Annotated in this window: 52 protein-coding genes and 1 pseudogene (1 of these 53 running past the window's edge); 30 read left to right on the top strand and 23 right to left on the bottom strand. The window is 71.1% G+C overall.

Annotation, left to right across the window (positions count from 1 at the left end; genetic code table 11):
- Window positions 1-1456, bottom strand: partial view of a choline dehydrogenase gene (betA, locus tag P3G67_RS14925; RefSeq protein ID WP_276093924.1) — the 5' portion only. It extends 221 nt beyond the left edge of the window; only the first 1456 of its 1677 coding nucleotides appear in the window; its start codon is at window positions 1454-1456; its stop codon lies beyond the left edge, outside the window.
- Window positions 1457-1600: 144 nt separating this feature from the next.
- Here betA and P3G67_RS14920 point away from each other — a divergent pair, with 144 nt between their 5' ends.
- Window positions 1601-2392: an IclR family transcriptional regulator gene (locus P3G67_RS14920; protein WP_391858261.1), complete on the top strand. Its 792-nt coding sequence runs from the start codon at window positions 1601-1603 to the stop codon at window positions 2390-2392.
- Here P3G67_RS14920 and P3G67_RS14915 read toward each other — a convergent pair.
- Complete coding sequence (locus tag P3G67_RS14915; RefSeq protein ID WP_276093923.1) at window positions 2364-3524, bottom strand: aromatic ring-hydroxylating oxygenase subunit alpha; 1161 nt, start codon at window positions 3522-3524, stop codon at window positions 2364-2366. The two genes, P3G67_RS14920 and P3G67_RS14915, sit on opposite strands and share 29 nt — an antisense overlap.
- Before the next feature lie 135 nt (window positions 3525-3659).
- Window positions 3660-4019, bottom strand: coding sequence for a bifunctional 3-phenylpropionate/cinnamic acid dioxygenase ferredoxin subunit (locus P3G67_RS14910; protein ID WP_276093922.1), 360 nt, complete (start codon window positions 4017-4019; stop codon window positions 3660-3662).
- Between the two features lie 255 nt (window positions 4020-4274).
- Between P3G67_RS14910 and P3G67_RS14905 the strand changes: the two genes are divergently transcribed.
- From P3G67_RS14905 to P3G67_RS14885, 5 genes and pseudogenes are all read left to right on the top strand, one after another.
- A complete protein-coding gene (locus tag P3G67_RS14905; protein WP_276093921.1) occupies window positions 4275-5825 on the top strand; it encodes an APC family permease in 1551 nt (516 codons plus the stop codon).
- Between the two features lie 190 nt (window positions 5826-6015).
- Window positions 6016-6137: pseudogene (locus P3G67_RS14900) on the top strand (ABC transporter ATP-binding protein); the annotation flags it as partial.
- A gap of 99 nt (window positions 6138-6236) precedes the next feature.
- The gene (locus P3G67_RS14895; RefSeq protein WP_276094107.1) at window positions 6237-6794 is read left to right on the top strand and encodes a toxin; all 558 of its coding nucleotides are present in this window, start codon (window positions 6237-6239) and stop codon (window positions 6792-6794) included.
- Between the two features lie 16 nt (window positions 6795-6810).
- A complete protein-coding gene (locus P3G67_RS14890; protein WP_276093920.1) occupies window positions 6811-8037 on the top strand; it encodes an MAB_1171c family putative transporter in 1227 nt (408 codons plus the stop codon).
- Window positions 8034-9029 carry an aldo/keto reductase gene (locus tag P3G67_RS14885; protein WP_276093919.1) on the top strand — a complete coding sequence of 332 codons (996 nt, stop codon included), beginning with the start codon at window positions 8034-8036 and terminating at the stop codon, window positions 9027-9029. The genes P3G67_RS14890 and P3G67_RS14885 overlap by 4 nt, the downstream gene beginning before the upstream one ends.
- Before the next feature lie 14 nt (window positions 9030-9043).
- On the opposite strand, the gene P3G67_RS14880 is transcribed toward P3G67_RS14885, so the two are convergent.
- Entirely contained in the window at window positions 9044-9490 is a 447-nt protein-coding gene (locus tag P3G67_RS14880; RefSeq protein WP_269857482.1) for a helix-turn-helix domain-containing protein, read from the bottom strand.
- Window positions 9491-9942: 452 nt separating this feature from the next.
- On the opposite strand from P3G67_RS14880, the gene P3G67_RS14875 reads away from it, so the two are divergent.
- Window positions 9943-11322, top strand: a complete 1380-nt coding sequence (locus P3G67_RS14875; RefSeq protein ID WP_276093918.1) for a hypothetical protein — start codon at window positions 9943-9945, stop codon at window positions 11320-11322.
- A gap of 49 nt (window positions 11323-11371) precedes the next feature.
- On the opposite strand, the gene P3G67_RS14870 is transcribed toward P3G67_RS14875, so the two are convergent.
- The 10 genes from P3G67_RS14870 to P3G67_RS14825 all read right to left on the bottom strand — a co-directional run bounded on the left by P3G67_RS14870 (window position 11372) and on the right by P3G67_RS14825 (window position 21124).
- Window positions 11372-11875 carry a flavin reductase family protein gene (locus P3G67_RS14870; RefSeq protein ID WP_276093917.1) on the bottom strand — a complete coding sequence of 168 codons (504 nt, stop codon included), beginning with the start codon at window positions 11873-11875 and terminating at the stop codon, window positions 11372-11374.
- 16 nt (window positions 11876-11891) lie between these two features.
- Window positions 11892-13556 carry a (2,3-dihydroxybenzoyl)adenylate synthase gene (locus P3G67_RS14865; RefSeq protein WP_276093916.1) on the bottom strand — a complete coding sequence of 555 codons (1665 nt, stop codon included), beginning with the start codon at window positions 13554-13556 and terminating at the stop codon, window positions 11892-11894.
- Between the two features lie 62 nt (window positions 13557-13618).
- Window positions 13619-13894: an acyl carrier protein gene (locus tag P3G67_RS14860; protein ID WP_276093915.1), complete on the bottom strand. Its 276-nt coding sequence runs from the start codon at window positions 13892-13894 to the stop codon at window positions 13619-13621.
- Between the two features lie 24 nt (window positions 13895-13918).
- Window positions 13919-14971: a beta-ketoacyl synthase N-terminal-like domain-containing protein gene (locus P3G67_RS14855; protein WP_269857487.1), complete on the bottom strand. Its 1053-nt coding sequence runs from the start codon at window positions 14969-14971 to the stop codon at window positions 13919-13921.
- Entirely contained in the window at window positions 14968-16101 is a 1134-nt protein-coding gene (locus P3G67_RS14850; RefSeq protein WP_276093914.1) for a beta-ketoacyl-[acyl-carrier-protein] synthase family protein, read from the bottom strand. Before P3G67_RS14850 ends, P3G67_RS14855 begins: the two co-directional genes overlap by 4 nt.
- 12 nt (window positions 16102-16113) lie before the next feature.
- Window positions 16114-17256, bottom strand: coding sequence for an N-methyl-L-tryptophan oxidase (gene solA / locus P3G67_RS14845; RefSeq protein ID WP_276093913.1), 1143 nt, complete (start codon window positions 17254-17256; stop codon window positions 16114-16116).
- On the bottom strand, window positions 17249-18319 hold the full coding sequence (locus tag P3G67_RS14840) for an LLM class flavin-dependent oxidoreductase (RefSeq protein WP_276093912.1): 1071 nt from the start codon (window positions 18317-18319) through the stop codon (window positions 17249-17251). The genes solA and P3G67_RS14840 overlap by 8 nt, the downstream gene beginning before the upstream one ends.
- Before the next feature lie 52 nt (window positions 18320-18371).
- The gene (locus P3G67_RS14835; RefSeq protein WP_276093911.1) at window positions 18372-18578 is read right to left on the bottom strand and encodes a tautomerase family protein; all 207 of its coding nucleotides are present in this window, start codon (window positions 18576-18578) and stop codon (window positions 18372-18374) included.
- 187 nt (window positions 18579-18765) lie between these two features.
- Entirely contained in the window at window positions 18766-20010 is a 1245-nt protein-coding gene (locus P3G67_RS14830) for a DegT/DnrJ/EryC1/StrS family aminotransferase (RefSeq protein WP_276093910.1), read from the bottom strand.
- Window positions 20011-20218: 208 nt separating this feature from the next.
- Complete coding sequence (locus tag P3G67_RS14825; RefSeq protein ID WP_276093909.1) at window positions 20219-21124, bottom strand: LysR family transcriptional regulator; 906 nt, start codon at window positions 21122-21124, stop codon at window positions 20219-20221.
- A gap of 142 nt (window positions 21125-21266) precedes the next feature.
- Between P3G67_RS14825 and P3G67_RS14820 the strand changes: the two genes are divergently transcribed.
- Complete coding sequence (locus P3G67_RS14820) at window positions 21267-22646, top strand: MFS transporter (protein WP_276093908.1); 1380 nt, start codon at window positions 21267-21269, stop codon at window positions 22644-22646.
- Window positions 22647-23139: 493 nt separating this feature from the next.
- Here the strand turns inward: P3G67_RS14820 and P3G67_RS14815 are convergent, their stop codons facing one another.
- A complete protein-coding gene (locus tag P3G67_RS14815; protein ID WP_276094097.1) occupies window positions 23140-23460 on the bottom strand; it encodes a hypothetical protein in 321 nt (106 codons plus the stop codon).
- A gap of 254 nt (window positions 23461-23714) precedes the next feature.
- Between P3G67_RS14815 and panD the strand changes: the two genes are divergently transcribed.
- Window positions 23715-24134 (top strand): aspartate 1-decarboxylase, encoded by a 420-nt coding sequence (gene panD / locus P3G67_RS14810; protein ID WP_276093907.1) that lies wholly within the window; start codon window positions 23715-23717, stop codon window positions 24132-24134.
- A gap of 97 nt (window positions 24135-24231) precedes the next feature.
- Here the strand turns inward: panD and grpE are convergent, their stop codons facing one another.
- The 6 genes from grpE to P3G67_RS14780 form a co-directional block, all read right to left on the bottom strand.
- On the bottom strand, window positions 24232-24801 hold the full coding sequence (grpE, locus tag P3G67_RS14805) for a nucleotide exchange factor GrpE (RefSeq protein ID WP_276093906.1): 570 nt from the start codon (window positions 24799-24801) through the stop codon (window positions 24232-24234).
- Complete coding sequence (gene dnaK, locus P3G67_RS14800) at window positions 24798-26672, bottom strand: molecular chaperone DnaK (RefSeq protein WP_276093905.1); 1875 nt, start codon at window positions 26670-26672, stop codon at window positions 24798-24800. The genes grpE and dnaK overlap by 4 nt, the downstream gene beginning before the upstream one ends.
- 115 nt (window positions 26673-26787) lie before the next feature.
- Window positions 26788-27951 (bottom strand): sensor histidine kinase, encoded by a 1164-nt coding sequence (locus P3G67_RS14795; protein ID WP_276093904.1) that lies wholly within the window; start codon window positions 27949-27951, stop codon window positions 26788-26790.
- Window positions 27948-28622 (bottom strand): response regulator, encoded by a 675-nt coding sequence (locus P3G67_RS14790; protein ID WP_276093903.1) that lies wholly within the window; start codon window positions 28620-28622, stop codon window positions 27948-27950. Before P3G67_RS14790 ends, P3G67_RS14795 begins: the two co-directional genes overlap by 4 nt.
- A 406-nt stretch (window positions 28623-29028) precedes the next feature.
- Window positions 29029-30261, bottom strand: coding sequence for a glycoside hydrolase family 27 protein (locus P3G67_RS14785; protein WP_276093902.1), 1233 nt, complete (start codon window positions 30259-30261; stop codon window positions 29029-29031).
- Between the two features lie 98 nt (window positions 30262-30359).
- Complete coding sequence (locus P3G67_RS14780; protein ID WP_276093901.1) at window positions 30360-31820, bottom strand: sugar porter family MFS transporter; 1461 nt, start codon at window positions 31818-31820, stop codon at window positions 30360-30362.
- A gap of 204 nt (window positions 31821-32024) precedes the next feature.
- Here P3G67_RS14780 and P3G67_RS14775 point away from each other — a divergent pair, with 204 nt between their 5' ends.
- The 4 genes from P3G67_RS14775 (at window position 32025) to P3G67_RS14760 (ending at window position 35669) form a co-directional block, all read left to right on the top strand.
- Entirely contained in the window at window positions 32025-32930 is a 906-nt protein-coding gene (locus tag P3G67_RS14775) for an SIS domain-containing protein (protein WP_276093900.1), read from the top strand.
- A gap of 39 nt (window positions 32931-32969) precedes the next feature.
- Window positions 32970-33827: a class II fructose-bisphosphate aldolase gene (locus P3G67_RS14770; protein WP_269859313.1), complete on the top strand. Its 858-nt coding sequence runs from the start codon at window positions 32970-32972 to the stop codon at window positions 33825-33827.
- A gap of 123 nt (window positions 33828-33950) precedes the next feature.
- Window positions 33951-34745 carry a DeoR/GlpR family DNA-binding transcription regulator gene (locus P3G67_RS14765; RefSeq protein WP_276093899.1) on the top strand — a complete coding sequence of 265 codons (795 nt, stop codon included), beginning with the start codon at window positions 33951-33953 and terminating at the stop codon, window positions 34743-34745.
- An 81-nt stretch (window positions 34746-34826) separates the two neighbouring features.
- Window positions 34827-35669 (top strand): SAM-dependent methyltransferase, encoded by an 843-nt coding sequence (locus tag P3G67_RS14760; protein WP_276093898.1) that lies wholly within the window; start codon window positions 34827-34829, stop codon window positions 35667-35669.
- A gap of 4 nt (window positions 35670-35673) precedes the next feature.
- Here the strand turns inward: P3G67_RS14760 and P3G67_RS14755 are convergent, their stop codons facing one another.
- Window positions 35674-36195: an ATP-binding protein gene (locus P3G67_RS14755; protein ID WP_269859316.1), complete on the bottom strand. Its 522-nt coding sequence runs from the start codon at window positions 36193-36195 to the stop codon at window positions 35674-35676.
- A gap of 225 nt (window positions 36196-36420) precedes the next feature.
- On the opposite strand from P3G67_RS14755, the gene P3G67_RS14750 reads away from it, so the two are divergent.
- The 15 genes from P3G67_RS14750 to P3G67_RS14680 all read left to right on the top strand — a co-directional run bounded on the left by P3G67_RS14750 (window position 36421) and on the right by P3G67_RS14680 (window position 52874).
- A complete protein-coding gene (locus P3G67_RS14750) occupies window positions 36421-36657 on the top strand; it encodes a DUF397 domain-containing protein (RefSeq protein WP_269859317.1) in 237 nt (78 codons plus the stop codon).
- A 111-nt stretch (window positions 36658-36768) separates the two neighbouring features.
- Window positions 36769-37680 carry a helix-turn-helix domain-containing protein gene (locus P3G67_RS14745; protein ID WP_276093897.1) on the top strand — a complete coding sequence of 304 codons (912 nt, stop codon included), beginning with the start codon at window positions 36769-36771 and terminating at the stop codon, window positions 37678-37680.
- A 247-nt stretch (window positions 37681-37927) separates the two neighbouring features.
- Entirely contained in the window at window positions 37928-39784 is a 1857-nt protein-coding gene (locus tag P3G67_RS14740; protein ID WP_276093896.1) for a WD40 repeat domain-containing protein, read from the top strand.
- Complete coding sequence (locus tag P3G67_RS14735) at window positions 39781-40440, top strand: GTP cyclohydrolase II (RefSeq protein ID WP_276093895.1); 660 nt, start codon at window positions 39781-39783, stop codon at window positions 40438-40440. Before P3G67_RS14740 ends, P3G67_RS14735 begins: the two co-directional genes overlap by 4 nt.
- A gap of 221 nt (window positions 40441-40661) precedes the next feature.
- Window positions 40662-41615, top strand: coding sequence for a formylglycine-generating enzyme family protein (locus P3G67_RS14730; RefSeq protein ID WP_276093894.1), 954 nt, complete (start codon window positions 40662-40664; stop codon window positions 41613-41615).
- Complete coding sequence (locus tag P3G67_RS14725; RefSeq protein WP_276093893.1) at window positions 41612-42664, top strand: PLP-dependent lyase/thiolase; 1053 nt, start codon at window positions 41612-41614, stop codon at window positions 42662-42664. Before P3G67_RS14730 ends, P3G67_RS14725 begins: the two co-directional genes overlap by 4 nt.
- Complete coding sequence (locus P3G67_RS14720; protein WP_276093892.1) at window positions 42648-43295, top strand: class I SAM-dependent methyltransferase; 648 nt, start codon at window positions 42648-42650, stop codon at window positions 43293-43295. Before P3G67_RS14725 ends, P3G67_RS14720 begins: the two co-directional genes overlap by 17 nt.
- 2 nt (window positions 43296-43297) lie before the next feature.
- A complete protein-coding gene (locus tag P3G67_RS14715; protein WP_276093891.1) occupies window positions 43298-46582 on the top strand; it encodes an ATP-grasp domain-containing protein in 3285 nt (1094 codons plus the stop codon).
- A 28-nt stretch (window positions 46583-46610) separates the two neighbouring features.
- Window positions 46611-47540: an isopenicillin N synthase family dioxygenase gene (locus tag P3G67_RS14710; RefSeq protein WP_276093890.1), complete on the top strand. Its 930-nt coding sequence runs from the start codon at window positions 46611-46613 to the stop codon at window positions 47538-47540.
- A 2-nt stretch (window positions 47541-47542) separates the two neighbouring features.
- The gene (locus P3G67_RS14705; protein WP_276093889.1) at window positions 47543-48838 is read left to right on the top strand and encodes an ATP-grasp domain-containing protein; all 1296 of its coding nucleotides are present in this window, start codon (window positions 47543-47545) and stop codon (window positions 48836-48838) included.
- The gene (locus tag P3G67_RS14700; protein WP_276093888.1) at window positions 48835-49422 is read left to right on the top strand and encodes a serine O-acetyltransferase; all 588 of its coding nucleotides are present in this window, start codon (window positions 48835-48837) and stop codon (window positions 49420-49422) included. The genes P3G67_RS14705 and P3G67_RS14700 overlap by 4 nt, the downstream gene beginning before the upstream one ends.
- Window positions 49419-50645: an MFS transporter gene (locus P3G67_RS14695; RefSeq protein WP_276093887.1), complete on the top strand. Its 1227-nt coding sequence runs from the start codon at window positions 49419-49421 to the stop codon at window positions 50643-50645. Before P3G67_RS14700 ends, P3G67_RS14695 begins: the two co-directional genes overlap by 4 nt.
- Before the next feature lie 63 nt (window positions 50646-50708).
- The gene (locus P3G67_RS14690) at window positions 50709-51119 is read left to right on the top strand and encodes a VOC family protein (RefSeq protein ID WP_269859329.1); all 411 of its coding nucleotides are present in this window, start codon (window positions 50709-50711) and stop codon (window positions 51117-51119) included.
- A gap of 21 nt (window positions 51120-51140) precedes the next feature.
- Window positions 51141-51974 carry a flavin reductase family protein gene (locus P3G67_RS14685; protein WP_276093886.1) on the top strand — a complete coding sequence of 278 codons (834 nt, stop codon included), beginning with the start codon at window positions 51141-51143 and terminating at the stop codon, window positions 51972-51974.
- Window positions 51975-52004: 30 nt separating this feature from the next.
- Window positions 52005-52874: an arylamine N-acetyltransferase family protein gene (locus tag P3G67_RS14680; RefSeq protein WP_276093885.1), complete on the top strand. Its 870-nt coding sequence runs from the start codon at window positions 52005-52007 to the stop codon at window positions 52872-52874.
- A gap of 13 nt (window positions 52875-52887) precedes the next feature.
- Here the strand turns inward: P3G67_RS14680 and P3G67_RS14675 are convergent, their stop codons facing one another.
- Complete coding sequence (locus P3G67_RS14675; protein ID WP_276093884.1) at window positions 52888-54153, bottom strand: LmeA family phospholipid-binding protein; 1266 nt, start codon at window positions 54151-54153, stop codon at window positions 52888-52890.
- Window positions 54154-54485: 332 nt separating this feature from the next.
- On the opposite strand from P3G67_RS14675, the gene P3G67_RS14670 reads away from it, so the two are divergent.
- Together P3G67_RS14670 and P3G67_RS14665 are read left to right on the top strand one after the other, a co-directional pair.
- The gene (locus tag P3G67_RS14670) at window positions 54486-55439 is read left to right on the top strand and encodes a hypothetical protein (RefSeq protein ID WP_269859333.1); all 954 of its coding nucleotides are present in this window, start codon (window positions 54486-54488) and stop codon (window positions 55437-55439) included.
- A 37-nt stretch (window positions 55440-55476) separates the two neighbouring features.
- Window positions 55477-56997, top strand: a complete 1521-nt coding sequence (locus tag P3G67_RS14665; RefSeq protein WP_276093883.1) for an APC family permease — start codon at window positions 55477-55479, stop codon at window positions 56995-56997.
- Window positions 56998-57134: the final 137 nt, after the last annotated feature.

The following is a 57134-nucleotide window of genomic DNA, read 5'->3' as shown; positions in this document are numbered from 1 at the left end:
TGGTGTCGGTGCCCATCTTGCAGGTGCATGACGGATGCAACGCGGTCTCGCCCTCCCGGCGCACCCAGTCCAGGATCTCCTCGTCGGTGCGGACACCGGGTCCCGGCGCGATCTCTCCGCCGTCGTAGGGGGCGAGGGCGGGTTGGCCGAGGATGCCGCGGGCGGTGCGGACCGCCTCGACCCACTCCCGGCGGTCCTGGTCGGTGGACAGGTAGTTGAAGCGCAGGGCGGGCTTGGACCGCGGGTCGCGGCTGCGGATCTTCACCGAGCCCCGGGCGTCGGAGTACATCGGCCCGATGTGCACCTGGTAGCCGTGGCCGCCCACGGGCGCCGAGCCGTCGTAGCGCACCGCGACGGGCAGGAAGTGGAACATCAGGTTCGGGTAGGCCACGTCCTCGTTGCTCCGGGCGAAGCCACCGGCCTCGAAGTGGTTGGTGGCGCCCGGACCACCGCGCGACAGCAGCCACCGCAGGCCGACCCACGGCCGGTGCCGCCACTTCAGATACGGCTGTACCGACACCGGCCGCCTGCAGGCGTGCTGCACATAGACCTCCAGATGGTCCTGGAGGTTCTCGCCCACCCCGGGTACGTCCTGTACGACGGGTACGCCCAGGGCGCGCAGCTCGTCCGCGTTGCCGACACCGGAAAGCTGTAGCAGCTGGGGCGAGTTGACGGCGCCGCCGCACAGGATCACCTCGCCTGCCCGAACCCGCCGTGTGGCGCCGCGGCCGTGCCCGTACTCCACGCCGACGGCGCGCCTTCCGTGGAACAGCACCCGGGTCACCATGGTCCGGGTGCGCACCGTCAGGTTGCGCCTGCCCATCGCCGGACGCAGATAGGCGCCGGCCGCGGACAGCCGCCGCCCGCGGTGGATCGTGCGGTCGAACGCGGCGAAGCCCTCCTGCCGGTAGCCGTTGACGTCGTCGGTGAGTGGGAACCCCGCCTGCTGCGCGGCCTGCAGAAAGGCGCCGAACAGCGGGTTGGACGCGGGGCCGCGCTCCAGCACCAGCGGTCCCGACCGGCCGCGCAGGGGGTCGTCGGCCGCCGCGGCCAGGCAGTTCTCCATCCGCTTGAAGTACGGCAGGCAGTGCGCGTAGTCCCAGCTCTCCATGCCGGGATCAGCGGCCCAGCGCTCGTAGTCCAGGGGGTTGCCGCGCTGGAAGATCATCCCGTTGATGCTGCTGGATCCGCCGAGCACCTTGCCCCGGGCGTGGTAGATGCGGCGACCGCCCATGTGCGGCTCCGGCTCCGACTCGTACATCCAGTCGTAGAAGCGGTTGCCGATGGGATAGGTGAGGGCCGCGGGCATGTGGATGAACACGTCCCACGGATAGTCGGAGCGACCGGCCTCCAGCACCAGCACTCGGTTGCCCGGGTCCGCGGAGAGCCGGTTGGCCAGCGCGCTACCGGCCGAACCGCCGCCGACGATGACGAAGTCGTAGCTGGGGAGAGCCATGGCTGCCTCGTCTCCTTCGAACCGTCTCCTGAGAGCGATCGATTGGCGGGCATGCTAGTACGGGTATCGCGATGCGCACCAGGTTGCGTTCAGCGCAACCTGGTGGGCAAGGGTCTTGTTGTCGAGGGCACTTATAGTTTCGCCATGAGCAACCTCAGTGGAGCCGCGGAGCCCTCGTCCGCCGGTGGTGTGCAGTCCGTCGACCGTGCCGTCAGCGTCCTGGAGATCCTCGCCGAGCGCGGCGAGGCGGGGGTCAGCGAAGTGGCGGCGGAGCTCGACGTGCACAAGTCCACCGCGTTCCGGCTGCTCGGCGCGCTGGAGGCGCGTGGTCTGGTGGAGCAGGCGGGGGAGCGCGGCAAGTACCGGCTCGGTTTCGGGATCGTACGGCTCGCCGGTGCCGTGACCGACCGCATCGACATCACCCAGCAGAGCCGCCCGGTCTGTGAGCGGCTGGCCGGGGAACTGGGCGAGACCGTCAACATCGCGGTGCTGGAGGAGACTTACGCGATCAACCTCTACCAGGTGCGCGGCCCCGGCGCGGTCGCAGCGCACAACTGGGTCGGCCAGCTCACCCCGTTGCACGCCACGTCCAGCGGCAAGGTACTGCTCGCCCAGCTCACCGCCAAGCGCCGTGCCGAACTGCTGGCCGCGGCGGGCCTGAAGAAGCTGACGTCCCACACCATCACGTCCAAGGCGCGGCTGGAGAAGAACCTCGCCGAGGTCCGTGAGCGCGGATACGCCACCACACACGAGGAGTTCGAGATCGGGCTGAACGCCATGGCCGCCCCGATCCACGCCCGGGGCGGCGAGGTCGTGGCGGCCGTGAGCGCGTCCGGTCCCGGTTACCGGTTCACCGACGAGCGGATGAGGGAGCTCGCCCCGCTGCTGGTCAAGGGTGCCGAGGAGATCAGCCACCGCCTGGGGTACCTGGGCTGACACCGCGGCTAGCGGGTGCCAAGCGGTCCAGTACGAAGGCGTGGAACGCGCCGATGTGGTGCTCGCTGGGCACCAGCACCCCGCCGTTCGCGTACAGCCGGGAGGACATCCCCGGCTGGCAGCGCTCACAGGCCGCGAAGTCCTGCCGGTTGACCCGGTCGAACAGCTCCACCGAGCGGCTCAGGTCGGTGCCCGCGGCGACGACCTCCGGCAGGTAGAGCCAGTCGCACTCCACCAGGGTGCGGTCGGGGGCGAGCGGATACATCCGGTGCCAGATCACGTGGTCGGGAACCAGGTTGACGAACACCTGCGGCTTGATGGTGATCGCGAAGTACCGGCGGTCCTGCTCCGCCGTGACCGTGGGGATGCGGGCCACCCCCTCGGAGCCGTCCACGGTGAACCCCTTGATGTCCGCCCCGAACTCGGCGCCGTGGCCCACGAAGTACTGGGCGGCGTAGCCCTCGGCGAACTCCGGTAGCACCTCGGTGAGTTCCGGATGGATCGTGGCGCAGTGGTAGCACTCCATGAAGTTCTCCACGATCAGCTTCCAGTTCGCCCGCACGTCGTAGCTGATCCGGCGGCCCACCGCCAGTTCCGCCACCCCGTACGGTTCGACGGCCCCGGCATCGCCGAGCCGGGCGACCACCTCGCCGATCACCTGCTCTTCGAACGACGGCGGCTCCCGCGCCAGACAGACCCAGACATAGCCCAGCCACTCCCGCACCGCCACGCCGGCCAGGCCGTACGTGGTGCGGTCGACGTCCGGCATGCGCGTCAGGTTGGGCGCCGCGAGCAACGTGCCGTCCAGGCCGTACGTCCACGCGTGGTACGGGCACCGGAAGGCCCGCCTGACCTCGCCGGACTCCTCGGCGCACAGCCGCGCGCCGCGGTGCCTGCACACGTTGAGGAAGGCACGCACCACGTCGTCGTGGCCACGGACCAGCAGCACGCTCTCCCGCCCCACGGTGACCGTGCGGTACGCGCCCGGGCCGTCGAGGTCGGAGCGGCGGACGGCGCAGAACCACATCGACTCGAAGATCAGCCGCTGCTCGGCGGCGAAGATCTCCTGCCCGGTGTAGTGCTCACCGGGCAGGGTCGGAATCAGGCTTTCCGGCAAGCTGTTCGCTGTCACGTCCTTGCCTCCGGCGTGGTTTCCCTGTGGGCTGGGGTCGATTGGGCGCACCGCCGGGGATTCGCCACCGTGGTTGCTCGCCGTCGCGGCGGAACCTCGTTCGGGGCTAGCCCCCGAACTCCCGGTCGCGGGGCCCTACTCGGACGCTTTGACGGGGTACGCCACCGCGCCACGCGGCAGCGGCGGCGTGTCGCACAGCAGCACGTACACCATGCCGTGCTCCACCAGCACCTGGTGGGTGCGCACCGGAAGCCGGGCCGGTAGCCCGTCGGCGAGGCCGGTGCGCAGGTCGAACTTCGAGGCGTGCAGCGGGCATTCGACCGCGCACCCCTCCAGCCAGCCGTCGGAGAGCGCGGCGTCCTGGTGGGTGCAGGTGTCGTCGATGGCGAACAGCTCGCCATCGTCGGTGTGGAAGACCGCGACGGGAGGGACCGTTTCGAGCCGGAAGGCCTCGCCCCGCGGAAGGTCCACGAGGCGGCACACGGGAATCATCATGACACCTCGGTGCGTATAGTGAAACGAATTGCGGGACCCGCAACGCCCAGCAGTTTGGGGGCGGCTCGGAACCAGTGTCAAGGCAACGACGGGGCGCCCGCGAGAGGCAGTTCAAGCCGGGCCCTTCGTTGCGGATCATGGCGCACGTCTCGTCTCACGCAACCTGTGTCGTGCGTCTCAACGGGTTTGCCGGTCGGTAGCTGGGTACCAGCCAGGAAATTACGGGCCGCCCCGACCGCCGTCCTGGAGTGTCATATGCCTGATTCCGGACAAATTAGACAAACCGCTGCGACCGTCACCGCTCCCCCCGCGCCGCCGGGAGATGACACCGGCGACCTCGCGCGCTTCGGGTACCGCCAGGAACTGGAGCGCTCGCTGGGATCCTTCTCCAGCTTCGCCGCGGGCTTCAGCTACATCTCCATCATGACCGGTGTCTTCCAGCTGTTCGGCTTCGGATTCGCCTCCGGCGGGCCCGCGTTCATCTGGAGCTGGCCGCTGGTCTTCATCGGCCAGGGCGCGGTGGCGCTGTGCTTCGCCGAGGTGGCGGGGCAGTTCCCGCTGGCGGGCGGTGTCTACCAGTGGTCCAAGCAGGTCGCGCGACCCGCCACCGCCTGGATGTCCGGCTGGATCATGACCATCGGTGCCGTGGTCACCGCGGCCGCCGTGGCCGTGGCGTACCAGGTGATCCTGCCGCAGGTCTCGCTCGCCTTCCAGATCGTCGGCGGGGCCGCCGACGCCGGGCAGACCGCCACCCCCGAAGGCGCCAAGAACGCCATCCTGCTCGCCCTCGGCCTGGTGGTCTTCACCACCGTCGTCAACATCGTCGGGGTGCGGCTGATGGCGAAGATCAACAACCTTGGTGTGGCGGTGGAGTTGGTCGGCGTCACCCTGCTGATCGTCATGCTGGCGGTGCACATCAGGCGTGGTCCGCAGGTCATCACCCACACCCAGGGCACCGGCACCGGGCAGTCCCTGGGGTACTTCGGCGCCTTCCTTGTCGCCTCGATCATGAGCGCCTACGTCTTCTACGGCTTCGACACCGCGGGCTCGCTCGCCGAGGAGACCAGGGAGCCGCGACGCCACGCGCCGCGCGCCATCCTGCGCGCGCTCACCGCAGCCTTCCTCGCGGGCGGCCTGCTGATGCTGGTCGGGATGATGGCGGTCGGCGACATCAACGCCAAGGAGCTGGGCACCCTCGGCATGCCGTACCTGATCAAGTCCACCCTCGGTACCGGACTCGGCAATGTCTTCCTGGTCTGCTCCGCCATCGCCATCACCGTGTGCTGCCTGGCCGTGCAGACCGCGGCGATCCGCCTGCTGTTCGCCATGGCGCGGGACGGGCGGCTGCCGTTCGGCGCCGCGATCGCGAAGGTCTCGCCGCGCTCGAAGACGCCGATCGTGCCGGCGGTGCTCACCGGTGTGCTGACCATCGCGCTGCTGCTGGTCAACATCGGCAACCAGCGGGCCTTCTACATCCTCACGTCGGTCGCCATCATCCTGTTCTACATCCCCTATCTGATGGTCACCGGCCCGATGCTGCTGCGCCGGGTGCGCGGCCAGTGGCCGCGCCCGGACCACGGCCCGTACTTCAACCTGGGCCGCTGGGGCACCCCGGTGAACGCCTTCGCGGTGCTGTACGGGGCGGCCATGACCGTCAACCTCGCATGGCCCCGGGCGGCCGTCTACGGCCATGACCACTGGTACTTCCAGTGGGGTGCCGTCGTGTTCACCGCAGTCATCGTGGCGGTCGGCGCGGGCCTGTACCTGGTCCGCCGCGGACAGCGCAGCGCTCCGATCAGCGACTGACTCCCCGGTTCATGGCCAGCCCTTTGCGTGCTGTTTGATCTCGGTTGACGCGCAACAGCACGTGATCTTCAGCCGAGGGTGGGAACGCGTGACGGCCCGGTCGGCAGGGGGATGGCCGCGCATCGGCCATGGCGGGCGTACTGGCGGCGGGCGCGGCGGCACGCCATGCGCCCGCCGGCGGCTCGGCCGGTCCTCCACGACCGCGGCGCTGGTCGCGGTGGTCGAGGCGTACCGGCGGGAAAGCGGCTCCGGACTGCTCGCGGTGGGCCATGACCGCCACTGGAGCGCTGGCGCGACCGCCCCGTGCACTGGGCAGTTGGCCGGATCACGTCGTTCGACCGTGGCCGCCGCCGCACGGCGCGGATAAGCTTTCGGACCGACGGCCCCGTCGCGGCAAGGAGAACGGAACCGGTGAACCACTCCTCGCACACCGGGTCGAAGCCCAGCAAAGGAGACATCAGGCGACTGCGTCGGCTGTCCGAATCGCTGCTGAACCGGCTCAACCTGCCGGACAAGTGTGATATCCCCACGCTCTGCGAACTGCTCAGCCAAGAGCGCGGCCGTCCCCTGCACCTCGTGCCGTTGGCCATGGGCGCGGCCCACCCGTGCGGCATGTGGCTCGCATTGGACGTGGCCGACCTCGTGGTGTTCGAGGCCGACACCAGCCGACTGCACCGGGACCACATCATCGCCCACGAACTGGCCCACATGATCTGCGGCCACCGCGATGTGAACCAGCCCGAGAAGGCCGGGCTCGAACAGCTCTTCCCCGACCTGGACCCGCGCCGGGTGCACGAGATGCTGGGCCGCACCAGTTACTCCTCCCAGGAGGAGCAGGAGGCGGAGATCCTCGCGTCACTGATCCTGGAGCGCGTCACCCGGCCGCCGAAGGAACCGGTGTGGAAGGTTCCGCCCGCCGAGGCGCAGACCGTGGCCCGTATCGACCGTACGCTGCAACACCCGGAGTGAACCCGCTGGAGGGTACGTGGGAGATCTGAAGGGTGTTGTCTTCCCGCCGTGCGCGGCGCTGTGCGCCCTGGCGTTCCTGTACAAGCTTCGCGACCTGCGGCAGCACCGGCGGGACCCCGCGCTGCTCGCGCTGATCACCGCCTTCCTGCTCAAGGGCGTCTCCTTCGCGCTGTCCGTTCCCGCGGTCTCCGCCAGCGTGGACGCGCGCTCCGGAGTGCCGAACCTGGGGGCGCTGGGCATCCATCTGCTGGGTGGAGTGTCGTCCAGTGCCGCGTTGCTGGTGGCCATCACGTACTGGGTGCACCCGGCCCAGCAGGCCCGGCCGAGGGCACGGGCCTGGCTGACCGCCTTCGGCGCCTGCGCGGTGGCGATGTTCGCGCTGTGGCTGGCCGCGGAGCCGCACGGGCACGTCAGGTCGGCCGACTACATCCTGCAGAACGTGAGGAACCCGGTGGTCGCCGGATACACCCTGCTGTACGCCACCGCGTTCGGCGCCGGAATGATCCAGATCGCCCTGCTGTGCCGACGCTACGCCAAGGCCGCCGGCCGGCAGTGGCTGCGGTGGGGAATGGCCACCACCCAACTCGGCGCGCTGTGCTGCATCGTCTACTGCGCCAACCGGGCCTGGGCGGTGATCGCGATCCGGTTCGGGCTCAACCCCCTGCAGTGGGAGGCGTTGACACCGGTCGCCAACGGCATCGGCATCCTCTGCCTGGCGAGCGGGCTCACCATGCCGTCCTGGGGGCCGCAGCTGTCCGAACTACGGCGCAGGACCGGCAACTTCGTGGCCTACCAGCGGCTCCACCCGCTGTGGCGCGACCTGTACGCCGCGATCCCGGACATCGCGCTCAGCCCACCGGCGTCCGCGCGGTTGGACCGGTTCACCCCGCGGGACATCAACTACCGCCTGTACCGGCTGGTCATCGAGATCCAGGACGGCCTGCTCGTACTGCGCCCCTACATGGATCCCGAGGCCGCCGAGGCCGCCGCCCGGTCCGCCAGGAGTGCCGGTCTGGCCGGTGGGCGGCTGGACGCGGCGGTGCGCGCCGCCCAGGTGCGGGCGGCACTACGCGCCAGACGGAACAACCTGCCGACCACCGGCGGCGCCGTCTCCCCAGCCCCCGCCGCGGAACCCGGGACGGTCTCGGAAGAGGATGGGGACTACCTGGGCGAGGTCTCCCGACTGGTCGGTGTCGCCCAGGCCTACGCGGCCCTGGGACGGACGAAGAGGAGTACCACATGAAGCAGCGCAGGCTGGGCAACAGCGGGTTGGCGGTCTCCGCGCTCGGGCTCGGATGCATGGGCATGTCGATCGCGTACGGCCCCGCCGACGAGACCGAGGCCAGACGGGTCCTCGACCGCGCCGGTGAACTGGGCATCACCCTGCTGGACACCGCGGACGCCTACGGGCGCGGCGCCAACGAGGAGTTGCTGGCGGGCTGGCTGCGCGGGCGGGACCGGGACCGCGTGGTGCTGGCCACCAAGTTCGGGCTGCGGCACGACGCGGCGAGCGGCCGGGTCGGCGACGTCGACACCTCCGCGGAGTACGTGCCGGTGGCCTGCGACGCCTCACTGCGCCGGTTGGGCGTCGAGCACATCGACCTGTACTACGCGCACCGCCGGGATCCGCAGGTGCCGGTGGAGGAGACCGTCGGGGCCATGGCCGCGCTGGTCGAGGCGGGCAAGGTGCGGTACCTCGGACTGTCCGAGGTGAGCGCCGAGACCCTGCGCAGGGCGCACGCCGTACACCCCATCGCCGCCGTGCAGTTGGAGTACTCGCTGTTCACCCGGGACGTGGTGGAGGGCGAGATGCTGGCCACCTGCCGCGAACTGGACATCGCCGTGGTCGCCTACTCGCCGCTCGGCCGCGGCATGCTCACCGGCGCCGTCTCCTCGCGCGAGGATCTGACACGGGACGACAACCGGCTGCGCTGGCCGCGCTTCTCCGCCGAGAACATCGGACCCAACCTGGAACTCGTCCACGCGGTGGGTGAGTTGGCGGCCGAGATCGGCTGCACTGCCGGGCAGGCGGCGCTCGCCTGGCTGCTCGCCCAGGGCGACGACATCATCCCCATCCCCGGCACCAAGCGCCTGCGCTACCTGGAGGAGAACGTCGCGGCGGCCGAACTGCGGCTCACCCCCGAGCAGATCGACCGGCTGGGCAAGGCGGTGCCGTCCACCGCGGTCGCGGGCGAACGCTACCCGGAACAGGCGCTGCGCCGCGTCGGCCACTGAGCGCCGCCGGGACCCTACGGCCGCTCGGCCGTGGGGTCCCGTGGCAGTCCCTCCAACTCGCGCACCCGCTCGATGACCTCGGCGATCGAGCTGAGGCTCTGCGCGGACAGGCCCGCGCTGCGCAGCGCGACCCGCTGGACCTGGGAGTCCCGTAGCGCCACGAGCAGGCGGAGTTCCGCGTTCACCTCGTCCGCCACCCGGTCGTCGAAGAAGTAGGCGGGCGGTACGCCGAAGAACCTCGCCAGACCCTCGACATGGCGCAGGGTCGGGTTGTCCCGCTGTCCCCTGCGCAGCAGCCATATGTAGCTTCCGGAGATGGGCACGCCGCCCTCGGTGATGGCGCGCGCCACCTCCTCGCTGCTGTACGGACCGCGACCTGCCGGAATCACGGTCTCGAACAGGTGGTTCAACTTCTCGGCCAGTGTACGAACCGGCGTACTGCTGGAGTTGGTCAAGGTCACACCTCATTCCTCCCCGGGAATGTATCGCTGACTCCTGTGAGTGGCGATGGGCGTGTGCCCAAACATGAGTTGACACTACTGGGTTGGCTGCTTAGGTTCTTGATCGTAATGGCCTTCGACTCATGTTGGATGCCAAGCGAAGCTGGATGCTCGCCAGTTGATGGGGGATCCGGACTGGCACCACGTGTTACGGGGGCACGAGCCACTACCGGCCGACGGGGGAAACCAGCCATGACAGATGTGTTGACCAGACACGTCCCGCGACGTGGAGCCATGCAGACCCGCCCGATGTCAGGTCCCGCCGGGACCTGACGCCGCGACCGCGGCCGCCTCGGCCCCACCGGCCAGCGGCAGCGCCGCCGACCGTCTGACTCACCCGACCGCCGAGCACGGTGGCCGGGTGGTCCGGTCGGCCCTCATGTGTACCCACGCCAGCAAGCTCCACCGAGGTCATGGACTCTTACGCGAAGAACGACACATCCGTGCTCACCACGTGCCTGGCCCGTCTGGGCTGGTCACCAGAGCGCCTGGCCCGCGAGATCAACAGGGTGTGCGGACCGGGCACCATCAGCGTCAAGGCGCCCTACAACTGGTTGAAGGGCGCACGCCCCCGTGGACAACTGCCCGACGTCGTGGCCAGGATCCTGTCCAAGGAGTTAGGCGAGCCGCTCACCGCCGAGGCGATCTGGGCGGCCAGGCCCGCGTCGCACCAGCCCACCGGCACCGAGCCGGGCGGCCAGGCAGCGCAGAGACCCGAGCCAAGCCCCCTCGCCGAGCGGGAAGTCATCACCGCGACCGTCGACTGGCTGGTCGGCACCGACCCCAGGCCGGTCACCGAGGAACCGGCCGAGGAACTCCACCCGGCCGTGCTCGGCGTCCTCACCGCCCGCATCGCCCATCTGCGGCAGCTGGACGACTCCCACGGCGGCGAACTGGTCCTGGACTGGGCGCTGCACGAACTGCGCTGGGCCGAATCGCTGTTGGTCCAGCTCTCCTCCGGCCGGCCGATCGACCCCCGGCTGCACCGGGCCATCGCCGAACTGCGCCAGCTGGTCGGCTGGGTAGCCGCCGACCTCGGCCGGGAACGGCTGGGCCAGAGCTATCTGCTGAGCGCCCTGGACGCCGCCCGCACCGCGGGGGACCGGGGTCTGGCCGCGCACATCATCTCCTGCATGAGCGACCAGGCCAGATGGCAGGGGCGCGGTGAGGAGGCGTTACGGCTGGCCCGGATCGCCAGAAAGGGATCGGTGGGCGAGCCCATCGGCATCGCCCATGCGCTGCTCGCCACCCGCCAGGCGCTGGCGCACGCCACCATCGGCGACGAGGAGGGGTGCCGACTGGCGTTGGACGAGGCCAGGGAACTGGCCGGATCGGTACAGCCCGGACACAACCCGTCATGGACGTACTGGGTCAACTCCGCGGTGCTGACCGCCGACGCAGGCCGGGCCTGGCTGGAGCTAGGGCGGTACGAGCAGGCCGAGCACTGCCTGGAATACGGGCTCGAACTGTTCGACGAGGCGCAGCCGCGCACCAGGGTGCTGCACTACATCTCGCTGGCCGAGGCCCGGTTGGCGCTGCGCGATGTCGACGGCGCCGCGCTGGCCGCGAACGCCGCGGTGGACCTGGCCGGCCCGATCACCTCGATGCGGGTCCGCCAGCGGCTCACCGAGCTGAGCGGGCGGTTCGGCGACATCGACGGCGCGGCGGCCCGCCGGATCGTCCGCCGCACCGAACGGGTGCTGGGCGCCGCCGTCCCGGCCCCGGCGGACCCGCCCGAGGCGGCCGACCGGCCGCTCGCGCTGTGCCCGTACCCCAGCCCGGCCGCGCCCTGACACACGGCGGGCCGGGGCGACACCCCGGCCCGCCAAGGCAGTTGTGGGATCAGCCCACGTCCAGGCGCCAGTCCAGGGCGCGCCGGAAGTACACCAGCGGCTCCCCGGGCGCCATACGACAGGACGCCACCTCACCGATCAGCACGGCATGGTCGCCGTGCTCCACGATCCTGCTGGTGGCACACCGCAGATACGCCAGGGAACCGGTGAGCCGGGGCACCGCCCCGTCCCAATCCCACCGTCGGCCGCCGAACTTGTCGTCACTGCGGCTGGCGAAGACCCGGGCCAGCTCCTGCTGGTCAGCGCCCAGCAGATGCACCCCGAACTCCGGCGCGCGCAACAGCGCGTCGTAGGAGCGGGCCGAGCGGTCCACCGCCACCAGGACGGACGGCGGAGCCGCGCTGTAGGAACAGATGGAGGACACCAGCAGACCGCATGGATCCCCGGACGCGGTACGGGCGGTCACCGCGGCCACGCCCGAGACCAGGCTGGACATCGCCTCGGCGAAGACCTCCGCCGGTGTGGAAACCGTTTCGGATATCAGTGTGTTCACGAGCTTGACCAGACTCCTACGGCCGACGGCCGATGTACGTGGCGGCCAGGGCCTTCTTGTCGATCTTCCCCACCGCGGTCAGCGGCATCTGCGCGACGATCTCCACCCGGTCCGGCGCCTTGTAGGGCGCGAGACCGCGTCCCCGCAGGAAGGCTCCGATCGTCTTCACACTCGGCTGCTCCCCGGAGACGACGAGGAACGCCACCGAGCGCTCGCCCAGCTTCCCGTCCGCCTCGGGCACCAGCGCCGCGGACACGATCTCCGGGTGGGCCAGCAGATGGCCCTCGACCTCGGTGGCGTCGATCTTCACACCACCGCGGTTGATCTGGTCCTTCACCCGGCCGATCACCGTCAGATGGCCGCTGGGCAGCCTGCGGACCTGGTCCCCGGTGCGGTAGAAGCCGTCCTCGGTGAAGCTGGTCCTGTTCTGCTCGGGGGCGCGGTAGTAGCCGCGCAGCGTGTACGGCCCGCGGGTCAGCAACTCGCCGACCTGGCCGTCCGGCACCGGCCGGCCGCCGCCGTCCACGATCAGGATCTCGTCGTCATCGGATACCGGCACCCCCTGAGTGGTGCTCAGCAGCTCGACCGGATCGTCCAGCCGGGTCAGGCAGATCAGCCCCTCGGACATCCCGAACACCTGCTGCAACGTGCAGTCCAGCCGCTCCACCACGGTGGCGGCCACGTCGTCGGCCAGCCGCGCGCTGCCCACCTGGAGCACCCGCAGGCTGGACAGGTCGGCCGGACCGCGGTCCAACTCGGCCAGCCAGTGCGGTACCAGGGTCGGGTTGAGCGAGGTGATGGTCACCCGCTCCCGCTCGATCAGCCGGAACGCGGTACGCGGATAGGGGTTCGACGCCATCACCACGGTGCCGCCGACCTGGAGGGTGCCGAGCAACCCCGGGCAGCTCATGGTGTAGTTGAACGCGATCGGCAGCACCGCCAGATACACCGAGTCGGCGTCCATCCGGGCCACCGTGGCGCACTGCCGCGCGTTGTACGCGTAGTCGTCGTGGGTACGCGGAATCAGCTTCGGCGTACCCGTGGTGCCGCCGGACAGCAGCAGCAGCGCGATGTCATCGGCGGCGGGCGGGTCGGCGCGGTTGCCGTCAGGGTCGGCGGGCGTGGCCATCAGGCCGTTCAACGAGGTGAATCCGGCGCGGTCCTGCGGATCGCCCAGTACCACCAGGTGCTTGAGCCCGGGGCAGGCGGTCGCGACCTCCTCGGCCAGCTCGCGGTAGTCGAACCGGTCGTGCTGGTCAGGGAAGAAGTAGGCGGTCGCCTCGGCGAGGGTGGCCAGATGCGTGATCTCGTTGCGCCGGTGGCCGGGCAGCGCGTGCACCGGCACCACACCCAGGCGCAGCAGGGCGAACCAGACGATCACGAACTCGGCGCAGTTCGGCAACTGCACCACGACCCGCTGCCCGCGGCGCAGGCCGAGTTCCCGCAGGCCGGTGGCCAACCGCTCCGCTCCGGCGTTCAGTTCGGCGTAGCTCCACCGGCTGCCCCCGTCCACAAGGGCCGTCCGTCTGCCGAACCGCGCCGCCCACCGGTCGAGTTGGTCGCCGAAGGTCTCACCGCGCCAGTAACCGGCCTTCCGGTATCGTGCGGCCTCCTCCGCCGGCCACCGCACCCAGAAGTCGGCCGGTACCCCTTCGGACGCGTGAGGGTTTTCCAGGGGCATCGAGTTGCCTCCTTGTGTCGCAGAGCCTGAATACGATCGGTTGGCGGCGTGCGCGGTGCGGCTCAGGAGTCGCTCCGCCGTGCCTTGTCCAGCAACTGCTGGATCTCGTCGAGGGTGTCCGCCGCGCTGATGTCGTCGTCCGTCAGGCTGACGCCGAAGGCCGCCTCGATCTGGGTGGCGATCTCCAGGAGCGCGAGCGAGTCGACTCCGAGGTCGTCGCGGAACCCGGCGTCGTCGGTGACCTCCTCGGTGCCGAGTTCCAGGACCCGCGCCACGATCGCGCGCAGCTCGTCCTTGTCCGCGGTGGTCTGCTGGGAGTTGGCCATGGTTGAAGTCACGTTCCCTTCGAGGAAGTTGTCTCGTTACGAGGTCGGGGCCGCGCACAGCAACGCCGCCGCGGTGCCGCCGGGCAGTCGGCAGGACGCCGCGAGCACCGCGCCGTCCGCGCCCCGGTCGAAGTGGGCGACGGCCGCGGCGGCTTGCAGCACACCCAGCGCACCGGACTGCCGCCCGGCCCACCGGGACAGATCCGTCACCGCCGGTGCCGTGGCCGCGCCGGGCAGCGCGTCCAGTGCCGAGTGCTCGGCGGCCAGCAGCCCGAGCGGTCCGCCGCCCTCGGCCGCGGCCGTCATCGCCGCTCCCACGTCCGCCGCCCTGGCGTAGCCGTGCAGCACCGAACGCGCCCGTGCGCCACGGGAGTCGGCATGCTCGGCGGCCTCCACCACCACCGACGCCGCGCTGTCCGGCCAGCGTCGCTCGCCCTCGTCGGCGAGCAGCCGCGCGGTGTACTCGTTGTCCGGCTCCACACCTGTGACCAGCACCAGGTCGGCGCGGCCGGTGACGAGCAGGATCCGCGCCCAGTGCAGGGCGTCCAGGCCGCTGCTGGGGCCGTTGCACAGCGTCAGGTTGGGGCCGGTGAGGCCGTAGCCGATGGCCACCCAACCGGCGATTGAGTTGCTTGAGGTGTGCGGCAACCCGGTGGCCTTCAGGCCCTTGGAGGTCTCCTGGTCGATGGTGTCGAGGAAGGAGCAGACCGTGTCGAGGTTGCCCAGGTTGCTGCTGACCACCACCGCGGTGCGCCGCGCCGGTCCGTGATAACCGCCGTCGTCGGACAGCAGCCCGGCGTCGCGCAGCGCGGCGCCCGCCGAGCGCAGGGCCAGCCGGGAGGCTCGGTCGCGGTGCCGCATCTCCCTGCCGGTCAGGGCGGTTCGCGGATCGAAGCCGTCCGGGTGGCGGGTGTACTCCGCCAGCAGGTCGGCGGCGCCGCGCAGTCCGTCAACCGCCAGCCCGACACCGGTGATCCACGCGGTCCGCCCTCCGCCACCGCCCTCGAACGGGGAGCTTCGCTCCGCTGTTGTCATGCCCGCCCGTCGCCCGCCACCGCCCTCGAACGAGGAGCGTCGCTCCACTGTCATGATGTGACCCCTTCGACGATCGCGATCGCGTTGAGCCCGCCCATGCCGATCGAGTGGACCTGGGCCAGCGCCACGTCGGTCGCCCTGGCCTCGCCGTACACCAGGTCCAGGCCCTCGGCCTCCGGCATCAGCTCGTCGAGTCCGGCGGTGGGTGGCACCAGGCCGTGGCGCATCGACTGCGCGGCCACGATCAGGCTGAGCAGCCCGGAGCCGCCCAGGGTGTGGCCGGTCATCGACTTGATCCCGGTCACCATCGGCTGCCTCGCCACCCGGCCGAAGACCGAGTGCAACACGGCCGCCTCGGCCTGGTCGTTCAGCACGGTCCCGGTGCCGTGCAGCATCACCAGGCCGACCTCGTCAGCGGTGATCCCGGCACGCTGGTGGGCCTGTTGGACGGCGGCCTCGACACTGGCGGCGTCCGGGGCGGTGGCATGGGCGGCGTCGCAGTTGACGCCGACGCCGCGCAGCCTGGCACGTGCCCGGCCGCGGTCCCCGCCCGGGCGCTCCAGCACCACCGCGACGGCGCCCTCGCCCATCATCATTCCCCTGCGGGAACCGTCGAAGGGCCGGACCTGGTCGGGGACGTTCTGGATCCGGTCGAAGGCACCGAAGGTGCTCTCCGTCATCACATCCGTTCCCGCCACGACGACGGTGTCCGCCAGCCCGTGCTCGATGAGGTCCTGTGCCATCCCGAGCATCGTCAGCGAGGCCGAGCACGCGTTGGCGAAGGTGTGGGTGTCGGTGAACCCGAACTCCGCGCGCAGCCCGGCGTCGAAGTTGAGGTCAGGGAAGCGCACCGGGTGCCTCTCCCGCCACCACAGCTCAACCGAGCGCTGTTCCCGGTGGGTTGTGCCCACCAGCACCGGGCAGGACGCGGCACGGTCGGCGATCCCCGCGTCGGCCAGCGCCTGGCGCACCGCGGCGTGCAGGAATCCGCTGGCCCGCATGGGCACGTCGGAGCCCGGCGGCTGGTCGGTGATCGGATACGCGTGCTTCTGCCGGAAGCCGCTGGTGTCGAACGCCGTCACCTCGGCCAGCCCCAACCGGCCCTGGCACAACCGGTGGTGGATCTCCTCCGGGGTGGACCCGACGGCGGCGACCGCCCCCATACCGGTGATGTCGAGTGTCACCGGCCCCTCCCTTCACAAGTAGCGCTTGACATCGGTGAAGGACAGGTCGACCCGCGGCGACGCGCCCACCGCCAGGTCGGCCAGCGCCTCACCAAGACCGGTGGCGTGCTTGAAACCGTGCGCGTTGTCACCGCCCGCCACGATCACATTGGGGGCGTGCGGCAGCGCGCCGACCACGAACTGGCCGTCGGGGGAGAGGGTGAGCATGCACACCGCGACCCGCGACGGTGCTGCCTCAAGCCCCGGCAGGAAGGTAGGCAGGTACCCGCACAGCTCGTTCCAGTCCGCCGAGTCGACCGAGCGGTCGCTGCTGTCCGGATCGAGGGCGACCGCCGTGCCGCCGAACTGCTCAAGCCCCAGCTTGATGTCGTAGGGCCCCTCGGAACCGCAGCCCCACAGCACGGTGTTCTCCCCGATCTGCCGCATGAACACCGGGAACTGCTCCAGGGCGTACGGCAGCGCGCCGGGCAGCGGCCGGAACCAGGTCACCGGCATACGCGCCACCCGCAGCGCGGGCACAGGCACCAGGGACGGCAGCCATGATCCGACGGTGACGACCACCCGCCCCACCCGCAGACTGCGGGTGGGGGTGTGCAGCCACACACCCTCGGGGTCCGGCTCGATTCCGGTGACCCGGGTGTCGGTGAACACCGTGGCGCCCGCGGCCTCGGCGAGGTCCAGCGCCGCGCGGACCGCCGCCTCCGGGCGGATCAGCTTGGCCGACGGCTCCCACACCCCGATGTCCCCCGGTGCCAGACCGGCGTGCTGCGGATAGCGGCGGACCAGCTCGTCCCGGCCCAGCACGGCCACCTCGATGGCGTGCTGCCGGGCGGCGGCCAGCGTTCCGGCCACCACCTGGCTGTCCGGGGCGCCGATCAACAGCCCGCCGCAGTCCAGCAACAGCCGCTGCCCCGACTCGCGTTCCAGATGCCGCCACAGGTCGAGGGACCGGCGGGCGAGCGGAACCAGACCGCTGTGTTCCAGGCAGGTGACCCGGAACATCCGGCTGCCGCCGTGCGACGCCCCGAGCGAGTGCCCGCGGCCGTAGCGCTCGATGCCGAGGACCCGCACCCCGCGCCTGGCCAGCTGCCACAGCGCGGAGGACCCCCAGGCGCCGAGGCCGACGACCGCGACGTCCGCCGCCGGCTCAGACATCCGCGTTCCCGAAGTGCGGCGCCACGTGGTCGGCGAACAGCTCCAGCGCGCGCCTGCTGTCCTCGTACGGCATGTAGCCCGGGTTCAGTTGCAGGCTGACGGTGATGTCGTCACCGAACCAGCCCCTGATGGCGGTCAGTTGCTCGGTGACCTCCGCCGGGGTTCCGGCCAGCACCTTGTGGTCGTTCAGCGACTTGGTGAAGTCATAGGTGCGGACCTTGTCGATCAGTTTCTCGTAGCCCTTGTAGTCCGCCGAGGTGGTGGCCGCCCAGGAGGCGATCGCGCCTGTCATCAGGTCGATGTAGTTGTTCTCGAACCGCTCGCCCCACTCCAGCGCCTGCGCCCGGTCCTCCGACAGGTAGCAGGTGTACTTGACCTGGACCCGCCCGGCGCCCGCCGGGCGTCCCGCCGCGGCCCAGGACCGGCGGTAGGAGTCCAGCATCTCCAGCATGACCTCGTGGCTGACGATCGATGGCACGATCTGCAGGTGGTATCCGTCGGTCCCGGCCTGGGCGCAGGACTCCGGGCTGGACGCGGAGGCCACGAAGATCGGCGGGTGCGGGTTCTGCACCGGGCGCGGCAGCAGGGTGATCGGGCCGAAGCGGTAGAACTCCCCTTCCCAGGTGACGTTCTCCTCCGACCACAGCCGACGGCAGGCCTCCACGCCCTCGGTGAACCGCCTGCGGCTCTCGTCTATCGGAATGCCGAACCAGTCGAACTCGTCGGGCAGGAAGCCGCGGCCGAAGCCGACGTCGAGCCGCCCGCCGCACAGGTTGTCCAGCATCGCCAGCTTGCCCGCGAGCTTCAGCGGGTGCGTGAACGCCGGGATCACCGCGCCGGTGGTGATGCGGATCCGCTCGGTCCGCGCGGCGATGGCGGTCAGCAGCGTCACCGGGTCGGGGCTGTAGCCGCCGTACGGGGAGCCGTAGTGCTCCACGGTCTGCACGTGCTCGAAGCCGTGCCGCTCGGCGAGCACCGACAGGTCCAGTACCTCCCGGTAGTACTCGGCCGCGGTCTTGCGCTCCGGAGCGAAGACCGGAAAGAAGTTGAGCCCGAATTCCACGATTTCCCTTTCTCATGGACCTGCGGTGGCGTCACGTTGGTCGCGGGCGCGACTACGCGGGGTCGTTCGGCGGTTGCCCGACCGGTTTTCCGGCGATTCCCCACCGGTGTTCCGGAGTTGGCTCCAGCGTGATCCACACATGCTCGCGGACCTCTGCGCCGAAGGTCTCCACCACCGCGTCGGTGAGGCTGGCGATCAGCTTCTGCTCGGATTCCGGATTGAGGCGCTTCTCAAGAATGCGCACGGAGATGAACGGCATCGATTTCCCATCGAAGGGGAGGGGCGGGATGGCGGCCCGGCTAATCACCGCTGGAATGCGGGCGGCTGGTGGCCGCGGTCCGCTTCGGTTGAAATGCTGCCCGGCCGAGCGGGCGGCCCGGAAGGTGTTTTGCCGGTTAGCTTGGTCAGGTTGGTCCGGTCAGCTTGGTCAGCGCCGGTCAGCCCGGTCACGCCACGCTGAAGCGGGGCGACGGGGAGCCGTTCAGCTCGGCCAGTGAGTGGTCCAACGCGTCGGCCAGGTAGTCCACCTGGGAGCCGGTCAGCCCAGGGTGGCAGGGCAGGTTCAGGTGCTGCTCGAACCAGAGTCGTTCGGCCACCGGGCACTCACCGGGACCGTGCCCCTGGTGCCGCCATTCGGGCAGCAGGTGCTGCGGAAAGTAGCGCAGCTCGATCTGCACCCCGCGCCTGTCCAGCGACAGCAGCAACTGGTCGCGCAGCTCCTGGGTCTGCGCGAAGCAGGTGTACAGGTGGTACGAGTGCTCGCTGTGCGCGGGGGCGGACTGCGGGGTCACGAACGAGTAGCCGCCGAGCACCTCGTCGATCCGCGCGGCGATCGACCGGCGCGCCCGCTCCACCTCCTCAAGCCGGTCGAGCTGCACCAGTCCGACGGCGGCGGCCGCCTCGGACATGGTGGCGTTGGTGCCGGCGCGGCGCAGCCGGCGCACCCTGTCGGTGTAGACGGAGGCGGAGTACTTCATCCAGGGCAGCACCACCGGCTCGTCCACCCCGGTCCAGTACTGCTGGTCGATCTCCGCGTCCACCTCGTTGGAGCGCAGCCGGTCAAGGCGCTCCGCCCAGTCGTCGCGGTCGAAGGTGATCATCCCGCCCTCGCCGAGGGTGGTGATGTTCTTGGCGTTCTGGAAGCTGAACGTCGCGATGTCGGCCAGCGAACCGGGCCTGCGGCCACGGTACTTGGCGCCCTGCGCGTGCGCGCAGTCCTCCAGCACGGTGATGCCGTGCCGCCGGGCGACGGACATGATCTGGTCCATCTCGGCCGGGCAGCCGCCGTAGTGCACCAGCAGCACCGCCCTGGTGCGGGCAGTGATCAGCGATTCCAGCGCCGCCGGATCCAGGTTGAGCGTGCCCGGCTCGATGTCGCAGAACCGAACCCGCACCCCGTAGTCCAACAGCGGCTGCACGGTGGCCTGGTAGGTCTGCGGGGTGGCGATCACCTCGTCGCCCGCCTGGAGGTCCAGCATTTCGATCGCCAATTCCAGTGCGACGGTTCCACTGGTGACCGAGATGGCGTGCCGACTGCCCACCAGATCGGCGAAGGCGCGCTCGAAACGGTCCCGCCATGTTCCCATCGACAACGGTTGCCCGCCCTCGACCAGTTCGGTCAGTACGGATATCTCCGGGGCGGCCAGCACACTGCCCCGCTTGCCCCAGGGCACCACGTAGTTCTTGTTCATTTTCTGATCCCTCTGATTCACGCCCGCCCGGCAGAAAAGGGCCGGTGCCGGAAATCGGCAGGGGCGGGCTCACGGCGATTCCGGTCGCGCGGCGACCCGGAAGAGTGCAGACACGGTGGTGAACCGGTGTGCGCTCCATGGAACGCGGCGGAACGTCGGGAACTGAAGAGTCAGCGGGGGTCAGCACGGTCAGCTTGGTCAGCCGAGGTCAGCGCGCGGTACGCATTCGACGTATGTGTTCGGCGAACCGGCGGGCTCCCGGGCTGGCCGCGTGGCCCTTGGGAAGCACCAGGTCAACGCGGCGTTCCAGGTGCACGCCGGTGACCGGGATCAGCCGTAGTCCGCCGTCCGCGGAACCGGGACCGACGCCGGGGTCAACTCCCTTGGGCACGAAGGCGATTCCGAGGCCCGCGGACACCAGGTCGAGGACCATGGCCCACTCGGTGACCTCACAGGTGATCCGGCGGGTGAGCCCGGCGGCGGTGAACGCGGCGTCCACCTGGACCCGGTTGGCCCACTCCGGGCGGGTCTCCACGAACCGTTCGCCGTCCAGCATGTCCAGGGTGAGCGACTCGGCGTCGGCGAGCGGATGGTCGGACCGGCAGGCCAGCAGCAGCGGTTCGGCGGCCAGCGGGATGACCCGCAGGTCGGCGGTGTGGCCGGGCACCGCGGACACCAGGGCGCAGTCGAGTTCGCCCTCGGCGACCATCTGGAGCATGGGCAACGCGGCCAGTTGCTGGAGGGTGATGTCCAACCCCGGGTGGGCGCGGGCGAATTCGGCCAGCCAGCGGGCCAGCGGCACCAGATGCTGACTGGTCTGCAACGCGCCGATACGCAGCTGACCGGTCAGCACGCCCTTGACGTCGTGCACCACCTGGCGGGCCGCCTCTGCGGCCTCCAGCGCGTGCCGGGCGGCGGGCAGCAGCGCCTCGCCCTCCGCGGTGAGCCGTACCGGGCGGGTGCCGCGGACGAACAGCACCGTGCCCAGGGCCTTCTCCAACGCGCGTACGGAGGAGGACAGTCCGGACTGGACGATGAGTTCGCGGGCGGCGGCCCGGGTGAAGTTGCGTTCTTCCGCGAGGGCCACGAAGTGGCGCAGATGCCGGAGCTCCATCACGCCATTATCTCTGGCAGAGATGGAAAATATGCGATCCCCATCTCCCTGAGTTGAAACAGGTAGTGGGAACCGGCCTGTTGACTCGTATGTACGGCCCGAACAGCACGACGGCCGTCACGGAGAACGGGAGACGACAGAAGTGACCACGACCGAACCAGTGGCCTACCAGTACGAGCCAGCCACCGAGGACCGCGGTGCTCCGGCCATGAAGCCTCCGCGAACCTCCCGGGCTTCGCACGGCACCGGGTTCTGGTTCGTGGCGATGGCGTTCATGGTGCTGATGGCCTTCGGCACCCTGCCGACTCCGCTGTGGCCGCTGTACCAGGCGCGCGACCACTTCGGTCCGACCGTCGTCACGGTGGCGTTCGCGGTGATGGTGGTCGGTGCGGCGGCGAGCTTCCTGACCCTGGGGCATCTGTCGGATCGTTTCGGCAGACGCCGCATCGTGGTGCCCGCACTGCTGGTGGCCACCTTCGCGTCGGTGATCCTGCTCGCCTGGCCCGCGCTGCCCGGCCTGATCGTCGGCCGCACGCTGACCGGTGTGGCGGTGGGCCTGATGGCCTCCACCGCCACCACATATCTGGCCGACCTGTACCACGAGGCCCATCCGGACCGTGAGGGTTCACCGGTGCCCGGCCTGGTGGCCGCCGCCGCGAACCTCGGCGGCCTGGCGCTCGGACCGCTGATAGCCGGGCTGCTGGCGGAGTGGGCCCCGGCACCGCTGATCACCCCGTACGCGCTGTGGGCGGTCGCCATGCTGGTCTTCCTGGTCCTGGTGTTGAGCACCCCGGAGACCGTCGACCTGGAACTGCCCGCACAGCAGCAGCCGGTCCGCTTCGCGCTGCGGCCCGGTGCCGGTCCGGCGTTCGCCGCCGCCTCCGTGGTGGGGTTCTTCGCCTTCGCGGCGCTGGGCCTGTTCTCCTCGCTCGGCGCGATCATCATCCGCGGCCAGCTGCACATCACCTCGCACGCCATCGCGGGCGTCGCGCCGTTCACCATGTTCGCCGCCTCCGCGATCGCCCAACTGGCGCTGGGCACACTGCCGTTGGTCCGGCTGATGAAGATCGGCGTGGTGCTCTTCCCGGGCGGTATGGCACTGACCGCGGTCTCCCTCTACCACCCGACGCTGACGCTGTTCCTGGTGGCGGCCGGGATCGCGGGCGCGGGCGCGGGGCTGCTGTTCAAGGGCGCGGTCAGCCAGGTCGCCATGGCCGCCGCCCCCACGTCCCGCGCCGGTGTGCTGGCGATGTTCTTCGTCATCTCCTACATCGGCATGGGCGCGCCCTCGATCGCGTTCAGCATGGTCATCCAGCACGTCAGGTTGCAGCCCGCGATGATCGGCTTCTCCATCATGCTGTCGGTCGGCGCCATGGCGGCCGCCGCGGCCACCAGCCGCAGCGCCACCCGTCGTCGCGTGCGCGGCCGGCACCGCAGGCAGCGTGGCGCCAGCGGCCAGCACCGGGCCACCCGCCGCCGGGGCGCCACCGCCCACGCGGGCGGTGCGCACCGCCCGTCCTGACGGCGCGGGGCACCCTCGCCCCGCTCGGTACCACGGGTGCGCAGGCACGTACCTCGGGACGAGGGGCCGCCTCTTCGTTCACGGGAGCGACGCACTCGGCAAGTGGCGTGACGGGACAGGTGGCGGACAACAGCGAACCAAGCGTGCTCCAGCCCGAGTTGTGCGGTCTGTGCGAGACCGTGGTCTCGCACGAGAGGGCGGCGCTTACGCGCTCGTGCCGGTGGCTTTGTTCACGAGTAAGGACGTCAGCCGAGCTGTAAGCGGCGACCCGGCGTGATCACCGTGCTGGCATGAAGACGCGCGAGCTCAGGCGAAGGCGGTGACGTGGTCGGCGACGCGGACGCGCAGGCCACGCGGAGGCTTGTCGTTAATCGATGCCACGTCGGCGGACAGCCGTGCCGCGTCTCACCCGGCCTCATCCCGGCACCGCCCGATGTCACCGGATACCCGGTGTCCCCTGACAGGGGTGGCTCCCACTTTTCGATGCCGATCGTTACGGGGTGCCGTGGCCGTCGAGGAAGCGATGCAGTACAGCGGCCTCTGCACGGAGCTGCGCGACTCGGTCAGCGTGAGCGGGTGCGGTCAACTGCGCTGCGGCTTCGAGTCGTTCGGTGGCCTCGGCTCGCACGATATCCGCCACGTTGCACTCGCTCAGCTCACGTCGCGCGGCCTCGGTGGCGCCGACACCGACCGGTGACTGTTCGAGGGCCAGGCCCCGCGTCTCGGCTTCGTCCACCGGCACGGCCTCCGCGTTGTCCAGTGCGGCGAGCGTTGAGCGCAGTGCGCTCACGGCGGCCTTGTCGCGGGCGCGCATCGCTTCCGGGAGGGCTTGACGCATACGAACACGTAGGGACATGCCGGGACCTTATGGCCGTGCTCTTGGTCCCCACAACGGGATATCCGCCCCCGTCGATGCCTGATGTCGCGTCAGGGAAGTCGGCATTGGGTCAGCATGAGTCCGGTAGAACCCGGGGAACGCTGCCTGGACACGCGACTGGCTGTAAGATGTGGAAACGGCCCTTGACCTGCAAAAAGGCAGGCAGGGAGCCTGCCTGTAGGAGTGCACCGATGTTGCGTACCATGTTCAAGTCCAAGATCCACCGTGCCACGGTGACCGAAGCCGACCTGCACTACGTGGGATCGGTGACGGTCGACGCCGAGCTGATGGAGGCCGCCGACCTGCTGCCGGGCGAGCTTGTCCACATTGTCGACATCACCAACGGCTCCCGGCTCGAGACCTACGTCATCGAGGGCGAGCGGGGCTCCGGCGTCATCGGCATCAACGGTGCGGCGGCGCATCTGGTGCACCCCGGCGACCTGGTCATCCTGATCAGCTACGCGCAGGTGGACGACGCCGAGGCCAGGACGCTGCGGCCGCGCGTGGTGCACGTGGACGAGCGCAACCGCATCGTGGAGCTGGGCGCCGACCCCTCAGCCCCGGTGCCGGGCGGCGACACCGTACGCAGCCCCCGGGCACTGGCACGCTGAGCGGGGTTCAGGGGTTCCGGGGGCTTGTCCCAGGAACGTCATCCCGCCGCGAGGGCAAGCAACCCGCCCGGCGGATGCATGCGGTGCCGAACCAACCTCAGCCGGGCTCCGACGGCGCCGCCACGATCACCAACGCCGGGCTCAGCAGCTGATCGCCCAGCCGGTACCCAGGCCGCAGCACCTGCGCGCAGGTCGGACGGTCGACGTCGGCAGAGCGGGACTGCGACAGCGCCTCATGCACGGTGGGATCGAACGCCTCCCCGGGCTCGCCGAACGACCGCAGGCCGAGCGCGGCCAGATGCGTCTCCAACGCGTCGCTGACCGCGACGAACCCGTCGGTCATGTCGCCGTGACGCCGCACCTGCGTCACGGTGTCCAGCACCGGCAGCAACTCGCGCACCACGTTGGCGACCGCGATCTCGCGCACCGCCAGCCGGTCGCGCCGCACCCGCTTGCGGTAGTTGTCGTACTCCGCCTTCACCCGCTGCAAGTCCGCGGTGCGCTCGGCCAGTTGGGTGCCGAGCTGGCCGGGTCCGGTCTGCGTCGCCGTGCTGGACGGGGGCCGCAGGCGCAGCACCGGGTCGGTCGGGTGGGCGCGCGGGTCGTACGGGGCGGACACCGGTACCGGTAGCCGCGTCCCGGGCGGGGAGCCGGTGGGGTGGGTCATCCGGTGCCTCCCTTGGGCTTGTCCTCGTCGACGATCTCGGCGTCCACTACCTCGTCCTCCGGTTTGCCGCCGGATTCGCCCGAGGCGCCGGTGTCGCCGCCGGTGGTGGCTCCGGTGCCCTCGCCCGCCGCGGCGTACATCGCCTGGCCCAGCTTCTGGCTGGTGGTGGCCAGCTTCTCGGTGGCGGTGCGGATCTCGGCGACGTCCTCGCCCTTGAGCTTCTCCTTCAGCTCACCGACGGCGGTCTCGACCTCGGTCTTGACCTCGCCCGGGACCTTTTCCTCGTTGTCCTTGAGGAACTTCTCGGTCTGGTAGACGAGCTGCTCGGCCTGGTTGCGGGTCTCGGCCGCCTCGCGGCGCTTGTGGTCCTCCTCCGCGTACTGCTCGGCCTCGCGCATCATGCGGTCGATGTCGTCCTTCGGCAGCGCGGAGCCACCGGTGACCGTCATCCGCTGTTCGCGTCCCGTCCCCAGGTCCTTGGCGGAGACGTGCATGATGCCGTTGGCGTCGATGTCGAAGGTGACCTCGATCTGCGGTACGCCGCGCGGCGCCGGGGGCAGACCGGTCAGCTCGAACATGCCGAGCTTCTTGTTGTACGCGGCGATCTCACGCTCACCCTGGAAGACCTGGATCTGCACCGACGGCTGGTTGTCCTCGGCCGTGGTGAAGATCTCCGAACGCTTCGTCGGGATCGTGGTGTTGCGCTCGATCAGCTTGGTCATGATGCCGCCCTTGGTCTCGATACCGAGCGACAGCGGCGTGACGTCCAGCAGCAGGACGTCCTTGACCTCACCCTTGAGCACACCGGCCTGGAGGCTGGCGCCGATCGCCACGACCTCGTCCGGGTTGACGCCCTTGTGCGGCTCCTTGCCGGTCAACTCCTTGACCAGGTCGGTCACCGCGGGCATCCGGGTCGAACCGCCGACCAGGATCACATGGTTCAGATCGGAGACCTTGATCCGCGCGTCCTTGACCGCGGCGTGGAACGGCTCCTTGCAGCGCTCCAGCAGGTCTGCGGTGAGCTGCTGGAACTGCGCCCTCGTCAGCTTCTCGTCCAGGTGCAGCGGGCCCTCGGCGGACGCCGTGATGTACGGCAGGTTGATCGAGGTCTCGGTGGACGAGGACAGCTCGATCTTGGCCCGCTCGGCGGCCTCGCGCAGCCGCTGCACCGCCATCTTGTCCTTGGACAGGTCCACCCCGTGGGCGTTCTTGAACTGCTTGACCAGGTGCTCCACGATCCGCTCGTCCCAGTCGTCACCGCCCAGATGGGTGTCGCCGTGGGTGGCCTTCACCTCGACCACGCCCTCGCCGATCTCCAGCAGCGACACGTCGAAGGTGCCGCCGCCCAGGTCGAAGACGAGGATGGTCTGGTCGTTCTCCTTGTCCAGGCCGTAGGCGAGGGCGGCGGAGGTCGGCTCGTTGATGATCCGCAGCACCCGCAGCCCGGCGATCTCGCCCGCCTCCTTGGTGGCGGTGCGCTGCGCGTCGTTGAAGTAGGCGGGCACGGTGATCACGGCGTCCGTGACGTCCTCGCCCAGGTACGCCTCCGCGTCGCGCTTGAGCTTCTGCAGCACCCGGGCGGAGATCTCCTGGGCGGTGTAGCGCTTGCCGTCGATGTCCCCGGTCTCCGGGAAGCGCCAGTTCGGGTCGCCCACGTGGCGCTTGACCGAGCGGGCGGTGCGTTCCACGTTGGTGATGGCCTGGCGCTTGGCGATCTCGCCGACGAGCACCTCGCCGCTCTTGGCGAAGGCCACCACCGACGGGGTGGTGCGGGCCCCCTCCGTGTTGGTGATGACCGTGGGCTCACCACCCTCCAGGACGGACACCACGGAGTTCGTCGTACCGAGGTCAATACCGACTGAGCGTGCCATGGCAGCTCTCCTCTTCGCGCCCGCGACCGGCCGTCGATTCCAGAGTGCACCGCCCCCGGGGCGATCACCAGTGGATGACCGTCCGCCGGGCTGGCCGCGGTGTCGGGCCCGGCGCTCAGCCCAGCGGCAGGCTCAACCGCACCGCGAAGCCGCCGTCCGGTTCCGGCCCGGCCGTCAGCGTGCCGCCGAGCAGCGTGGCCCGCTCCCGCAGGCCCACGATGCCGTGGCCGCCGCCCGGCAGATCGGGCCGCGGCGCGTGAGCGCTGGCCGGGCCGTTGCGCACGCACACCCGCAGCGACTCCGGCGCGACCCGCACCGACACGGTGGTGGCCGCCCCGGGGGCGTGCTTGCGGACGTTGGTCAGCGCCTCCTGCACCGTGCGGTAGGCGGCCCGCTCCACCGGCTCGGGCAGCAGCATGCCGTCCGCGCCCTCGATCCGCAGCTGGGCGTCCACCTCGGAGGCGTCCACCAGCGCGGGCAGATCGGCGAGGGTGGGCTGTGGCGCGAGCTCCGTCGGCCCGGCCCCGGCCGCCCGCAGCACCAGGATCATGCTGCGCAGCTCCTCCAACGTGGCCACCGCCAGCCCGCGCAGCGTTCCGGCGACCTCCTTCACGTCCGGATCGCGCGCGGTGACCTCCAGCGCGCCCGCCTGCACGGCGATCAGGCCCGCCTGGTGCGAGACCACGTCGTGCATCTCCCGGGCGATCCGCGCCCGCTCCCTGGCTATCACCGTCTGTGCGTGCAGCGCCCGTTCGTGGTCACGTAGCGTCGCCAGCTCCGCGATCCGGTCCGACAGGTCCTTCCTGGTCTGGGCGAGCAGCCCCAGCATCACCGGACCGGCGCCCAGCATCACCGCGTAGATCAGCTGCTGCACCAGGTCGCTCAGCGTCTCCTTGGAGAACCCGGTGATCGGCCAGGGGATGAACGCCCCCGCGGCCACCACCAGCGCGGTCAGCGCCTTGTGCCGTACCGGTCGCTCGGTCCTGGCCACGGTGTAGGCGGCGACCATGGCGGCGATCAGCGCGTTGCCCGCGTACAGTCCGGGCAGGGTGGCCAGCAGCACGGTGCGCGGCCAGCGCCGCCGAAGCAGCAGGATGGCGGCGGCGCCCAGTGACGCGTAGAAGTGCCAGTCGCGCGGTGGGGGATAGTTCAGTGCGGCGTCCAGACCGGCCAGCGCCACCAGGCCGAGGTCGATGGCGCGCGGCTGCCAGCGGCAGTGGGTACGCCACAGGAACCGCAGGAACGGCATCGTCTGTGCCTCGCCTGCCCGGCGCCTCACGGTTCCTGCTCCTCGACCAGCCCCACCCGGTCCGCCAGCACGGCGGCCTGGATCCGGTTCGCCACCCCCAACTTGGTCAGCACGGCCCGGACGTAGTCCTTCACGGTGGCCACCGCTATGTGCATCCGGGCGCCGATCTCCGCGTTGGACAGCCCCTGCCCGACATACGCCAGTACCTGCCGCTCGCGCGGTGACAGCGCGCTGACGGCCTCACTGGCCTGGTACGACGCCCCGGCCCTGGCGGGATGGCGCAGCCTTCGCACCACCGAGGGGGACAGGCAGCCCGCACCGGTGGCCACCGCGCGCACCGAGCGCACCAGGATCTCCGGGTCGGTGTCCTTGAGCAGGAATCCCGACGCGCCGAGCCGCAGCGCCTCGCCGAGGTACTCGTCGGTGTCGAAGGTGGTGAGCATCGCGACGTACGGCGGGTCGGGCAGCTCGGTGAGCCGCCGCAGCACGGTGAGCCCGTCCACGTCCGGCATCCGGATGTCCAGCAGCACCACGTCGGGTTGTTCGTCGCGCACCGCGGCGAGCGCCTGGGCCCCCTCGCAGCTGGCCACCACCGTGATGTCCGGCGCGCTGCCCAGGATCATGGCCAGCCCGGATCTGATCAGCGTCTCGTCGTCGACGATCAGCACCCGTACCGGGGAAGGGGCTTCCACTTCAGTCATGCGGCGTTTCCCGCCCTGCTCACCAAACCTGTGCGACAACCATGAGAAATGCTCTGCGTGACCGTACCGCAGCCCGAATCGCCTCAGAAGAGTCAATTCGTAGCGGCCCGTTTACCGTCCGTCATAAGTCGCCGGGTGACATGGCCGTCAGGCCCTCGTTCCCAGGTCTGATCGGGTACCTCCGGTAGGAGGTGCGCTCCCCGTCGAGCGGTGGGTGTTGGCCGCGGGCGGGTGCTGGGAGGGTGGAACGCCAGCCGACGGGTGGCCCGGTCGGTGGTGGCAGGCAGCCGGCGCCCGTCGTCGGGACCCGCCGATCCCCCCACGCGTGAACGCGGATCCGGCGGCGGCAGCACCGGTGGCCCGCACGGGTCCCTGGGCGCGGCCGCGCCCAGGGACCCGTGCGCGCTCAGGACGCGTGCAGCCGGAGCATCACCGTGGCGTGCGGCCTGACCTGGACGGTGACCGAACCGCCGTACCGGCTGGTGCGCTTGGTCACCAGGTCCTTGCCGTACAGGTGTTGGGCGTTGCCGAAGCCGAGGGCGCTGGCCGGGGCGCTGATGGCGAGCGGGGTGTCGCCGCGGTTGAGGAAGACCACGGCGCGGTCGCCGTTCGCCAGCGGCCTGGTGAGCACGTCATGGGTGTCGGTGTGCACCACCCTGGTGGCCTGTACGCCCAGGCGGTCCTGGTCGACCGCGATGATGTCGCGGTTGCCGAGGATCGCCAGCGCCTGGGCAGAGAGCCTGGTCAGGTCGGTGCTGCTGATCAGCGGTGCGGCCATCTCCGCCCACAGCGTCATCTGCGTCTGCGACTCGTCGGCGGTCAGGCCGCGGTCGCCGACCAGCAGGAAGTCCGGGTCGTTCCAGTGCCCGGGGCCCGCGTACTTCTCCAGCGGCGCGTTGTAGTCGTAATTGCCCAGCAAGCTCCTCCACTTGGCCGCGCCGCTCTCCTGCCCGAGGGCGATGTCGGTGCCCTCGCGCCACAGGTTGCCGTACCTGGCCACCCAGCCGAGCACCGTGTACCAGTCGGAGGTGCCCTGGAAGTACGCGGGGGCGGACTCGGAGAAGACGATCCTGCGGCCGCTGTCGCGCAGCGCCCGGCTCATTCCGGCGTACGCCTGACGGTAGGTCTCCTCGTCGGACTGGCCGGGAACGGAGGGCACGTTGCAGCCGTCGAGCTTGAGGTAGTCGACGCCCCACTTGGCGAACAGCCTGGCGTCGGCGTCGTAGTGCTGCCAACTGCCCGCGTAGCCGCCGCAGGTCTGGGTGCCGGCGTCCTCGTAGATGCCGAACTTCAGCCCCATGGCGTGCAGTTGGCGTCCGACGTAGGCCATGCCGTCCGGGAACTTCTGCGGATCGGAGACGAGGTTGCCGGAGGCGTCGCGGTCCTTGGTCATCCAGCAGTCGTCCGTGGTGACGGTGTTGTACCCCTTGGCGGCCAGCCCGCTGCGGACCAGGGCCCTGCCCTGGTCCAGGATGAGCTTCTCGTTGATGCCGCACTGGTAGTACGACCAGTCGTTCCAGCCCATGGGCGGTGTGGCGGCCAGGCCCTGGTAGCCGCTGGAGTGCGCGGCGGGGGCGCTGGGCAGTGCCGCGGGTGTGACGAGCGCGAGCGCGGCGGCTACCGCTATTTTCGCGAACATGACAACCTCCGGTTGAGGGAAGGGCCGGGGACCGAAGCCCCGGAAGGGGCGAAGGCCTCGGAAAACGGGAGCCGGGGAGAACCCCCGGGAAGAAGCTGCTAGCCCTCGCCCCGGCGCGCGGCGCCAACCGCCGCCGCCAGAGCGTCGGCTGACCGGTCGACCGAGGGCCACCGGCCGCCGTTGCGCCAGTACGACTGGATCTCCTCCAGCCGCCGCCCCTTGGTCTCCGGCGCCATCCGGGCCACGAACACGATGGCCAGCAGCGCCAGTACCGCGAAGCCCGCGAACGTCCAGGTGGCGCCCACCCGGTCGATGAGCGACGGGAAGAACTGCGCGATCAGGAAGTTCGCCACCAGGTCCGCGGTGAGCATCGCCGAGGCGCCCATGGAGCGCAGCTGGGACGGGAACGCCTCGCTCGCGTAGACCCAGATCAGCGAGCCGAAGCCGAAGTTGAACGCGGCCGTGAACAGCAGCAGCGCGGTGAAGCCCACCCAGGTCGCCGCCCCGTGCAGCGAGGTGAGCCCGAAGACGGCGGTGAGCACCACCAGAGCGCCCAGCATGGTGCCGATCCCGCAGAACAGCACCACCCGCCGCCCGAACCGGTCCACGATGAACAGCGCCAGCACGGTGGCCACCAGCGAGGCGAGTTCCACGATGGACGGCAGCAGGAAGTTCTGGCCGCTGCCGGTGAAGCCCATCTTCTGGAAGATCTCGGGACTGTAGTACGTGACCGCGTTGATGCCGGTGATCTGGCAGAAGAAGCCCAGCGCCAGCACGAACACCGTGGCCCGGGCGTACGGCGGCCGGAACATGGCTGCCAGGCCGCCGTGCCCGCCGCGCTCCTGGCGGATCTCCGCCGCGATGGCCCGGGTCTCCGACTCCGCGTCGACATCGGGGTCGACCAGCCGCAGCACCCGCACCGCCTCCGCGTCCCGGCCCCTGAGCACGTACCAGCGCGGGGTGTCCGGCAGGAGCAGCAGCGGAACGGCGATGAGCGCGGCGGGGACGGCGGACAGACCGAGCATCCACCGCCAGTGACCGCCGTCCGCCAGGCCCCAGTTGACGAAGTAGGTGATGGTGATGCCCGCGACGCAGGCCACCTGGTAGGTGGCGGTCGCGGCGCCCCGGATACGGGCCGGAGTGGACTCGGCGATGTACAGCGGTGCCGCGACGATGCACACGCCGATCGCCACACCGAGCAGGAAGCGCATCGCGTCCAGCACGGCCACGTTGGGCGCGAACGCGGACAGGGCGACGAACACCGCGTAGGCGGCGGCCACCAGCACCATCGTCCTACGGCGGCCCAACGCGTCGGCGATCCGGCCGCCCGCGACCGCCCCCAGGATCGAGCCCACCACCAGAACGCTGTTGACCAGGCCCTGTTCGGTGGAGCCGAGGTGGAAGTCCCTGCTCAGGAAGACCAGGGCACCCGAGATGCTGCCCGTGTCATAGCCGTAGATCACCCCCACCAGGGCGCCGGTCAGCGCGATCAGCCGACCGGTGCGGTAGGCGCCGGAGCGCGGCGCGGCAGTGGGGGACACCTGGGGCAGGTGAGGCATAGCGGCAACCACCGTGATTGGTTTTGGGGGTTGTGCTGATCGATTTTGCAAATATCCAGGCCCTACTGAGCATCTGTCAACAGGCTCGCCGCATCCGGCCCCTGGGTCGGGGGAACGTGGACAGACGGCCGCTCTTGCGCGATGCTGATCGAAGTGCGCCTACTTCGCGCATCAGAAATCACTCAGAGCCGGAGAGAAGGATCGATGGCCGCGATCGAGTACATGGCGCAGGAAATCGACAGCCAGCCGGACGCATGGCGGCATGCCGCCGAGATCGCCGCCGCCGACGTCCCGCTGCCCGCCCCCGGTGAGCGGGTCGCCGTCGTCGGCTGCGGTACGTCGTGGTTCATGGCGCAGTCCTACGCGGCGCTGCGCGAGCGCGCCGGGCACGGTGTCACCGACGCCTTCGCCGCCTCGGAGGCGTTCGCCGCGGGCCAGGCGTTCGTCGGCCGCGGCTACGACACCGTGCTGGCCATCACCCGCTCCGGCACCACCACCGAACTGCTGCGGCTGATGGGCCTGTTGAAGGGACGTACCCGCACCGTCGCCGTCGTCGGCGACCAGCACACCCCCATCACCGAGGTGTGCGACACCGTCGTGGGGCTGCCGTTCGCCGACGAGAAGTCGGTGGTGCAGACCCGCTTCGCCACCTCCGCGCTGCTGCTGCTCCGCCGCCACCTCGGCGAGGATGTGGACGGCGCGGTACGCGATGTGGCGGACGCGCTGCGCCAGCCGATCGACCCGGCATGGGTGAAGGCCGAGCAGTTCACCTTCCTGGGCCACGGCTGGACGTACGGTCTGGCGAACGAGGCCGCGCTCAAGATGCGCGAGGCGTCGCAGAGCTGGACCGAGGCGTACCCCCTGCTGGAGTACCGGCACGGCCCGATCGCCATCGCCGCACCGGGCCGGGTCACCTGGGTGCTCGGCCCCGAAAGCGGCGAGTTGGCGGCGGACGTGGGACGTACCGGCGCGCTGTTCGTGCACCACGACCGGGACGCGCTGGCCGAACTGGCGCTGGTGCAGCGGGTGGCGCTGGAGCGGGCCAGGTCCCGCGGCCTCGATCCCGACAGGCCGCGCGCGCTGACCCGGTCCGTCATCCTGAACGCGTGATCGCGAGAACCTGACGGACAACTCGGAGAGGACCGTGCCGTGCCGCTGACAACCACCGCGTCCGTGATGCGGGACGCCGTCGCCGCGGGCAGCGGCGCCGCCGCCTTCAACGTACTGCACCTGGAGACGGCCGAGGCGCTGGTCGCCGCGGCGGAGCGCGCCGGAGCGCCGCTGATCCTCCAGATCAGCGAGAACTGCGTCCGCTACCACGGCAGCCTGCTGCCGCTCGCCCGGGCCACGCTGGCCCTGGCCGAGGCGAGCAGCGCCCCCATCGCCGTGCACCTGGACCACATCACCGATCCGGCGCTGCTGCGCGAGGGCGTCGCGGCGGGCATCGGCTCGGTCATGGTGGACGCCTCGGCACTGCCGTACGACCGCAACGTGGCGACGACCGGTGAGCTGACCGCCTGGTGCCATGACCGGAAGGTCTATGTGGAAGCCGAGTTGGGGGAGGTGGGCGGCAAGGACGGAGTGCACGCACCGGGCGCCAGGACCGATCCGGACGAGGCGCTGTCGTTCGTGCGCGCCACCGGAGTCGACGCGCTGGCGGTGGCCGTCGGCTCCTCGCACGCCATGCGCGAGCGCACCGTGGAACTCGACAAGGAACTGATCGCCAGGCTGCGCGACCGGCTGCCGGTGCCGCTGGTGCTGCACGGCTCGTCGGGCGTGCCGGACGAGGAGATCCGCAGGGCCGTCGCGGCCGGGATGACGAAGATCAACGTCTCCACCCACCTGGTCGCCGCCTTCACCGCCGAGGTACGGCGACGGCTGGCCGGGGACCCGGCCCTGGTCGACTCCCGCAAGTACGTGGGCCCGGCCCGCGAGGCGGTCACGGAGGCGGCGGCCGACCTGCTGCGCGTCATCACCACCCCCGCGCCCGAGCCCATCCCCAGCTGACCCCCGACCACCCGCACCACCGCGAACCCGCGCGGAAGGGGCCCGGGGGCTTGCCCGAGAATGCAAGGGGTCTGAGGGCCTGCCCCCAGAAAGCAATCACCCCGAACCCCGCGGGAGGCGAACTTGCGGCACGAACGACTGACCACCCTGCTCGAACTGCTCGGCCAGCGAGGGCAGATGGGGGTCGAGGAGGCCGCCGCGCAGCTGGGTGTGTCCGCCGCCACCGTACGCCGGGACATGGACACCCTCGCGGAACAGCAGTTGCTGACCCGCACCCGCGGTGGTGCGGTGCTCAGTTCCGTCGCCTACGACCTGCCCATACGCTACAAGGGCAGCCAACGCGCCGCGGAGAAGCGACGGATCGCCCAGGCCGCGAGCGCCATGGTGCCGCGCGGCAGCGTGGTGGGCCTCAGCGGCGGCACCACCACCACCGAGATCGCCCGCACCCTGGCGAGCCGCCCGGACCTGGCGGAGGCCGGTCCCGATCCGCATCTGACGGTCGTCACCAACGCCCTGAACATCGCCAACGAACTCGCCGTACGTCCGCAGATCAAGATCGTGCTGACCGGCGGTGTCGCCCAGCCCCGCTCCTACGAACTGGTCGGCCCCTACAGTGACCTGGTACTGCGCGAGGTCACCATGGACCTCGCGTTCATCGGGGTGAACGGCCTGGACCCGCGGGTCGGTGCCACCGTGCCCGACGAGCGCGAGGCCCGGGTGAACCGGTTGATGGCCGAGCGCGCCACCCGTCCGGTGGTGGTCTGCGACTCGTCCAAGCTCGGTGTGCGCGCCTTCGCCTCCATCGGCACCTGCGACCTGTTCGACACCCTCATCACCGACGACGGCGCCGACGAGCAGACCCGCCGCGAGTTCACCGACCGCGGCCTACGGGTGATCACCGCCCCGGAGCCCGGCTGAAGGGCGCGGGAATCCGCCCCAACAGGCTAGCCTGGCAAGGGCGTTGACATGATCTTGGGGCGCGGAAGGGACGTGCGGGCGATGGGGCGTGGTCCGGAGTGGATGCGGTCAGGGGCGGGCGCGCCCGTGGAACTGCACACCGACCGACCGCACGCCGCCCGGGTGTACGACTTCCTGCTCGGCGGCAAGACCAACTACGCGGCGGATCGCGAGGCCGCCCAGCGGACGCTGCTCGCCCTGCCCAACTCCGCACTGATCGCCCGGCAGAACCGCGCCTTCATGCACCGCGCGGCCCACTATCTCGCCGAAGAGGCGGGGGTTCGGCAGTTCCTGGACATCGGCACCGGCATTCCCACCTCGCCCAACCTGCACGAGGTGGTGCAGGCCGTCGACCCGCGGTCGCGGATCGTCTACGCCGACAACGACCCCATCGTGCTCACCCACTCCCGCGCCCTGCACACCAGCCATCCCGACGGCCGCACCGCGTATCTGCACGGTGACCTGTGCCGACCGGAGGACATACTGGCCCACCCCGAGTTGTCCCGCACCCTCGATCTGGGCCGGCCCGTCGCGCTCACCCTGGTCGCGGTGCTCCACTGGTTACCGAAGGAGTGCGACCCGTACCGGATCGTGGCCCGGCTGCTCGATGCGCTGCCCAGCGGCAGCTTCCTGGCGCTCACCCATGTGACCGATGACTTCGAGCGGCGGGCGCTGGAGGAGATCGCGGAGGACTTCCAGCGCACCGGCTCCACGGTGAGCGCCCGCAGCAAGGCCGAAGTGGCCGAATTCTTCGCCGGGTTGGAGCTGGTGGAACCCGGCGTCGAGGTGGTGCAGCGCTGGCGCCCGGACGACGGGGACATCGAGGCAGGATCGCTGTCGCCCACCGACATCCCGCTGTACGGGGGAGTGGCCCGCAAGCTCTGACCGTTCATCCGGCCGAGACCGCCGCCCACACCACCTTTCCACCGCGGTCCGGCGGCGTCCAGCCCCATGCCTCGCTGAGCGCGTCGATGACGTGCAGCCCGCGCCCGGACTCCGCGAGGTAGTCGGGCTCCTTGAGCACCGGCACGCCGGTACCGGGATCGCACACCGCGCACAGCACGGTGGTGCCCCGGCGCAGCAGTCCGAGCCAGACCGGGTGCGGCTGCACGGGCAGTTGGGCCGATGTCGTCAGTCCGTACCGCATGGCGTTGCTCAGCAGTTCGGAGACGATGATCGCGGCGTTGTCCACCAGGGCGGGCATGCCCCAGCCGGTCAACGTGGAGCGGGTGAACTGGCGTGCCTGGCCTGCCGCTTCGAGGTCGCCGGCCAAACCGCAGGCGGCGAACCCACTCGGCCCCTGGCCGTTGTCATCCAGCGGGAAGGCCCCCCTCGCGGCCATTGCCAGCCAGTGCCTGCCGGAACCGTCGGGTGCGGCGTTGCCTGCTGAATCGGCCGGATGTGTGGTCATCACGATCTCCGTGGAACCTCTCGGGCAGTCGTTGCGGACGGGCCTCCCGGGTCCACTATCCCCCGATGCGCGGTGGCGCTGCAAGCACATCTGCAATTACAGTCGTAAGGACACCGGTAAGTACATCTGCAAGAACGGATGCACGTGCACGGGAAGTTGATGCAGCGTCAGTTATGCGCGGCTCACCCGGTGGTCACCGTGCGCGGCGGCAAAGGAGCGACGGGGATGCAGCAGATCGACAACGGTGTGCAGGCCACTCGGATCGAGGGGGCGGTCTGGCGAAAGAGCCGTCGGAGCAACCCCAGTGGCAACTGCGTGGAACTCGCCGCGCTGCCCGACGGCCAGTACGCGGTCCGCAACTCCCGCCACCCCGAAGGGCCCGCGCTGATCTACACCCGTGAGGAGATGATCGCCTTCATCGGCGGGGCGAAGGACGGCGACTTCGACTCCCTGGTCGGCTGAGCCGGACCGCGACGATCAACACGGAGCGCATCCGTGTCGCCCACGGCTGTACCGGAGGGCGGCGCGGATGCCAGACTTGGGGGAAGTACCCAGTCGCACAGGAGAGTTGGAATGTCCGCCATGATGCGGCCGAGCGAAGAAGCGTCAATAAGGCGCTACCTCGAACACCCGAGGGGCGGACCCACCGTCCTGCGCATCGTGCTGGGCACCCAACTGCGCAGGCTCCGCGAGCAGTGCGGGATCACCCGGGAGGCGGCGGGCGACGCGATCCGCGGCTCGCACGCCAAGATCAGCCGTCTGGAACTCGGCCGGGTGAGCTTCAAGGAGCGCGACGTCTCCGATCTGCTCACCCTCTACGGCGTGTTGGACGAGCAGGAACGCGCCGACTACCTCACCCTGGCCCGCCAGGCGAGCACTCCCGGCTGGTGGAACCAGTACGGCGATGTGCTGCCCAGTTGGTTCGAGACGCACATCGGTCTGGAAGAGGCCGCCTCGATCATCCGGACCTACGAGGTCCAGTTCATCCCCGGCCTGCTCCAGACCGAGCAGTACGCACGCTCCGTCACCCGGCTCGGCTACCCGAACGCCTCGCTGCGTGAGATCGACCGCCGGGTCGAACTGCGCATGGCCCGCCAGCGCCTGCTGACCGCGCCCAACGCGCCCCGGCTGTGGGCCGTCGTGGACGAGGCCGCGCTGCGCCGTCCGCTGGGAGGCGCCGAGGCGATGCGGACCCAGCTGGAGCATCTGCTCAAGGCGGCCGAGCTGCCGAACATCACCTTGCAGGTCGCCCCGTTCCACCTGGGCGGAATCGCCGCGGCGGGCGGCCCGATCACCATCCTGCGCTTCCAGGAACCGGACCTGCCCGACATCGTCTACCTGGAGCAGCTCACCAGCGCGCTCTATCTCGACAAGCTGGACGAGGTCGACAACTACCTGAGTGTGATGGACCGCCTGTGCGCGGAGGCAGAACCGCCCAGGGAGTCCGTCAAGTTCGTCAAGGAACTGCTGCAGCAGCTCCGCTGAGCAAGCAAGGCGGGGCTTCGCGCCTGCCCGCGGGGAAACCCGCCGTGGCGGCGGGCGACCCGCCGCTGACTGGAACCGGTGCGATGAGGGCGCGGCCGAACGGCCGTGTCCTCTCTGGCATATGACGAAGTAGTTCGGCGCCCTTTGTTCGCCGTACCGGCGCTGCCACACGATTCGGTGAGATCGCTGCACAGCTCATCTCCCCTTCCGTCCTGTGGTCTTCGCCTAGAAAGCCATCACCATGCGCATGATCGAACTGCCCGCCAGCTCGACAGGGCATGCCGCTCCCCTCACCCACGTCGCCCTGCGTGGCGACGGTCTTCGTCTGGCGACCTGTTCCTATGACGGCACCACGCTGGTATGGGACACCAGCGATCCGTCAAATCCCCTGACACTGGCCCGGCTTCGGCACCGAAGACTGGTGAACGCCGCGGCCTGGAACCCGGCGGTCGCCTCGCTGCTGGCCACGGCGTCGGCGGACAAGACGGTCGCGGTATGGCGGGTGTCGGACGACGGTTCCACCGATCTGGTGAACGTGCTCGCCCGGCACACCGATGACATCAACTCCATTGCCTGGCTACCGGACGGCGAGCGGCTGATCTGTGTCTCCGAGGACGGCCGGGCGACCATGTGGGACGCGCTCACCGGTGCCTTCCTGACCGAGGTGGGCTCGCACGAGGCGCACTGCATGATGGTCTCGGTCAGTGTGCGCGGCACCGTCGCCACCGTGGGCGAGGACGGCATGGTGGCGGTCACCGAGCTGGCCGGGCCCGGTGCGCCGGGGGCCAGGTTCGTCCGCCGCTATGCCTCGTCCATCGAGGGCTGCGCCTGGTCGCGTTCCGGAGAGGTGCTCGCAGTGGCACGGGACGACGGCGCCGTCGACCTGCTCACCGCCGGGCTGGAGTTGGTGCGCACGGTCGAGGTCTCAAGCTCGGCCGCCCGCACCGTGGACTGGGCGGACGACGACTCCTGCTTCGTGGTGGGGGCGTACGACGGGTCGCTGCACTTCTTCGACCGGGGCGGACAGCGACTGCACCGGGTGGACGACGCCCGCGTCTGGCCGCGCTCGGTGTCGGCCGCACGGGGCCTGGTGGCGGCGGGCAGCTTCTGGGGCGGCCCGCACATCCTCGACCTGGCCAGCGGCACCGAGATCGCGGCGCCCGCCCGGCCCACCCACGGTCCCAACGCCCTCGCGGTGCGCGGCGACCAGCTGCTGGTGGGCTGCGACTCGGGCGCCGTCATGGCGATCGGCCTGGACGACGACGCCTTCGAGGTGCTCCAGGTAGCGGACAGCCCGATCCTCTCCCTGGCCGTGCGGGACGGTGCGCTCTACGCCGGAACGTACTCCGGCCACCTGGTGGCGTTCGACGGCGCCCGCAAGGTCAGCGGGCAGCTGGGCGCGCCGCTGCCGTCGCTCTGCCTCGACGGTGAACTGCTGGTCGCCGGGACCTACAACGGCGAGTTCATCGCCGTGGACCCGGACACCCTGGCGGTGGTCGACCGATGGGAGGCGCACGGCGGTTCGGTGAAGTCGCTGGCCGCGCTGCCCGACGGCGGATTCCTGTCCGCGGCCACCGACCGTACCGTCGCGATCGGCTCGTTCCGCGACCGAAGGGTGCTGTGGGAGCACGGCAACCTGGTCAACGCCGTCGCCGGGCTGGGCGGGTCGGTGGCCGCCAGCGCCTCCCGCGACCACACCGTCAAGGTCGGCAGGCTGGACCCGTCCGACGGAACCGTACGGCAGACGCAGACGCTGCTGGGTCCGGACGAGTCGGTCAAGTGCGTCGGCCTGCTGGGCAGTGCGCAGTCGCCGGTGGTCCTGGCGGGCAGTTACGACTTCGGGCTGTACGCCTGGGAGGTCGACTGGCGGGACAACGCGGGCACCCTCGCCTCGGGCCGGGTGGTCGCCGAGTTCGGGCAGGGCCTGTCCTGCATGCTGCGGCTGGACGACGACCGCATGGCCGCCGCGGGCTGGGACGGCCGGGTGGTGGTCGTGGAACGCGGCGGCCCCGGCCGGACACGGGTGGTGCGCTCGCTGCGGTTGCAGGAACTGCTGGCCTCGCACGAGTCCGCCCGCCTGGACGGCGAGATGGTGATCGCATGAGCACCACCGTCCCCGACACCACGCTCTCCGCGTCGGCCACCGTGCGCGCCAGAGTGGGCGTCACCCTGGACCGCGCCACCGGCCGCCGCGCCGAACTGGTCACCTTCCACGGGCTGCCGGACGGCGCCGAGCACGTCGCCTGCGTACTGCCCGCACCCCGTACCGCGGCCGACAGGGCACCCCTGGTCCGGCTGCACAGTGAATGCCTCACCGGGGACGTGTTCGGCTCGGCCCGCTGTGACTGCGGCCCCCAACTGGACGAGGCGCTGAGGCTGATCGCCGAGGAGGGCGGGGCCGTGCTCTACCTGCGCCAGGAGGGGCGCGGCATCGGTCTGTACAACAAGCTGGACACCTATCTGCTCCAGGACCGGCAGATCGACACCTTCGAGGCGAACCGCAGGATCGGCCGCGGCGCCGACGAGCGGGACTACTCGGCCGCCGCCGCCATGCTGCGCGCCCTCGGCCTCGACCGGATCCGGCTGCTGACCAACAACCCGGACAAGACCGCCCAGTTGCGCGCCCTCGGCATCGACGTCGCGGCGGTCGTGCCCACCGGCGTTCACCTCACCGCGGAGAACGCCGGCTATCTGGAGGCCAAGGCCCGGCTCGGCGGCCACACGCTGAGCGGACAGCGAGGAGAGGTTCCGTGGAACTAGGTCGTCTCGTTCCGGAGCGCGACGGTCGCGGTGGGTCCGAAAACCGCGGGACCGCGCCGTCGCCCGCCGCCGCGGCGGACCTTCCCGGGGGCAGGCCCCCAGGCCCCAAGGCCGGTCCGGGACTCGCACCGGAGACTGCCTCCCGCGACCGTGAGCACCCCGAACGGCGCGGCCCGGCGTGGGCGAAGCCACCGGGACCCGTCGGAGCTACCGGCCCGTCCTTGGCCGAGGTCGCGACCTCCCCGCACTTCGTGGAGCATGCCGCGCTGGCCGAACCGGGCAGGGTGCCGCCCGCCGCCGTGTCGTCGCGCCTGGACCCGGCCGACCTGGCCCGGGTGGTGGAGGACGCCCAGGTGCCGCTCGCCGAGCGGCTCGCCGCCGGAACCGTGCTCGCGGTGCTCGGCGACCCCCGGCTCACCCCGGTCCCGGCCACCTGCCATGTGCCGGGCGGAACCGCCGAGTTGGGCCTGGACCCGGCCGAGGTCGCCCGCATCACGGCCACCTGGGCACATGTGGGTGTGGTGGCGTCGTGGATCGAGAAGGAGACCCCGGCGCACAGCGTGCGCCTGGACGACTACTGGATCTGCCGCTATCCGGTCACCAACGCCGAGTACCGCGACTTCCTGGCCGACACCGGCCGGGAACACCGGCCCAGCACCTGGCACCTGGGCGCCTACCCGTGGGACCGCGCCAACCACCCGGTGGCCGGGATCTCCCCGCCGGAGGCCGACGCCTACGCGGCCTGGCTGACCCGGCGCACCGGGCACCCGTGGCGGCTGCCCACCGAGGCCGAGTGGGAGTACGCCGCCAAGGGGAGCGACGGCCGGGAGTTCCCGTGGGGCGGCGAGTTCGACCCGGCCCGCGCCAACACCCGGGAGACCGGGGTGCACACCACCACACCGGTGGGCGCCTTCCCGTCCGGACGCTCGCCGTTCGGCGTCGACGACATGGCGGGCAACGTCGAGGAGTTCGTCGCCGACCGCTACGCGCCCTACCCCGGTGGGCCGTTCGTGGGTGACCATCTGGTGCAGGCTGTGGGCGACTACCGGATCGCCCGGGGCGGCAGCTTCAGCCGGTTCGGCGATCTGGCCAGGACCAGGCGGCGGCACGGCGCCTTTCCCGGGCCGCTGTATCCGGTGGGCTTCCGGCTGGCGACCAGCGAGCGCCCGGCATGACCGCCGGAGCGGCCCGCCCGTTGGCCGACGCGGCCCGGGCGCTGGCCGAACGGGCGCCGCGCCGGGCCGACATCGAGGCGCCCTTCGCGGAGGTGGAACGCGCGGCGCACCGGCTGGTGCCGGAGCTGGCGGCGCTGCGCCCGACCGTGGGCGCGACGCCGATGACCGCCGTACCCAGCGAACTGGGCCGTGGCAGGGTGTGGTTGAAGCTGGAGTCGGCCAACACCGCCGGCACGGTCAAGGCCAGGACGGCGTACGCGCTGCTGTGCGCCGCGGTCGCCCAGGCCGGTTCGGCCAGGGTGCGGATCGTGGAGTACTCCGGCGGCAGCCTCGCCCTGGCGCTCGCCGAGTTCTGCGCGCTGCTCGGCATCGACCTGCGTCTGGTGGTGCCGCACGGCTCGCCGGAGCGCCTGCGGCGGACGCTGCGCGGACACGGCGCCCAGGTGTCCGCCGGGCGGCCGGGCACCGGCTTCCTGGGCGCGCTGGACGAGGCGGTGCGGGTGGCCGCGGCCGAGGAGCGGTATCTGCTGCTCCAGCACTGCGCGGCGCAGGCCGCGGCCATGCACCGCGAGCACACCGGTGCCGAGATCGCCGAGCGACTGGCCGCCGAGGGCGTCACACCAGCGGTACTCGCCGCCAGCGTCGGCTCCGGCGGCACCGCGCTCGGCGCGGCCCTCGCGCTGCGCGAACGCTGGCCGGACTGCGGCGCGTTGGCGGTGTTCCCGGCCGAGGCGCCGTACGGCGATCCGGCACCGCCGGACGGCACACCGCGGATGAACGGCACCGGGGGACTGGGACACGGACTGCTGCAACCACTGCTCGCCCCGTACCAGGAGCGGTTCACCTTCCGCACCGTCGCGTACCCCGAAGCGCTGCGCGCGATGCGGCACTTGAGGTCGGCGCACGGGCTCGCGGTCTCCAGCAGCGGTGCGGGCGCCTGGCTCCAGGCGTCACGGGAACTGGACCACGGCCCGGCCGGGCGGGAGGCGGTCGCGGTGGTGGCCGGACGAGGAACGATCGAGGAGTGGGCACATGCGGCAGGAGACTGACTACCCCGGATACCGGCGGATCGTACGGGACTCCTTCGAGCACTGGTACCAGGCGGGCAAGGACTCCTGGACCGGGGCACCCACCAACGACAAGGTGACCGACTTCTCGACCGCGAACGCCCCACTGCCCGTCCACGGCACCCGGCGGGTGCTGGACGTCGGCTGCGGTCGGGGGCACCAGACCGTACAGCTCGCCGAACGGCTGGACGCCGACGTGGTCGGCCTCGACCTGCTGGACGTCTGGGACGCGCGGCGGCCCGCGCACGGCACCGCGCGCTTCCGGCAGGGTGACTTCCTGTCCTTCGCCGAAGGCCCGGTGGACCTGCTGGTGGACAACGGCTGCCTGCACCACCAGCGCCGCGAGGAGTGGCCGGGCTGGGTGGAGCACGGCCGTGCCCTGCTGCGGCCGGGCGGGGTGTGGGTGGTCAGCTGCTTCCTCAGCCCGACGGCGGAGGTGGTGGCCAAGCCGCTGGCGGACGGACGGCTCAACTGGTGGCTGACCGAGTCAGCGGTCACCGAGCTGTTCGCCCGGTCAGGACTCACGGCGACCCAGCGGACCGTCATAGACCGGCAGTTCAACTACCAGGGCCACTGGCTGAAGTACTTGGCCCTCGCCTTCGTCAGGAGCTGACCGTGCACATCGTGATGCTTGAGGTCGCGCTCTCCCGCGGCTTCGACTACCTCGACGACCTGGTCGAGGCGGGCGTCGAGGTCTCCCTGGTGGTCAAGAGCCTCGCCGCGTACGCCGGTTCTCCCGGATTCGAACGGCACCGGCGCGCCGCCCGGGTGATCGAGGTGCCCGAGACGGAGGGCGTCGCGGACCTGGCCGACCAGATACGTGACCGCCTGGGTCCGACCCCGCCGGACGGGGTCTTCTGCGTCACCGAACGCTGCGTACCGGCCGCCGCCCAGCTCGCCCGTGACCTGGGCCTGCCGGGCGAAGCGGTGGAGACGGTTGCCCTGCTGCGGGACAAGGCGGCGGTCCGCGACCGGCTCACCCGGGCCGGTCTCGGCACGCTGCGCTGGCGTCGGGCCGAGGGGATCGCGGACGGGCTCGACGCGGCGGCCGCGATCGGCTACCCGGTCGTCGTCAAGCCGCTGTCGGGCTATGCGTCGATCGGCGTGACGGTGGCATGGACTCCCCAGGAGGCCGAACGCGCCCTGGCGGCGGCCCTTCAGGCGCCGGGCGGAGCCCGGGCGCTGGTGGAGGAGTACGCGGTCGGCCGCCATGTCAGCGCGGAGCTGCTGGTGCGGGACGGGCGGCCGATCCTGCTGGGGTTCGCCGAGCGGCTGCCGACCCGCCCGGGCACCACGGCCGAGCTGGGCGGGCACTTCCCGGCGTCGTTCGAGGGGCGTGGCGCCGCCCGTAGGTTCGCACTTGACGTGGTGTCCGCCCTCGGGGTGCGCGACAGCCCCTTGCACATCGAGATGCTGATCACCCCCACCGGCCCGGAACTGATCGAGGTCAACGGACGGATCGCCGGTCATGTGGTCACCCGCCAGATGGAGTTGGCGCTGGGCCGCTCGTTGAGCCTGGACCTGGCGGCGCTCGCCGCCTGGCGTCCGGTGGCCGAGGCGACCGAGCCGGTGGCGGCGGTGGCGCTGCGCCATGTGTGGTGCGAGCACGGCGGACGGGTGCGCTCGGTGACGCTGCCCGATCAACTGCCCGCCGGCGTCCGGGACTGCAAGGTGAGCGTGCGGCCCGGTGATGTGGTGCGGCCGATGCGGCACAACTACGACCGCATCGGCCATGTGCTCGCCGAGGCGCCCACGGTGGCCGAGGCCGCCGAACTCGCCGAGCGCACCGCGCGGCGGATCCGCGTCACACTGGACGAGCCGACCACCGGGGTGCCCGAAGCCGACACCGGCCGCCATGTGCTGGCGCTGCTCGCCCCCGACGGCGTGGCCCCCGACCGGGTCCTGGCCGCGATCGGCGCCGCCACCGGCCGGGTCAGCGTCCTGTGGTGCGGCGACCCGGCGGCCGCCCAGGCGGTCAGGTCCCCCTGGGCCGAGCGCTACACCGGGACCTGGTACGACGCACCGGACCGGGCGCTGGCCGAACCGGTGGACGCCGTGGTCTCCTTCGCCCAGTCCGCCGCACGGCGGCCGACTTCAGGCGAGGGACGCACCGCTGTCGCCCTGGTGGCCCGAGGCCACATCCACCACCTGGGTGTCATCGAGGACTTGGGCTTCGACTCCGAGGGCCACCGCACCCTCCGCTACCCCTGCCCCCCGCCCACCGCCGAACTGCTGGACCAGGCGACCGACGCCATCCAACGAGCCGACGTCCCCGAAGGGTTGGTGCGCTGCGAATTCCCCGACGACGGCGGGCCCGTGGCCGTACTGCCCGGGCTGGACGAGACGTCCCGGGCGCTTCTGGACGCACTCCACCCACGCGACGTGATCGCCACCGCGACCGCCGCCGCTCTCGGCGACCCCGTCCGGTGGATGCCGCCGCGCCCCGGCACGGCACTGCTGCGCGAACTCGCCGGGCCGCAGGGGGCGTTCCGTGTCGTACAGGCCACCGCCGAGGCAGAGCTGTACGACGACCCGCAGGTCAGCTACGTCCGCGTCCCGCTGCCCCTCGGCACCGTCCGTCAGGGCGGCGGCCGACCGGTGCGGCTGGCGTACGTGGTGCGAGGCGAGGACGCGGCGGACTGCCGGGCGGCCAGCGCTCGCATCGAAGCCCAACTCGTCTTCCGGCACGTCACGTTGGAGCGCGAGCACGTCGTGCTGATCGACCGCACGGGAGGCGCGGCGTGGACCCAGGACAACGGTGATCCGGTGCTCGACCCGGAGCGCTTCCGGGTGAGCGTGCTCAGCGGCCACCCCCAGGCGGGCGGCTGCGCCGCGCCCGTCGACCATCTGCAACGCCTCGACGTCTGGGACACCGACGCGGTCGACCGCACCGTACGCACCCTGCACGCCATCCATCCGGTGCACCGCATCGCCTGCGGGTCCGAGCGGCTGCTGGAGTGGGCGGCCAACCTGCGCGGCAGCCTCGGCCTCCCCGGCGACACCGTCGGCTACGCTCGGTCGTTCCGGGACAAGGCGGATATGAAGCGGATCGCCCGCAGCGCCGGTATCCGGCACGCCGACGGACGGGTGCTCCACGAACCCGCCGACGCGCGGGAGCTGTTGGCCCGGCACGGCGCGGTGGTGGTCAAGCCCAGGGACCTGTCCGGATCGCAGGGCGTGGTGTTCTGCCGTGACCGGACCGAACTCGACCACTGGCTGCGCACCCGGTTCGCGCCCGGCCGATATCTCGCCGAGGCACTGGTGTCCGGCCCGATGTGCCACATCGACGCCGTGGTGTACGGCTCCTTCGTCGCCTGGGACGTCTCCCGCTACGCCCGCGACACCCTGGCGTACACCAGGGGCCAGCCGCTGTCCGGGCAGACCTGCGACGATCCCCGGATCCGCGGCCAGGCCCGGGAGTTGCTGGACCAGGTGGTGTCCGCCTGGCGGGTGCGGGCCGGAGTGCTGCACCTGGAAGCCTTCGACGAGGGCGACCGGCTCACCTTCTGCGAGGTGGCCGCCCGGCCGGGCGGCGCCGGGGTGATCCGGGCCTTCTGGGCCACCCGCGGTATCGACCTGCGGCACGCCAAGGTGCTGATTGACGCGGGCGAGGACCCCCGGCGACTGGCGGTCGACCCCGTTGCCGCCCACGCCGGTTGGACGGTGCACTACTCCGGCGGCGGCTGGCTGGAGGAGTACGACGACTCGGCGGTCGCCGACCGCGCGCTGCACCGCACCGTCAACGTCCGCGTCGGCGGTTACGCGCCCGCGTCCGACTTCTCCGGCACCGGGATCAGCACCCATGTGTTCGCCGACGACTCCGCCGCGGAGGTCCGCCGTCTGGTGACCGCGGCCGAACGGGACATCCGCATCCGGCTGAGGCAGCCCGCTCAGGGGTGAACCCGGGCCCGAGGAAAGGGAAGGAAGCATGCTCCAGGAAATCGACCTCACCGCCCGGTGCGGGCACCAGCGGCTGCGCACCGCGCTGCGCGACGGCTTCTTCTTCGTCCGCAACACCGTCCCGGAAATCCTGCTGGACGACGCCTACCAACTGCTTGAGGCGTTCTTCGCACTGCCCGAGCGGGACAAGCGCGGCTGCCGGGTGCCCGGCAGCAACGGTCAGTCCGGTTACACACCACCGCTGGTGGAGACCGCGGAGAAGGGCGAGACGGCCGACTGGAAGGAACTCTTCCACTGGGGGGTACGGCTGCCCGCCGGTCACCCGCTGGCCGTACGCTACCCGGCGCGCTACCCGGAACCGCTGATGCCGGACCAACTGGTCCCCGGCATCGGCGCCGTGCTCACCGAACTGCACACGCGGATGCTGCGCTTCCAGCACGAGGTCGCCGCCGCCATCGGCGAGGCGCTCGGCGCACACCCCGGGTACTTCGCGGAGATGCTGGAGGACGGCCCGGTGGTCAACCGCGCCACCTGGTATCCGCCGATGGACCAGGCCCCGTCGCAGCGGCACGTATGGGCCGTGGAACACCAGGACTTCGACCTGATCACCGCGCTGCCCAGGGCCACCGCCACCGGGTTGCAGGTACAGGTGGAGGGCGGCGAATGGCTCAGCGTGGACGCGCCCGCCGGGCACGCCGTGATGAACGTCGGCATGGTGCTGGAACGGCTCACCGGCGGCCTGGCCCGGGCCGCCGTGCACCGGGTGGTGGCCGCGCCCGGGCAGCACGGCGGACGGCTGTCCATCGTCCAGTTCTGCCATCCCGCGCCCTGGACCGTGCTGACCCCGCTGGCCCGCGGCGAGCGGGAGGCGGCGCGGTTCCCCACGCTCACCGCCGACGATCTGTTCCAGCGCACCATGTACCGGATCAACCGGCTCGACACCCGGCAGGTGAACTGACCATGTCCGAGCAGCCGTTGCACCTGTTGCTGATCGCGGGCGTCGGCGGGCTGTCCGCGGCCGACGCGCTCGCCGCCGCCCGGCGCGCCACACCGCGCGTCTCCCTGGTGTTCGTCGCCGCATGGAGTCCGCCCGACGCCGCCCGCGAGGCATGGGAACGGGCCCCCGGTGGCGGCGCCTTCCTGGTCGCCGACGGCCTCGACGGCGTGGTGGACGCGGCTGTGGCGCTGCACGGGCGGGTACCGCTGCACGGTGTGGTCACCTACTCGGAACTCCTGCTGCGGCCCCAGGCCGAGATCGCCGACCGACTCGGGCTGCCCGGCAACAGTCCGCGGGCCGTCGCTGTCGCCCAGTCCAAGGCCCGGCAGCGGGCGGCGTTCGCCGCACACGCGGTGCCGTCGCCGCGCTCCGCGGTGATCCGCGGCGACGGCGACCTGGCCGCCGCCGTGTCCGCGGTCGGGCTGCCCGCGGTCTTCAAGCCGTCCCTCGGTGCGGGCAGCCAGGGTGTCCATCTGGTGTCCACCGCCGGGGAGTTGGCGGACGCGTTCCGCCGCGGGCTCGGCGCCGACACGCCCTTCATCCAGCGGGACGACGCCTTCCTGCTGGAGGAGCCCATGCGGCTGGAGGGCACCGCCCCCTCGCCGTACGCGGACTATGTGAGCGTGGAGTCGCTGCTGTTCCACGGCGCGGCGCAACACCTCGCGGTCAGCGACCGGCTTCGGCTGCGGCACGGTTACGTCGAGGAAGGGCTGGTGCTACCGAGCCGTTTGGACGAGCCGACCGCCCGGCGGGTGGTCGACTGCGCGGACCAGGCGATCAAGGCCATCGGGCTCACCCACGGCGCGGTGCACACAGAGATCGCCGTGCTGCCCGACGGCCCCCGGGTGATCGAGGTCAACGCAAGGGCCGGGGGGCCGCTGCCCAACCTGCTGCGGGAGGCGGCCGGTTACGACTTCGCCCGGGAGATCGCCCGTACCGCCCTGGGGTTGCGGCCGGCGCCCAGGCCGCGGACCACCTCCGTCGCCTGGTTCCGCTTCGTGCCCATTCCGGCGGGGGAGTGGCGGGTCGTCTCCCAGCGCACCGTGGAGGAGGTGCGGGCGGCGTTCCCGCGACTCGTACGGCTGGGGCTGCGGTTCCGCCCGGGGCAGCAGGCACGGCGCGACACCACCCAGCACCTGGCCGCCTTCACGGTGGTGGCCGACAGTACCGACGAGGCACGGCGCACCGCGGAGGCCGTCGAGCGGTACCTGGACATCCGGCTGGAACCGGTCGACGAGCGGCAGGGAGCGTTGCGGTGAACCAGTCGACCCTGCCACGCGGTACGAGACGCGCCCGCTCCGCCACCGGCCCCCCGCGCCAACTGCCCAGGCACGATGAGGGACTCACCGGTCTCCTGCGTACCGTCGCGGAGGACCTGCGCACGGTCGTCGACCGCGACCCCTCCCGGGCGACGCTGCTGGACGCCGTGCTGCACCCGCCCTGGCAGGGGCTGGTGCTGTACCGGCTCGCCCACCGGCTGCACGTGCGGGGGCGGCGGTTCGGTCCCGGGCTGCTCACCTGGGTGGCCCGGGTGGTCTCCGGGATGGAGATCCACGCTGGTGCCCGGATCGGCCGACGGGTCTTCATCGACCACGGATTCGGTGTGGTGATCGGCGAAACGGCCGTCGTGGGCAACGATGTGACGATCTATCACCAGGTGACACTCGGCTCCCGCGGCTGGTGGCAGGACGGCGGACCCGGTGCCCGGCGGCACCCCGTGGTGGGCGACCGGGTCACCATCGGCGTCGGCGCCTCACTGCTGGGACCGATCACCGTGGCCGACGACTGCCCGATCAGGGCCCATGAACTCGTCACCAACGACCGCCCCGGAGGCGCCAGATGAGCCGTGACCACACCACGACCTCCGCACGCCGCCGGATCTACGCCGTGGGCCTCGCGGACTCCACCGGGCTCGGCATGTACCTGGCGTTCTCGGCCGTCTACCTCAACCAGGCCGTGCGCATGCCGAACGACCAGATCGGCCTGGTGCTCGGCATCACCGGCATCACCTCGCTGCTCGGCGCCCTGCCCATCGCCCGGTTCGCCCAACGGCACGGCCTGCGACGGGCGTTGTGGTGGCTGTTCCTGGCCCGGGCGGCCTCGTATGTGGCGCTGGCCTGTGCGGTGAACCTGCCCACGGCGGCGCTCGCCGCCGGGTTCGGCGGGCTGCTGAACCGCGGCATCGGCCCGCTGGTGCAGTCGGTGCTGATCGCGGGCACCGACTCGGCGGGAGCCGTCGCGGGGCTGGCCCGGCTGCGGGCGCTGCGCAACGCCGGTATGGCCGCCGGCGCGCTGCCGTCAGGTGCCGCGGTCGCCATCGGGCAGCAGTGGGCGTACCGGGGGGTGATGCTGGCAGCGGCGGCCGTCTTCGTGGGGTGCGCCGTGATCTCGCGCGGTTTCTGCGACTCCGGTGAGGTCAAGCGGCCGGCGGCGCGGCGCGGGGCCGGGGTGGGCCGGGACCGGGTGTTCCTGCTGATCACCGCCAGCTACGGGGCGTTGACCCTGTCGGCGATCCTGCTGGGCGTCGGGCTGCCGCTGTGGATCACCCAGCGCACCCACGCCCCGTCCTGGAGCGTGGGCCTGGTGCAGATCCTCAACACCGTCCTCGTGGTGCTCTTGCAGGTACGGGTCAGCCGGGGATCGCAGGACCCGCGCAGAGCCCGCGCGATGATGCTGGCGGGCGGACTGCTCGCGGCCGCCGGGGCGCTCGCCGCGCCGCTCACCGGGTTCGGGCGCGGCGCGCTGCCGCTGGCCGCCGTGGTGCTCACCGTGCTGCTGATGACGGGCGCCGAGCTGTACATCACCTCGGGGGGACTGAGCCTGGCGCTGGCGCACACCCCGCAGGAGCGGCGGCCGGTCTATCTGGCGACGTTCAACCTGGGCTTCGCCGCCGCGACGGTGGTCGGCCCGACGCTGGTCAGCCTCGGCCTCGGGCTGGGCAGGCCCGGCTGGTTCGCCTGGGCGCTGCTGTTCGCCCTGCTGGGCCTGGCGTGCCTGGCGCTGCCCACCGCACCGCGGCTCCGCGGCGCCGAACGCACCGCCGGGAACAGCGCCGTCAGCGCGTAAACTCCCGCCACCCGGCGGCCGGTTGGCGCCGCCGGGGACCACCGACGAAGGGGAATCCCCGCCGTGATCGAACCGCACCTCACCCTCCGCATCGCCCGTCCGGTGCTCGACCTGGACGCCAGCGAGGACTTCTACGTGCACGGCCTCGGCCTGGCCCGGCTGGCCCGGATCGCCGGGGACCCGGCGGCCGGTGAACGCGATCTGCTGATGACCGGCCCCGCCGACGGCAACTGGCACCTCGAACTCACCGCCAGCGCCCACGACGTGGTGCGGCCCACCCCGACCCCGGAGGACCTGCTCGTCATCTACCTGGGCCAACCCGTACCACCGGAGGCGGTGCGCCGGGCGGTACGGCACGGCGGCACCGTGGTGCCCTCGCACAACCCCTACTGGGACCGCTTCGGTGTCACCATCGCGGATCCCGACGGATACCGCGTGGTGCTCACCGAACGGACCTGGAACACCCGCGGTTGACTCCCACCCGAAGGTAGCGGAATGTCCCTCACGGTCCCGACCGAACTGCCCAGCAGACTGTGGAAGACGTTGACCAGCGCGGTCGGGATCATTTCCGTCCGCCATGGAAACCGCGTCAACGTGATGTCGGCGGAATGGTCGTATTTCGTCAACAAGGAACCGCTGTACGCGGCGGTCGTCCTCAGCCCGAAAGCCGTCACCCGGGAACTACTGCCCGACGCCGGGGAGTTCGGTCTCACCCTCTGCTCGGAGCGGCAGGCGGAACTGGCGGACTTCGTCGGCAGCTTCTCCGTCGCCCAGGTCGACAAGACCACCAGTGAACTCGTCGAGTTCGGCACACCCCGGGCGATCACCACCCCATGGGTCACCGGAGGGGTGGTGGCCCTGGAGTGCGTGCTGCGCGAGACGGTGCCGTTTCCCGTGCACACCATGTTCGTGGGCGAGGTGGTGGCCTGCCACCTTCCCGACGCCGAGCTCAGACCCCTGGTGAAACACGGCCCGATGCACACCCTCGGCGGCCCGGTGCGGCGTTCCGCCGTGGTGGCCGCCGCGGCCCCGCTGCCGAACGGCGCGGTGCGCATCGCGGCCACCGGTCCGGCCGCCGACGGGCCGGATGTCTGGCGGCTGAGCCTGCTGCTACCGGACGGCGCGGCGGTGGGACTGGGCGAGCATCCGTCCGGTGAGTTCGGTGACCTCCTGCTCGACGTACCGCTGCCCCCCGGCCTGCCGCCGCGTTCCGCCGCACGGATCAAAGTGGAACGACAGGGCGCTGAGCCGGGTTACGCCCGGATCGCACCGCACCAACCTGACGTCGAGCACCCGGACTTGACGACCTCGGCGCGCGGCCATGGCTGACCGCCAGCCGACCCTGGAAGCTCAAGTCTCATGACAGCACTCACTGACGCCCGCAGCTGGCACGGCGAACAGCTCGACCTGGACGCCTACCTGGACCGTGTCGACTACCACGGGGACACCTCCCCGACCCTGTCGACACTGCGCGCCCTGCACCGCGCGCACATCACCCACATCCCCTTCGAGAACCTGGAGATGGTGCTGGGCCGCGCCATCCCGCTGGATGTCGAAAGCCTCCAGGACAAGATGGTGCGGCGCCCTCGCGGCGGCTACTGCTACGAGCACAGCAAGCTGTTCGCCGCCGCCCTGGAACGGCTCGGCTTCAGCGTCTGGGGACTGGCCGCCCGGGTCCGTGTGGGCACCAACCTGCTGCGTCCGGCCACCCACGCGCTGCTGCGGGTGGGCACCGACGAGACCCCGGACACCGGACGCACCTGGATCTGCGACGTCGGCTTCGGCCGTGACCCGTTGGAGCCGGTGGAACTCGCCGACGGCACCGAGATCACCCCCGACGGCTGGCGGTTCCGGCTGGAACGGCAGACGCCGGTGCCCGGTGCCGAGGAGTGGATGCTGCGCTCCCTGGGCGCCGACGGCTGGTTCGACATGCACGGTTTCACCCTTGACCCGCGCTACGCCGTTGACTACACCGTCGCCAACCACTACATGTCCACCCACCCGTCCTCCCCGTTCGCCAACCGGCTGCTGGTGCAGCAGATGGGACCCGGGGCCCTCTACGCCCTGGCCGCCACCGAGCTGACCGCCACCCACCCGGACGGCACGGTCGACACGTGGCAGCTGAAGGCGGACGAGCTTCCGCAGACCCTGGCCGACGTCTTCCGGATCACCCTTCCCGAGGAGGACATGGCACGGGTGGTCGCCGCCGTCGACGGGTTACGGCGATGACCACCCCTACCACTCACAACTTCGTGCCGTCGCCCACCGGAACATTGGTGCCGTAGGCATGGACCTCGATCCCGTCGTGCCGCACCGACACGTCCCGCAGCCGTATGCCACCGGGCAGCTGCGGCAGTCTGAACGACAGCGACAACCGCTCGGCGAGCTTGGGCACCTGGATGTCCCGCAACCCCTGCACCAGGGAGGGATCGACACCGAGCTTCCCCAGTATCCAGGGGTTCTGCTCCACCAGGTCAAGGACGTTGACCTGCATCAGCCGTTCCACGAAGCGCGGATCGTCGGTGATCCGTCGAAGTACCGCGTCGCTGCGCGTCGCCTCCTGGGCCATCCGCGGGGTGAGCCCCAGGCGTTCCGCGATCGAGCCGACCGACAGCAGCGCCTTGGCCTTCGCGGCGTCGGTGCGGATCCGCTCGGCCATCGGCCGGGCCAGCCGCAGTCCGCCGTGGTCACCCGGGGTGTAACTCGCCACCCCCGGAACGTCGATCAGCATGTCGTCCACGGCCGTGTTGACCGAATGGTCGCCGTCGAGGCGAAGATGGGCCACCGCCCGCGCCCGTACCCGGTAGCCCGCGATCGGCAACTGCCCCTCGGCGAGCACCGAATGATCGTCCCGCGCACTGAACTTCACCTGCGACGACCCCAGTTCACGGTCGAGGTCGTCGAACGCCAGCAGCACACTGCCCTGCATCCGCCCGATCACCGCGCCGCGGATCGAGGACGGCACATCGCCCAGGACCCGGATGTCCCGCACCGCCCCGTCCACCCTGGCGACGGAGACCGGCCCGGCTGACACATGCGGCACCGTGATGTCCACCTGGTCGAGCCGTCCGTGCACCACCTGGGTCAGGAACGGGAAGCCATGGATGTCGACCTCGGGGTCGGCCTGAAGGTGCATGGCCTCCTTGAGCCGGTGCGCCGCCTGCTTCTCGGCGTACAGCGCCGCCCAGCGGTCCGCCAGAGTGAGGAAGGTCCCGCAGGTGACCACGGCCACCAGGGCCTTGGCGGTGGTGGGAACTCTGAGCCCGCGCCGCGGCCGGTGCCGCCGGTGGGCGCCGCGGTGAACCGGTTCCTGATCGTCGTCGTACTCCGGTCGCAGACCAAGACCGAGCGGGTCGTGCCGGTCCTCCTCGCGGAGGTCCAGCGAACCCAGTTCCTCATACGGGTTGTGGTGGGGCGGCAACGGCTCGGCGCCGCGCGGATCCGCCAACTCCTCGTACGGGTTGCGCCACTCGGATTCCCTGGTGTGGGGGCGGGAATCCCCGGACACATGGCCCACGGTCGTCCTGTTCGTGGTGTGGGGTGCCATCGAACGATCTCATCACGAACACCCGTACGGACCGCAAGTCTCTTAACGGAATCCCGGTTCCCTCCGGGGAGCGCGATGCCGGTCGACGGCAGGTCACAGGGGTGAACTCGGTTGAGTCCAGGGGCAGTTGGGGAGGGTTTGGCTCCGGTCCGCTCTTGACGCGGAGCGACGCCTGCCGCTTTGCTGTGCGTGATCACACGATTCTGTGGTTGTTCTGTGACTGCCCTGTGCCGGTACACGGGCGATCCGACCAGTCGCCCGGAGGGGAAGTGCGCCGTGGAGGAAGTACGTCTATGACGCCGCCTCCGCCTCCCCTGGGACGCTCCCGACGCAGGGACGACATCAGCTTCGATCCGGCACTGGACGACAGCGAGCTGGCCACCGTCCGGGACGCACTCGCCCGCGGCCGATGGGAACACGCCCGCGCACTGCTCGCCGCCACCGGCGACGACTGGGACCGGCGTGGACACCGCCTCGTCGTGCTCGCCGAAGGCCCGACGAGCGCCGCCTGGGCCCGGGACTGGCAGCTCGCCGAACCGGACAGCGCGGACGCCGCCGCCCTGCTCGCCTGCGCCGCGGTCTTCCGCGCGGTACACGGCAAGGGCGCCGCCCGGGACGCGCACGAGGCCTGCGCCGCCGCCGCCCGCATGGCCCCCGAGGACCCCTCGCCCTGGCTCGGCCTGCTCATCCTGGCCCGCCGCACCGGGACCGACGACGAACGGGTACGCGCCTTCGACCAGGTCCGCACCCGGCACCGTGAGCACCACCACGCCCACCACCTGATGGCCGCCTGCCTGGCCGAGCGCGCGCCCGGCGACAGTGACGACCCGCTGCACGAGGTGTACGACTTCGCCTCCTGGGCCGCCGAGCAGGCGCCCGCCGACTCACCGCTGGCCGTACTGCCGGTGGTCGCCCACGCCGAGCGCTACCGGGTGCTGGCCGGCACCGGCGTCGAGCCGCGCGACCCCGCCCACTCCGGGCACTGGACCACCCGCCGCGCCCGGCAGGCCATGAAGGCCGCCTTCGACTGGTGGCTGGAGTGGGACGACGACCACCACCATCCACGCCGCAAGGTCGACCTCAACTACCTGGCGCACGCCAAGTTCTACGAAGGCCGCGTCGCCGAGGCCGCCGCGCTGTTCACCCGCATCGGCCCGCATGCGACGCACGTGCCCTGGTCCTATCCGGACCGCGACCCGAAGAAGGCGTTCCGTGCCGTGCGCCGCGCCGCGCTCGGCTCCTCGTAACCGCGCCCAACCCCCCCAAGGGAAGGAAACGCACCGCATGTTGACGGGCAGCACGAGCGAGATCAGCACCTATCTCGGCCAGGAGCGACGGCTGCGCGCGGGCCGTCTGGGCCTGCCCGGGCTGCTGCTGTCGGTGGTCGCGGCCAGCGCGCCGATGATGGTGGTGGCCGGGGTCATGCCCACCACGTTCGGTGAGATGGGCGTCGTGGGGCAACCACTGCTGTTCGTGATCCTCGCCGTGGTCCTGATGCTGTTCAGCGTCGGATACGCGGAGATGAGCAGGCATGTGCACAACGCCGGGGCGTTCTACGCGTACATCGCCCGCGGCCTCGGCGGCACCGCGGGAGCCGCCGCGTCCGTGGTGGCACTGGTCGCCTACAGCGCCATGCAGGTCGGCATCTTCGGCATCTTCGGCTTCGAACTGTCCGGGCAGTTGGCCAAGCACTTCGACATCGGCCTCGCCTGGTGGATCCCCGCGCTGGTGGCCGTGGTCGTGGTCGGCGCGCTCGGCTGGCTGAAGATCGACCTCAACGCCAAGGTGCTCGGGGTGCTGCTGCTGGTCGAGTGCGCCACGGTGCTCGCCTTCGACGCCGCCGGACTGGCACAACCGGGCAGGGACGGGCTGTCACTGCACTCCTTCAACCCGGACACGCTCGGCGGGGCGGGCATCGGTACCGCGCTGTGCTTCTGCGTCGCCGCCTTCGTCGGCTTCGAGCAGGCACCGGTCTACGCCGAGGAGACCAACCGTCCGCATGTGCTGGTGGCCAGGGCGATGTTCCTCGCGGTCGGCTTCGTCGCGCTGTTCTTCGTCGTCGGCTCCTGGGCGCTCAGCGTGGCCGCGGGGCCGTCGCAGATCGTCGGTACGGCCCAGAAACAGGGTCCCAACCTGCTGTTCTGGCTCGCGCAGAACCGGCTCGGGACCGGTTTCACCGACGTCATGCACGTCTTCTACGTGACCGGGATGTTCGCCGCCATGCTCAGCTTCCACAACGTGGTCGCGCGGTACGCCTTCGCCATGGGGCGTGAGGGGCTGCTGCCCGCGGCGGTCGGCCGCACCTCCAGGGGCAGCGGCGCACCCGCCTACGGTTCGCTCCTGCAGAGCGCTGTCTCGCTGGTGGTGGTGCTGGTCTTCGCGGCGACCGACAACAGGCCGCACGACGACCCGACCGCGCCGGTGCTCCATCTGTTCACCTGGATGGGCAACGTCGGAGCGCTCGGCATCATCCTGCTGATGGCCACGGCCTGCGCCGCCGTCATCGCCTTCTTCGTACGGCACGGCGCGGCCCGCGCCCAGGCCGGGCGGCTGGCCGCCTCGGGACTGGCCGGCGCCGCGCTGCTGGTGATCGCGGTGCTGACGGTCAAGGACTTCGGCGTGCTGCTGGGCGCCGACCCCGGCTCCCCGCTGAGCTGGATGCTGCCCGGCATCATCGGGCTTTCCGCGGTCGGCGGCCTGGTCCACGGGCTGGTGCTGAAGGCGGCGCGGCCCGCCGTACACACCCGCATCGGCCTGGGCAACGAGGCATTCCAACTGGAGAGGGCCGCCGCGTCGCGGCCATGACCACCTGACGAAGGGACTTCCCAATCGTGATGTCAAGCCGCAGTCGTGACGGGAGGTGAACCTTGGTAGCACTGGCCGTCACGGATCATCGCCCACAGAACGTTGAGGCGTCGGCGGGCGAGGGCCAGCAGTGCCTG

It is taken from the genome of Streptomyces silvisoli (genome assembly GCF_029269905.1).
GTDB classification, from domain to species: domain Bacteria; phylum Actinomycetota; class Actinomycetes; order Streptomycetales; family Streptomycetaceae; genus Streptantibioticus_A; species Streptantibioticus_A silvisoli_A.
This window is presented reverse-complemented; position numbering and strand designations above follow the sequence as displayed.

Excerpts from the sequence above, each read along its gene's own strand:
- P3G67_RS14920 (WP_391858261.1), top strand. The coding sequence starts at position 1,601 with ATGAGCAACCTCAGTGGAGCCGCGGAGCCCTCGTCCGCCGGTGGTGTG.
- P3G67_RS14910 (WP_276093922.1), bottom strand. The coding sequence starts at position 4,019 with ATGATGATTCCCGTGTGCCGCCTCGTGGACCTTCCGCGGGGCGAGGCC.
- P3G67_RS14905 (WP_276093921.1), top strand. The coding sequence starts at position 4,275 with ATGCCTGATTCCGGACAAATTAGACAAACCGCTGCGACCGTCACCGCT.
- P3G67_RS14885 (WP_276093919.1), top strand. The coding sequence starts at position 8,034 with ATGAAGCAGCGCAGGCTGGGCAACAGCGGGTTGGCGGTCTCCGCGCTC.
- P3G67_RS14875 (WP_276093918.1), top strand. The coding sequence starts at position 9,943 with ATGGACTCTTACGCGAAGAACGACACATCCGTGCTCACCACGTGCCTG.
- P3G67_RS14865 (WP_276093916.1), bottom strand. The coding sequence starts at position 13,556 with ATGCCCCTGGAAAACCCTCACGCGTCCGAAGGGGTACCGGCCGACTTC.
- P3G67_RS14855 (WP_269857487.1), bottom strand. The coding sequence starts at position 14,971 with ATGACAGTGGAGCGACGCTCCTCGTTCGAGGGCGGTGGCGGGCGACGG.
- solA (WP_276093913.1), bottom strand. The coding sequence starts at position 17,256 with ATGTCTGAGCCGGCGGCGGACGTCGCGGTCGTCGGCCTCGGCGCCTGG.
- P3G67_RS14835 (WP_276093911.1), bottom strand. The coding sequence starts at position 18,578 with ATGCCGTTCATCTCCGTGCGCATTCTTGAGAAGCGCCTCAATCCGGAA.
- P3G67_RS14830 (WP_276093910.1), bottom strand. The coding sequence starts at position 20,010 with ATGAACAAGAACTACGTGGTGCCCTGGGGCAAGCGGGGCAGTGTGCTG.
- P3G67_RS14825 (WP_276093909.1), bottom strand. The coding sequence starts at position 21,124 with ATGGAGCTCCGGCATCTGCGCCACTTCGTGGCCCTCGCGGAAGAACGC.
- P3G67_RS14815 (WP_276094097.1), bottom strand. The coding sequence starts at position 23,460 with ATGCGCGCCCGCGACAAGGCCGCCGTGAGCGCACTGCGCTCAACGCTC.
- panD (WP_276093907.1), top strand. The coding sequence starts at position 23,715 with ATGTTGCGTACCATGTTCAAGTCCAAGATCCACCGTGCCACGGTGACC.
- grpE (WP_276093906.1), bottom strand. The coding sequence starts at position 24,801 with ATGACCCACCCCACCGGCTCCCCGCCCGGGACGCGGCTACCGGTACCG.
- dnaK (WP_276093905.1), bottom strand. The coding sequence starts at position 26,672 with ATGGCACGCTCAGTCGGTATTGACCTCGGTACGACGAACTCCGTGGTG.
- P3G67_RS14790 (WP_276093903.1), bottom strand. The coding sequence starts at position 28,622 with ATGACTGAAGTGGAAGCCCCTTCCCCGGTACGGGTGCTGATCGTCGAC.
- P3G67_RS14785 (WP_276093902.1), bottom strand. The coding sequence starts at position 30,261 with ATGTTCGCGAAAATAGCGGTAGCCGCCGCGCTCGCGCTCGTCACACCC.
- P3G67_RS14780 (WP_276093901.1), bottom strand. The coding sequence starts at position 31,820 with ATGCCTCACCTGCCCCAGGTGTCCCCCACTGCCGCGCCGCGCTCCGGC.
- P3G67_RS14775 (WP_276093900.1), top strand. The coding sequence starts at position 32,025 with ATGGCCGCGATCGAGTACATGGCGCAGGAAATCGACAGCCAGCCGGAC.
- P3G67_RS14760 (WP_276093898.1), top strand. The coding sequence starts at position 34,827 with ATGGGGCGTGGTCCGGAGTGGATGCGGTCAGGGGCGGGCGCGCCCGTG.
- P3G67_RS14755 (WP_269859316.1), bottom strand. The coding sequence starts at position 36,195 with ATGACCACACATCCGGCCGATTCAGCAGGCAACGCCGCACCCGACGGT.
- P3G67_RS14750 (WP_269859317.1), top strand. The coding sequence starts at position 36,421 with ATGCAGCAGATCGACAACGGTGTGCAGGCCACTCGGATCGAGGGGGCG.
- P3G67_RS14745 (WP_276093897.1), top strand. The coding sequence starts at position 36,769 with ATGTCCGCCATGATGCGGCCGAGCGAAGAAGCGTCAATAAGGCGCTAC.
- P3G67_RS14740 (WP_276093896.1), top strand. The coding sequence starts at position 37,928 with ATGATCGAACTGCCCGCCAGCTCGACAGGGCATGCCGCTCCCCTCACC.
- P3G67_RS14735 (WP_276093895.1), top strand. The coding sequence starts at position 39,781 with ATGAGCACCACCGTCCCCGACACCACGCTCTCCGCGTCGGCCACCGTG.
- P3G67_RS14725 (WP_276093893.1), top strand. The coding sequence starts at position 41,612 with ATGACCGCCGGAGCGGCCCGCCCGTTGGCCGACGCGGCCCGGGCGCTG.
- P3G67_RS14720 (WP_276093892.1), top strand. The coding sequence starts at position 42,648 with ATGCGGCAGGAGACTGACTACCCCGGATACCGGCGGATCGTACGGGAC.
- P3G67_RS14710 (WP_276093890.1), top strand. The coding sequence starts at position 46,611 with ATGCTCCAGGAAATCGACCTCACCGCCCGGTGCGGGCACCAGCGGCTG.
- P3G67_RS14705 (WP_276093889.1), top strand. The coding sequence starts at position 47,543 with ATGTCCGAGCAGCCGTTGCACCTGTTGCTGATCGCGGGCGTCGGCGGG.
- P3G67_RS14695 (WP_276093887.1), top strand. The coding sequence starts at position 49,419 with ATGAGCCGTGACCACACCACGACCTCCGCACGCCGCCGGATCTACGCC.
- P3G67_RS14685 (WP_276093886.1), top strand. The coding sequence starts at position 51,141 with ATGTCCCTCACGGTCCCGACCGAACTGCCCAGCAGACTGTGGAAGACG.
- P3G67_RS14680 (WP_276093885.1), top strand. The coding sequence starts at position 52,005 with ATGACAGCACTCACTGACGCCCGCAGCTGGCACGGCGAACAGCTCGAC.
- P3G67_RS14670 (WP_269859333.1), top strand. The coding sequence starts at position 54,486 with ATGACGCCGCCTCCGCCTCCCCTGGGACGCTCCCGACGCAGGGACGAC.
- P3G67_RS14665 (WP_276093883.1), top strand. The coding sequence starts at position 55,477 with ATGTTGACGGGCAGCACGAGCGAGATCAGCACCTATCTCGGCCAGGAG.